The sequence below is a fragment of the Clostridium rhizosphaerae genome, assembly GCF_016765585.1.
GTDB lineage: Bacteria > Bacillota > Clostridia > Clostridiales > Clostridiaceae > Clostridium_AT > Clostridium_AT rhizosphaerae.
Genome location: NZ_JAESWC010000018.1, coordinates 230,686 through 288,356 on the forward strand (window position 1 = coordinate 230,686; position 57,671 = coordinate 288,356).

At 32.4% G+C, this 57,671-nt stretch carries 54 protein-coding genes (2 of these 54 only partly in view); 4 read left to right on the forward strand and 50 right to left on the reverse strand.

The annotated features are described in order from the left end of the window. From JK636_RS19945 to JK636_RS20090, 30 genes are all read right to left on the reverse strand, one after another. Positions 1–1,171: the 5' portion of a flagellin N-terminal helical domain-containing protein gene (locus JK636_RS19945; RefSeq protein WP_202750742.1), read on the reverse strand. It extends 245 nt beyond the left edge of the window; the window shows 1,171 of its 1,416 coding nt (coding positions 1–1,171); its start codon is at positions 1,169–1,171; the stop codon falls past the left edge of the window. Between the two features lie 183 nt (positions 1,172–1,354). Further along, entirely contained in the window at positions 1,355–1,696 is a 342-nt protein-coding gene (locus JK636_RS19950; RefSeq protein WP_202750743.1) for a flagellar protein FliT, read from the reverse strand. A gap of 6 nt (positions 1,697–1,702) precedes the next feature. After that, complete coding sequence (gene fliD / locus JK636_RS19955; protein ID WP_202750744.1) at positions 1,703–3,358, reverse strand: flagellar filament capping protein FliD; 1,656 nt, start codon at positions 3,356–3,358, stop codon at positions 1,703–1,705. Between the two features lie 26 nt (positions 3,359–3,384). Continuing rightward, a complete protein-coding gene (gene fliS / locus JK636_RS19960) occupies positions 3,385–3,771 on the reverse strand; it encodes a flagellar export chaperone FliS (protein WP_202750745.1) in 387 nt (128 codons plus the stop codon). Positions 3,772–3,784: 13 nt separating this feature from the next. Further along, positions 3,785–4,054, reverse strand: a complete 270-nt coding sequence (locus JK636_RS19965; protein ID WP_202750746.1) for a hypothetical protein — start codon at positions 4,052–4,054, stop codon at positions 3,785–3,787. Between the two features lie 14 nt (positions 4,055–4,068). Continuing rightward, positions 4,069–4,437, reverse strand: coding sequence for a flagellar protein FlaG (locus JK636_RS19970; protein ID WP_202750747.1), 369 nt, complete (start codon positions 4,435–4,437; stop codon positions 4,069–4,071). A gap of 20 nt (positions 4,438–4,457) precedes the next feature. Beyond that, complete coding sequence (csrA, locus tag JK636_RS19975) at positions 4,458–4,673, reverse strand: carbon storage regulator CsrA (RefSeq protein WP_202750748.1); 216 nt, start codon at positions 4,671–4,673, stop codon at positions 4,458–4,460. A 69-nt stretch (positions 4,674–4,742) separates the two neighbouring features. Continuing rightward, a complete protein-coding gene (fliW, locus tag JK636_RS19980; RefSeq protein ID WP_202750749.1) occupies positions 4,743–5,192 on the reverse strand; it encodes a flagellar assembly protein FliW in 450 nt (149 codons plus the stop codon). Positions 5,193–5,307: 115 nt separating this feature from the next. Then, positions 5,308–6,282 carry a flagellar hook-associated protein FlgL gene (gene flgL, locus JK636_RS19985; protein WP_202750750.1) on the reverse strand — a complete coding sequence of 325 codons (975 nt, stop codon included), beginning with the start codon at positions 6,280–6,282 and terminating at the stop codon, positions 5,308–5,310. 26 nt (positions 6,283–6,308) lie between these two features. Next, on the reverse strand, positions 6,309–8,252 hold the full coding sequence (gene flgK / locus JK636_RS19990; RefSeq protein WP_202750751.1) for a flagellar hook-associated protein FlgK: 1,944 nt from the start codon (positions 8,250–8,252) through the stop codon (positions 6,309–6,311). Between the two features lie 19 nt (positions 8,253–8,271). Continuing rightward, on the reverse strand, positions 8,272–8,682 hold the full coding sequence (locus tag JK636_RS19995; protein WP_202750752.1) for a flagellar protein FlgN: 411 nt from the start codon (positions 8,680–8,682) through the stop codon (positions 8,272–8,274). A 2-nt stretch (positions 8,683–8,684) separates the two neighbouring features. Beyond that, positions 8,685–8,960, reverse strand: a complete 276-nt coding sequence (locus JK636_RS20000) for a flagellar biosynthesis anti-sigma factor FlgM (RefSeq protein WP_202750753.1) — start codon at positions 8,958–8,960, stop codon at positions 8,685–8,687. 126 nt (positions 8,961–9,086) lie between these two features. After that, a complete protein-coding gene (gene fliY / locus JK636_RS20005) occupies positions 9,087–10,220 on the reverse strand; it encodes a flagellar motor switch phosphatase FliY (protein WP_202750754.1) in 1,134 nt (377 codons plus the stop codon). Then, entirely contained in the window at positions 10,213–11,208 is a 996-nt protein-coding gene (fliM, locus tag JK636_RS20010) for a flagellar motor switch protein FliM (RefSeq protein ID WP_202750755.1), read from the reverse strand. Before fliM ends, fliY begins: the two co-directional genes overlap by 8 nt. A gap of 20 nt (positions 11,209–11,228) precedes the next feature. Next, the gene (locus JK636_RS20015; RefSeq protein ID WP_202750756.1) at positions 11,229–11,630 is read right to left on the reverse strand and encodes a chemotaxis protein CheW; all 402 of its coding nucleotides are present in this window, start codon (positions 11,628–11,630) and stop codon (positions 11,229–11,231) included. Between the two features lie 12 nt (positions 11,631–11,642). Continuing rightward, the gene (locus tag JK636_RS20020) at positions 11,643–12,002 is read right to left on the reverse strand and encodes a response regulator (RefSeq protein WP_202750757.1); all 360 of its coding nucleotides are present in this window, start codon (positions 12,000–12,002) and stop codon (positions 11,643–11,645) included. A gap of 27 nt (positions 12,003–12,029) precedes the next feature. Next, on the reverse strand, positions 12,030–12,629 hold the full coding sequence (locus JK636_RS20025) for a chemotaxis protein CheC (protein WP_202750758.1): 600 nt from the start codon (positions 12,627–12,629) through the stop codon (positions 12,030–12,032). A 10-nt stretch (positions 12,630–12,639) separates the two neighbouring features. Next, complete coding sequence (locus JK636_RS20030; RefSeq protein WP_202750759.1) at positions 12,640–14,667, reverse strand: chemotaxis protein CheA; 2,028 nt, start codon at positions 14,665–14,667, stop codon at positions 12,640–12,642. Between the two features lie 32 nt (positions 14,668–14,699). Further along, positions 14,700–15,467: a CheR family methyltransferase gene (locus JK636_RS20035; protein ID WP_202750760.1), complete on the reverse strand. Its 768-nt coding sequence runs from the start codon at positions 15,465–15,467 to the stop codon at positions 14,700–14,702. A gap of 11 nt (positions 15,468–15,478) precedes the next feature. Then, positions 15,479–16,531: a protein-glutamate methylesterase/protein-glutamine glutaminase gene (locus JK636_RS20040; RefSeq protein ID WP_202750761.1), complete on the reverse strand. Its 1,053-nt coding sequence runs from the start codon at positions 16,529–16,531 to the stop codon at positions 15,479–15,481. Between the two features lie 13 nt (positions 16,532–16,544). Then, a complete protein-coding gene (locus JK636_RS20045) occupies positions 16,545–17,033 on the reverse strand; it encodes a chemotaxis protein CheD (protein WP_202750762.1) in 489 nt (162 codons plus the stop codon). 12 nt (positions 17,034–17,045) lie between these two features. Beyond that, positions 17,046–17,492: a chemotaxis protein CheW gene (locus tag JK636_RS20050; RefSeq protein WP_202750763.1), complete on the reverse strand. Its 447-nt coding sequence runs from the start codon at positions 17,490–17,492 to the stop codon at positions 17,046–17,048. 26 nt (positions 17,493–17,518) lie between these two features. After that, entirely contained in the window at positions 17,519–19,051 is a 1,533-nt protein-coding gene (locus JK636_RS20055; RefSeq protein ID WP_202750764.1) for a DUF342 domain-containing protein, read from the reverse strand. Positions 19,052–19,135: 84 nt separating this feature from the next. Beyond that, complete coding sequence (locus tag JK636_RS20060) at positions 19,136–19,975, reverse strand: aminotransferase class IV (protein WP_202750765.1); 840 nt, start codon at positions 19,973–19,975, stop codon at positions 19,136–19,138. Positions 19,976–20,053: 78 nt separating this feature from the next. Continuing rightward, positions 20,054–20,695: an HAD-IB family hydrolase gene (locus tag JK636_RS20065; RefSeq protein ID WP_202750766.1), complete on the reverse strand. Its 642-nt coding sequence runs from the start codon at positions 20,693–20,695 to the stop codon at positions 20,054–20,056. Between the two features lie 64 nt (positions 20,696–20,759). After that, positions 20,760–21,101 carry a DUF1292 domain-containing protein gene (locus tag JK636_RS20070; protein WP_202750767.1) on the reverse strand — a complete coding sequence of 114 codons (342 nt, stop codon included), beginning with the start codon at positions 21,099–21,101 and terminating at the stop codon, positions 20,760–20,762. A 262-nt stretch (positions 21,102–21,363) separates the two neighbouring features. Then, positions 21,364–24,879 carry a pyruvate:ferredoxin (flavodoxin) oxidoreductase gene (gene nifJ, locus JK636_RS20075; protein WP_202750768.1) on the reverse strand — a complete coding sequence of 1,172 codons (3,516 nt, stop codon included), beginning with the start codon at positions 24,877–24,879 and terminating at the stop codon, positions 21,364–21,366. 299 nt (positions 24,880–25,178) lie between these two features. Further along, positions 25,179–25,793, reverse strand: a complete 615-nt coding sequence (gene safA / locus JK636_RS20080; RefSeq protein ID WP_202750769.1) for a SafA/ExsA family spore coat assembly protein — start codon at positions 25,791–25,793, stop codon at positions 25,179–25,181. Positions 25,794–25,940: 147 nt separating this feature from the next. Further along, entirely contained in the window at positions 25,941–27,455 is a 1,515-nt protein-coding gene (locus tag JK636_RS20085) for an MBL fold metallo-hydrolase RNA specificity domain-containing protein (protein ID WP_202750770.1), read from the reverse strand. A 97-nt stretch (positions 27,456–27,552) separates the two neighbouring features. Continuing rightward, positions 27,553–28,626 carry an undecaprenyldiphospho-muramoylpentapeptide beta-N-acetylglucosaminyltransferase gene (locus tag JK636_RS20090; RefSeq protein WP_274601630.1) on the reverse strand — a complete coding sequence of 358 codons (1,074 nt, stop codon included), beginning with the start codon at positions 28,624–28,626 and terminating at the stop codon, positions 27,553–27,555. 227 nt (positions 28,627–28,853) lie between these two features. Between JK636_RS20090 and JK636_RS20095 the strand changes: the two genes are divergently transcribed. Then, positions 28,854–29,048, forward strand: coding sequence for an alpha/beta-type small acid-soluble spore protein (locus JK636_RS20095; protein WP_202750771.1), 195 nt, complete (start codon positions 28,854–28,856; stop codon positions 29,046–29,048). 44 nt (positions 29,049–29,092) lie between these two features. Here the strand turns inward: JK636_RS20095 and JK636_RS20100 are convergent, their stop codons facing one another. The 17 genes from JK636_RS20100 to JK636_RS20180 all read right to left on the reverse strand — a co-directional run bounded on the left by JK636_RS20100 (position 29,093) and on the right by JK636_RS20180 (position 50,789). Beyond that, the gene (locus tag JK636_RS20100; protein WP_338025802.1) at positions 29,093–31,108 is read right to left on the reverse strand and encodes an ATP-binding protein; all 2,016 of its coding nucleotides are present in this window, start codon (positions 31,106–31,108) and stop codon (positions 29,093–29,095) included. A 162-nt stretch (positions 31,109–31,270) separates the two neighbouring features. Next, positions 31,271–31,462 carry a hypothetical protein gene (locus tag JK636_RS20105; protein ID WP_202750772.1) on the reverse strand — a complete coding sequence of 64 codons (192 nt, stop codon included), beginning with the start codon at positions 31,460–31,462 and terminating at the stop codon, positions 31,271–31,273. A gap of 86 nt (positions 31,463–31,548) precedes the next feature. Next, on the reverse strand, positions 31,549–33,306 hold the full coding sequence (recJ, locus tag JK636_RS20110; protein WP_202751120.1) for a single-stranded-DNA-specific exonuclease RecJ: 1,758 nt from the start codon (positions 33,304–33,306) through the stop codon (positions 31,549–31,551). 205 nt (positions 33,307–33,511) lie between these two features. After that, the gene (locus tag JK636_RS20115; protein WP_202750773.1) at positions 33,512–34,723 is read right to left on the reverse strand and encodes a M16 family metallopeptidase; all 1,212 of its coding nucleotides are present in this window, start codon (positions 34,721–34,723) and stop codon (positions 33,512–33,514) included. A 116-nt stretch (positions 34,724–34,839) separates the two neighbouring features. Continuing rightward, positions 34,840–36,684, reverse strand: a complete 1,845-nt coding sequence (locus tag JK636_RS20120) for an APC family permease (RefSeq protein ID WP_202750774.1) — start codon at positions 36,682–36,684, stop codon at positions 34,840–34,842. Positions 36,685–36,921: 237 nt separating this feature from the next. Then, positions 36,922–39,858 carry a DNA topoisomerase IV subunit A gene (locus tag JK636_RS20125; RefSeq protein ID WP_202750775.1) on the reverse strand — a complete coding sequence of 979 codons (2,937 nt, stop codon included), beginning with the start codon at positions 39,856–39,858 and terminating at the stop codon, positions 36,922–36,924. 17 nt (positions 39,859–39,875) lie between these two features. Continuing rightward, positions 39,876–41,831: a DNA gyrase/topoisomerase IV subunit B gene (locus JK636_RS20130; RefSeq protein ID WP_202750776.1), complete on the reverse strand. Its 1,956-nt coding sequence runs from the start codon at positions 41,829–41,831 to the stop codon at positions 39,876–39,878. 175 nt (positions 41,832–42,006) lie between these two features. Continuing rightward, on the reverse strand, positions 42,007–42,333 hold the full coding sequence (locus tag JK636_RS20135) for a hypothetical protein (RefSeq protein WP_202750777.1): 327 nt from the start codon (positions 42,331–42,333) through the stop codon (positions 42,007–42,009). 100 nt (positions 42,334–42,433) lie between these two features. After that, complete coding sequence (locus JK636_RS20140; protein WP_207751784.1) at positions 42,434–43,198, reverse strand: SDR family NAD(P)-dependent oxidoreductase; 765 nt, start codon at positions 43,196–43,198, stop codon at positions 42,434–42,436. 118 nt (positions 43,199–43,316) lie between these two features. Then, positions 43,317–44,228, reverse strand: a complete 912-nt coding sequence (locus JK636_RS20145) for a metallophosphoesterase (RefSeq protein ID WP_202750778.1) — start codon at positions 44,226–44,228, stop codon at positions 43,317–43,319. 116 nt (positions 44,229–44,344) lie between these two features. Further along, positions 44,345–45,292 (reverse strand): DUF4474 domain-containing protein, encoded by a 948-nt coding sequence (locus JK636_RS20150; protein ID WP_202750779.1) that lies wholly within the window; start codon positions 45,290–45,292, stop codon positions 44,345–44,347. A 223-nt stretch (positions 45,293–45,515) separates the two neighbouring features. Further along, positions 45,516–45,878: an RDD family protein gene (locus JK636_RS20155; protein ID WP_202750780.1), complete on the reverse strand. Its 363-nt coding sequence runs from the start codon at positions 45,876–45,878 to the stop codon at positions 45,516–45,518. A gap of 178 nt (positions 45,879–46,056) precedes the next feature. Continuing rightward, a complete protein-coding gene (locus JK636_RS20160) occupies positions 46,057–46,203 on the reverse strand; it encodes a hypothetical protein (RefSeq protein WP_202750781.1) in 147 nt (48 codons plus the stop codon). Positions 46,204–46,449: 246 nt separating this feature from the next. After that, on the reverse strand, positions 46,450–47,493 hold the full coding sequence (locus JK636_RS20165; RefSeq protein ID WP_202750782.1) for an Ig-like domain-containing protein: 1,044 nt from the start codon (positions 47,491–47,493) through the stop codon (positions 46,450–46,452). A 61-nt stretch (positions 47,494–47,554) separates the two neighbouring features. Beyond that, positions 47,555–49,003, reverse strand: coding sequence for a HAMP domain-containing sensor histidine kinase (locus JK636_RS20170; RefSeq protein ID WP_202750783.1), 1,449 nt, complete (start codon positions 49,001–49,003; stop codon positions 47,555–47,557). Positions 49,004–49,007: 4 nt separating this feature from the next. Then, a complete protein-coding gene (locus tag JK636_RS20175) occupies positions 49,008–49,691 on the reverse strand; it encodes a response regulator transcription factor (protein ID WP_202750784.1) in 684 nt (227 codons plus the stop codon). Between the two features lie 129 nt (positions 49,692–49,820). After that, on the reverse strand, positions 49,821–50,789 hold the full coding sequence (locus tag JK636_RS20180; protein WP_202750785.1) for a helix-turn-helix transcriptional regulator: 969 nt from the start codon (positions 50,787–50,789) through the stop codon (positions 49,821–49,823). A gap of 109 nt (positions 50,790–50,898) precedes the next feature. On the opposite strand from JK636_RS20180, the gene JK636_RS20185 reads away from it, so the two are divergent. From JK636_RS20185 to JK636_RS20195, 3 genes are all read left to right on the forward strand, one after another. Continuing rightward, positions 50,899–51,378, forward strand: coding sequence for a GyrI-like domain-containing protein (locus JK636_RS20185; RefSeq protein ID WP_202750786.1), 480 nt, complete (start codon positions 50,899–50,901; stop codon positions 51,376–51,378). 88 nt (positions 51,379–51,466) lie between these two features. Further along, positions 51,467–51,931 (forward strand): phage tail protein, encoded by a 465-nt coding sequence (locus JK636_RS20190; protein WP_202750787.1) that lies wholly within the window; start codon positions 51,467–51,469, stop codon positions 51,929–51,931. An 18-nt stretch (positions 51,932–51,949) separates the two neighbouring features. Further along, complete coding sequence (locus JK636_RS20195) at positions 51,950–52,318, forward strand: LysR substrate-binding domain-containing protein (RefSeq protein WP_202750788.1); 369 nt, start codon at positions 51,950–51,952, stop codon at positions 52,316–52,318. Positions 52,319–52,810: 492 nt separating this feature from the next. Here JK636_RS20195 and hflX read toward each other — a convergent pair whose 3' ends face one another. The 3 genes from hflX to JK636_RS20210 all read right to left on the reverse strand — a co-directional run. Continuing rightward, a complete protein-coding gene (gene hflX, locus JK636_RS20200; protein ID WP_202750789.1) occupies positions 52,811–54,079 on the reverse strand; it encodes a GTPase HflX in 1,269 nt (422 codons plus the stop codon). A gap of 92 nt (positions 54,080–54,171) precedes the next feature. Beyond that, positions 54,172–55,650: an Lsa family ABC-F type ribosomal protection protein gene (locus tag JK636_RS20205; protein WP_202750790.1), complete on the reverse strand. Its 1,479-nt coding sequence runs from the start codon at positions 55,648–55,650 to the stop codon at positions 54,172–54,174. A gap of 1,000 nt (positions 55,651–56,650) precedes the next feature. Then, a protein-coding gene (locus JK636_RS20210) for an L-cysteine desulfidase family protein (protein WP_202750791.1) crosses the window boundary here: on the reverse strand, positions 56,651–57,671 show its 3' portion. It continues 260 nt past the right edge of the window; the window shows 1,021 of its 1,281 coding nt (coding positions 261–1,281); its start codon lies beyond the right edge, outside the window; its stop codon occupies positions 56,651–56,653.

Consider the following 57,671-nt stretch of genomic DNA (forward strand, 5'->3'; position numbering starts at 1 on the left):
CATTATTTACTAATTCAATTGCATTATTTGCTCCTGATTGAGTTGTAACATCAATAGCTGAAACACCTAAGTTTTGTGAATCCATAGCATTTATTGCTAAACTTAAGTTTTGATCTTTGTTAGCACCTATTTGGAATGTTAATGATTGATTTACAGTTATTGACTTTCCACTAACTGATGCAGTAGTTGTACTTCCAGCATCAGCTGCAAGTGTAAACTTTAATCCAGTAAAGTTACCAGATGTTACTGTAACTTCGTTTCCTTGGTATGAGAAAGTTGATCCAGCAGATACTAATCCACTAGCATTTGCACTCTTAACACCATTTACTGCATTAGCTGTATCTATACCATTAGCTGCGATGCTTGACAAATCTATTGTTCCATCCAATGTTGTTGCTGTTGCTTCTGCAACTGTTAATGTCTGATCTGCATCTGCAACATTAGAAGTAAAACTAATTTTGTGATTTGCAGCATCAAATGTAGCAGTATATCCATCAACTACACTGCTAATATTTTTAGCAATGTCTGTCATTGATTGGCCAGCACTAAATCCAACATTATAAGTTTTACCATTTGCTGTAATGTTTAAAGTACCTGCAGCGGATGCAGTTGTTACACCTGCAGTAAGAACTAAGTCACCACTCGCTGCTTTAGCCATTGTACCATTTGCAGTAAATGATAATGTTCCAGCTTTTGTATCTGCAGTTGATGCAAGTTGAGTTATATTTGCTCCATCAGTAGTGCTTACACCGATAGAACCAGTTAATAATTTCTTTGTATTGAATTCTGTTGTATTTGCAATTCTATCAATTTCTGAAGTTAATTGAGTTACTTCTTTTTGTATTTCTGATCTATCAGTTGCAGTATTAGTATCAGTAGCTGCTTGAACTGATAATTCTCTCATTCTTTGAAGAATAGAGTGAGTTTCATTTAAAGCACCTTCAGCTGTTCCTATTAATGATATAGCATCTTGAGAATTACTTGAAGCTTGATCAAGACCTCTGATTTGTCCTCTCATTTTTTCAGATATAGCTAATCCTGCAGCATCATCTGATGCGCTATTAATTCTAAGACCAGAAGAAAGTTTTTGCATTGACTTACTTGCATTTGCTGAGTTAGAGTTCATAAATCTGATAGCATTATTTGCTGCTAAATTGTGATTGATTATCATAATAAAATTCCTCCTTGAATTTTGTTTTTGGACATCCTTGTCCATTTTTATTTATAGTCAAGCTCTTTGAGCTTACTATCATTACTTACTGTATTAAACCTGGCCAGTTTAATTACTGTATATTGATATAATCGTCAATTATTTTAATTACTTTATACCCTTTTTAAAAAATATTTTAAGATTCTACACCTTTTTACTAAATACTTTATTGTTGTCATAAAAGCTTTTATTATAAAACTTATTAGCCTTCTCTCCGAGTTCAAGTTTATGAAGTTTTAGTTTTATATCATCCATTTTTTGAATCATTAATAACTTGATTTTAGCTTCGTTCTCAATAATACCGTATTTTACAGCTTGATTCTTAAAATCTGTAGTATCAAGGTTTAATTCTTTCATTTTCTCTATGAGTAACTCTCTGTCACCTAAAAGCTGTGATAAAATATCATAATCTTCCTTTATCAAGCTTTCTAATATTTTAATTGACATAACCTTATATTGCTCAAATATAACCTCATACTCTTTCAATTAATTTTAACCTCCAAGCTGCTGAGTCAGCCAAGATTGCTGACTATTTAGCTGATTCATAGCAGTTTCTAGTTTAGAAAACTTTTGATAATAGCTTTCCTGCTTCTTGGCAAGCGCATCAGTCATGGATTTTATCAATTTATCCTTTTGGTACAATTGGTCTGGAAGAGTATTGGTTCCTCCACCTCCAAAATAAGAAAAATCATCTTGATAATTTGCATACTTTGTAAGTATATTCTTATTTGAAATAACGTTGGTAAGACCAACATTGGACTCAAGTATCTTTTTTACTCTCGTAAAAATACCATCTTCTCTATAAGTCGTTTTCGAAGAATCATAACTTCCATCAAAAGTCGTTGATGACACATTAGTAAACATTTTTTGTACTTGAGCGCTATTTAGAGAAATGGCACTCTTCAGCTTGCCTTCATCAATAATATCTATGTGTGCTGGTTTGCTATATTCATCTGAAAAATTAAGTCCTATACTATTTGAGCCATATTTCCCGAAAGAAAGCCCTGAATTTGTTACTGCGGTTGAAAAAGATTCCTTAAGATCTTGAAGAATCTTTTGAAGATTTTCATCATTTCTTAATATTCCAGCCTTTGCTTTACTTTCCCAAGCTGTGATGTCAGCCTCTTTCATCTGGCTCTTTTGAGTATCTGTTAAGGGCTTATAATCATAATTCTTTTTCTCAGTGATTTTTGTCTGAATTTTATCTACTATAGCATTATATTTATCTATGAAACCTTTAATTTTATCAAATACCTTTTGTGAATTTTGACTTATAGAAACAGTACTTGACCCTGGCCCCTGCAGACTGTAGTTAACACCATTTAAGGAAAAGTTATTACTTTCCTTATCATTTACCGGATAGACAGTAGCATCCCCCGGAACTTGTAAAGTAAAATTAGCATTAGAGCCTATCTTATCTACCCCGATATCTAAAGGGTTTATTTTAAGAAAGTCAGTTAAATCAGAAGTTGAATCACTTGATATTTGCATTTTGGCTGATTGACCGGTTTTCACTGACTGCAAAGTAAATTTGCCAGAAAGTTCGTTAAAAGAAGCTTTAACTGTACCAGAACCTTGATTATTAATTGTAGTAATCAAGTCATTTAATGTCATACTTCCGCTTGAGTTATCAATCTTTATTTTAAGAGCATTTCCATTTACAGTCAGATTAAGGTTTAGTACTCCTACTAAACTAGGATTTTTATCAGTAAGTTTTGTACTTAAACTAATTCCAGAATCTAATTGATTGATTACTCCAGCTCCTTGCGCGATACCTGTAACATTAATAGTATAATTTCCTGGAACAGCTCCTGCGCTGGCTGAAATATTTGCAATTGCCCCATTTACACCATTTACATCAAAAGGTGAAAAGCTTGATGAAGACAAAATATTTTTATCAGAAGAACTAGAATCAAGGAAACTGCTTTGAAGATCTTTTAAATCCTTTATAATATCTTGGTAAGCCTCTTGTCTCCAAGCTACTGTTTGACGGTCTTGTTTAATTTTATCCATCTTGGTCTGCTCTGCAGCCATCATCTTTTTAACCATAGCATCTACGTCAAGACCTGTTGCCATACCAGTAATTCTTAATAAATTTCCACCACCAGCACCAGTCATTCCGCTGGGAGTACCCGATACATCACTCATAAAATTCACCACCTAAATATAAATTGTTATTTTGCGTTTTTAGATACCTTGTAAGCTTCGCTCCAAGTATCTCTAACGTCCTCTATTAAAGGAATAATCTCATTCATTATATCAATGTCCTTTTTAAGATTAGCATCAACTAGTCTTCTTACTATAAAGTCATAGACATTCATTAACTGCTGAGCCCATTCTCCACCTTTAGAGACATCTAAAGTTACCATAAGCTCATAAAAAATATTTTGAGTTTTTACAATATTTTCATGTGCATTTTTAACGTCTTTGTCTAAAATAGCTTGTCTTCCCATTTTAGAAAACTTCACTGCTCCGTCAAGAAGCATTAGAAGAAGCTGTTCTCTTGAAGCATAATTTACACTGTTATTTTTATAAACGTTATAAGCATTACTGCTTTGCATAGTTTTGCCTCCTCTATTTTTTGGTATCAAGATAAACGCCCTTTGAAGCTTCATCGTATTCTACATTCTCATTAGTAGCATCTATCTCAATCTTTTCAGCTTTAACAGCATCCACAATAATTTTCTTATGATTATCATATCTTTCAGGATTATAATCCTTTTTTTCTTTCTGCTTGTCCTTGTTTATCTCAATGTTTTTAGTGCCATGTATTAGGCCTTCCTTGGCGGCATCATTTATTTTTTGGCGAAGGTCAGTATCTATTTTATTTAATATATACTCCATAGACTGCCCTCCTTTTATGCCTTTTTGTCAAAAATCACTCCAACAATTTCACACATCTTTGCAACCATATCAAGAATTTTCTTTGGAGGTATTTCCTGAACTACCTTACCGTTGTCATCCACTATTTTAACCATTAAATCGTTTGTGAACTTATCGTGAAACTGATATTCAGCATGAGTTTTATTATCTTCAAGGAATTTGTTGAGCTTATCTACAGCTTTTTTTAAATCCTTTTCAGTTATCTTTTTATTGTCTATATCCTTATTATCGATGTTATTTATATTTCCTGCAGTATTTGTACTATTATTTTGCACCCCATTATTTAAGTTTATATTTGTATCTAAAGCTCCTTGTCTTCCCTGACTAGTAACTCTAACTTCCATATTAAGCTGTCCCCCCGTATTTATCTTTTAATATTTTTTAATATTGAGCTGTCAAAATGAGCAGCATTTTTGTTTTCTTCAGTTACGTCCTTGTAAAGCTCTTTTCTAAGTATTGTAATATTTTTAGGTGCAGCTATAGAAAGCTTAACAGAGCCATCATCAACCTTAACTACTGTTATTTCTATATTATCACCGATTAAAATTGACTCACCTTTTTTTCTAGTTATAACTAACATACAAATCCTCCCTCCAGTCGGATTCACGGGGCCGCCTTAACGCGCTCATTCCCATTGCTAGTCTGCCCGTTAAAGCCCATTAAGGGCTTTAACCTCCTTTTTTAGCAAAGGATGCTTTATCTTATACATTTCATTATCTAGTATTATTTGTTCCCCTAGTCTCTCTTTTATATTAATTATAATTGGAGCTTTTAGGTTTGTAGTTATATGTTCTATATTTGAACTTAAGGTGACGGTGTTTAATACCATAACTTCCTCAGGTGATATTATTTTAAGTTCCTTAAGTTTTTCGTCATTCAGTTTAAATTCATAATCCTTTACTAACTCAAAGGGTGAGATTACTATTAGTCCTAATTCTTCATTCTCAATAGAATGAAGTATATTAAACAGTTCATTCTCTTCCGCTGGAAAAAGTATATATCTTTTTAATTCTTCAAAGCCCGGCAGACCTTTTTTAAAGGTTATTACATCTTCTTCTTTATATTCTTTTACACCATGATATTTTGTATTAAGCTTCATTATATTCCTCCTTGTAGTCGGAAGCACTGAGCAATCAAAGATTACTCGCTCTGCTCGCTGATTGCTCGCTGATTGCTCGTAAAAGTCCATTTAGGACTTTTACCTCCTTATGGGACTATCTTAGATAGTCCAGCAGTGTTGGCTGAAGCACTTTTGCACTAGTTTGAAGTGATGCCATGTATACCGTTTGAAGTGTAGCATACTGCATTGTTTTTTCAGTTATATCTATATCTTCTGTTCTTGATAAAATACTTGTTAAATTAGCTGTTTCATCTTCGTTTTTATCCTTCGCGCTGTCCATTCTGTTCTGTTTTGCACCTACTTGTGAACGAACCTTTAAAAGATTGTTTATTGCATCAGTGACATCAGATAAATCTCCATTTGAAAGCTTAGAAGTATCAGCTGCATTATCCAAGTGATTAACTATATTTTTAAACAAATCTATTAAATTATCCGCTTTATCATCAGTAGTATTTTCTGGTCTGAATTGAACAATTTCCCCTGAAGTAACGTTATAATCCATAGTTACACCCTGTGATATTTCTACAAAAAGCTTTTTATCTAGTTTTGCAATTTCAGTTGGATTTGGATTTCCTAAGCTGTCCGCTGCATTATCATATTGAAGTTCTGTATTGTTGCCTGCCTTCTTAGTAGACATTGGCTTATCACTAGCTCTGCTTCCACCAAAAATATAGCTTCCATCAAAATTTGTATTCATAATTTGAGCAAACTGATCTATCCTTTGATTTATTTCATCCTTAATTGATGTTCTTTCACTGGATCCATAAGCAGCATTTCCGGCAGATACAAGAAGCTCTCTAACCTTTTGGAGCACATTTCCTGCTTGTCCTAATGCAGCATCTGTTGTATCAAGCCAGTTTATTGTATCATTAATATTAGTTTTATATTGGTTGTTTGCATTTATATCAGTGTGAAGCTGCATTGCTCTTGCAACTCTTGCTGGGTCATCCGAAGGTTTTCTTATTTCCTTTCCTGATGTCATCTGCTGCTGAAGAGTCTGCATATTCTCAAGATTGGATCTCATATCTGTTAAAAAACTATTTGACAGCATTTTATTTGTAACACGCATTTTTTCACCTCAATATTTATTAATTATTATCTTTTTAAACCATTTATAACTACATCTAGAAGTTCGTCTACAGTAGAAATAATTTTGGCATTTGCTTGATAAGCATGTTGATATTGAATTAAGTTTGCCATTTCTTCATCAACTGAAACTCCCGAGACAGATTCTTTAGTCTGTTGAAAGCTTGAAAGTAGTGTCTGTTGATTTTTCACCACTCTCTTTGCTTCGCCTTCCTGAACACCAAGCCTGTCTATAACATCCTTAAAATAATTATCTATTTTCATTCCGCTTGAGCTGCTTTTAAACTCTACAAGGCCATTACTTTTTGTAATATCGTTATTTCCCTTTGCTGCATTAAATAAATCAGCTCTTGAATTTATTGTATCTACTCCATTATCATATCCTATATTCTGTATATTCATTAGCTTGTCTCTAAGTTGTGCAATAGCTAATGCTCTGCTGCCGTCCTTATTACCATCTTCAGTATTACTAGTAGCTAAAGCATAGTTATCATCATTAGTTCTTGTTTTCAAAAGCATAACGTCATCTATAAGCTGTTTGTTTACAGATATATTTGCTGCTGTTATATCTTCTTCAGCTGATAATACATTTTTCAATTTATCTACTGTTGTAGGATCGCTATAATTGTATAACACAGTTTTACTGCCTTGAGTAGTATAGTTTGCATTTGCAACGTCAGAGTTAACAAAGAAAGGTGTATAGTCATATCCATCAATTAAATTTCCATTCACATCTTTAACCTTGTTGGCTGCAGCATTTGCATCACTTATATCTTTCACACCGCTTTGAAGTGAGTTTACAGCTAATGCTAAGGACTTGGCTACTTTATTTAGCTGTCCCATGTAATTATCAATATCTTCTTGTACTGACATATATCCCTTTAACTCACCATCTGAAGGTTTAAACAGTACAAATTGTGAAAAATCAGTTCCATTTGCTGTAACGGCTGTTCCTGTATTATCTCCCCATATTACTCTATTCTCGTCAATTTGTTTAAATTGATCTTGTGTTAATGCAACGCCGCTTATTGTTGCAGAATTAGACACGCTGGTTTTATCACCAAGTTTATAATAAGTTATGTCATAAAGTGTATTCCCACTTGCATCTTTTTTTACATTGCCGCTTGCATCTTTTTGTGGAACTATACTATCTACATAAGATAATCTTCTTACATCTGTATTATTTTCAGATTTTATTAAGCTTGAATTTTGTGTTGAGTCGCTGGATATTAAGTCGACTGGTTTAACGTCATTTCCCTCAAAATTCCTTTTGTCTATATTTATATTGAACTTTGTACTTAATGTATCTAAAAGCTGATCTCTTCTATCCATTAAATCATTTGGCATTTCACCTGCCACTTTTACACCAATTATCTGCTGATTTAATGTATCAATTTGATTTAATATATCATTAGCTTCAAAAACTGTATCCTTAATAACAGACTGCGTATTTTCCTTTAGTTTTTGAAGCTGACCTGCAGTATGATTTAGAGCATCTGCAAGAGCTGCTGCCTGCTGAATCACTACAGTTCTCGTATTGGAGGTTTGGGGACTATTAGAAAGTGTCTGCCAGGAATCAAAAAATTTTCCTATAAGACTGGATACTCCTGTATCTCCTGGCTCATTAAAAATACTTTCAACCTCACTTAAAAATTTATCTCTTGCTGAAAACTGTCCATATTTGCTGTTTTCAACTCTTACCTGATAATCAAGAAAACTATCTCTTACCCGTTCAATTGCTGCTACCTGAGAACCTGTTCCGATTTGACCTGGCTCAGCCGCATTATTCATACTTGGCATACCAAATGGTCTGGTAGTCTCTATCTTTGCTCTTTGTCTCGAATAGCCTTCTGTATTAGCATTAGATATATTATGAGAAGTAACGTTGATTGCACTCTGCTGTGCGGCCATTCCTCTAGTTCCTACATGTAAAATTGAAAATAAACCCGACATTTGCTCACCTCATTAAATTCTATTTTGATACTTTGCCATAGGAATTATAAGTTTTTGGAGTTCTTGAAGGGTTTAAAATATTTATTACTCTATTAGTAAAACCTAACCCCTGCTTTATTAAAAGTTCGTTTGTATCCTTCTGAACCTTTACTTCCTCTAAAAGTCTTTTTATCTTTCTGTAATTTTCATAAAGCTCATTATCATTTATCATATTTATAATCTCACTCATAGCTCTGCCTTGAGTAAGCTCTCTTCTTTTCATTTCCCATGCGGCAATGTTTTTATTGCACTTATCTATTTCTGATGTGCAGTTTTCTATGGTTATTGCATCACTTTTTACTAAACAGCTGTGCTGCTTTTCTAAAGCTTCTAATAAATTTTCTACAGCCTCTATTTCATTTACTACTATCTCCTTTAATTCCTTTTCCAAGGTTAGATCCCTCTCTTTTTCATAATATCAATCATTTTATTAGCTGTTAGTTTCGAATCTGCTTTATATGTTCCCTGAGAAATTTCTTTCTTTATTCTATCAACTTTTTCACTTGAATTGCCAAAACTGTCTTCAGTTGAGATTGAACTTAGGCTCTTGCCTAAAGATGATATTTCAATAGAATCCTTATTACTCTTTACTGAAGCTTTATCTGTAACTTTTTTATTCCCATTATATAAATTAATTATTTTATTTGGTTGAGCACCATTTATTCTCATAATTATCTCTCCCCTAAGCGTTTTTTCTATCTCTTATTATTATTTACTTTAATTATCGTACAAAACAAAAAAATATTTATAGCAAAATAAAAAGAAATAAAGCACTTTACTTTATTTCTTTTAAATCTATTGAGATAAACTTTTTACTCTTTCAGCATTGCTTACAATACTTGTTAATCTAACTCCAAAGTTTTCGTCTACGACAATAACTTCGCCATAAGCTACTATTTTGCCATTGACCAGTATTTCTACTGGTTCTTCAGCCAGCTTATCAAGTTCAATTAAAGAACCTGTTCCAAGATTTAAGATATCTTTAATGCTTTTTTTAGTTCTTCCAAGAACTACAGAAACCTCAAGCGGCACATCCAATATTAAATCAATATTTCTCGGCATAGATGCTGAACCAGATTCCCTTAAAGGTTGAAAAGAAGCTTTGTTAACTTCTACTGGCGGCTGCTGTGGCTGCTCTGTGTATCTTGCTTGAGCTGGCTCACTATAGTTTTGTGCTTGTACAGGCTCAGAAATTTCATAGCTTTGTCTGACTTGAGGTTCTATTTTTTGCTCTATAGGCTTTGGCTGCTCAACTTGTTGAGTTTCTGTTCCCATCATAATAGACACTATTTTTTTAGCAGTAATCACAGGGAGAATCTGCATAATAGTACTGTCAACCAAATCTCCTATATTAAGTCTAAAAGATACTTGTATTATATCTTCATTTTCATCAATTTTATCTGTAAGCTGTGTTGTACTGTCGTTCCATATTTTTGAGTTTGGAGGAGAAATATTTACTTCTCTTGCAAACATTGTTGCCATTGAAGTTGCTGCAGAACCTATCATCTGGTTCATAGCTTCTGAAACAGCACTTTCTTCAATTTCAGATAGCTCGTGGGAGTCTACTTTACCGTCTCCACCCATCATAAGATTAGCAATAATTGCAGCATCAGCGATTTTCATAACTAATAGATTTTCACCGCTGATTCCACTTATATATTTTACTTCAAGTGCTATATTAGGAACTTGAAAGCTATCTTTTAACGTTTTTAGCGTCGTAACACTTACCACAGGTGTGGTAATATTAACTTGTTGATTTATTATTTGAGAGAGGGCAGTAGAAGCTGAACCCATTGAAATATTCCCTATTTCACCAAGAAGGTCCTTTTCTATATCTGAAAGGATTTCTTCCTGTGGTGGTTCAGGGCTTAAGCCTCCTCCATTTAATAAAGAGTCTATTTCTTCCTGTGAAAGAAACCCGTTACTCATAATTTTCCACATCCTTATCTATAATATCCAGTATTTCAATTCCAAGATTTTTGCCAACTATTCCAGGCTTACCATAGTAATAAGACTTATCTTCAACCATTAACTTTACAGGACTGCTGCTCTTATTATCTAAGGGTATTACATCCCCTACGTTAAGTCTTAAAAAGTCATCAATAGTAATATTTGTACTTCCTAGAATAGCTGTAATTGAAACTTTAACTATATTTAATCTATTCTTAAGCTTATCTCTAGATTCCTTTAATAGTTCTTCATTATTTTCCTGGAACCAGTATTGTACAACTAATTTATCAAGTACCTTTTCTATACTTAGATAAGGTATGCAAACATGTATAAAAGTGTTGCTTTTGTTCATCTCTACAGACAAAGTAATAAGAGCTACCGGTTCTGTAGGAGCCATAGTCTGATTTAGAGCGGGGTTTGTTTCAAGTCCCTCTATTTCAGGTTCTACAGACATGACATCCTCCCATGCAAGCTTCATATTACCAATAAGTCCTTTGTTTACATGCCTAATGATGTTTTTATCTATATCTGTAAACTCTCTCATTTTATACTTTCCAGTCCCAGTACCTCCAAGTAATACATCTATGATTTGAAATACAAATTGCGGATTTGTTTCAAATAAAATAGAACCATTTAATGGGGGCATTTTAAAAACTGTAAGTATAGTAGGATTGGGTACAGAATGTATAAATTCTTCATAGGTTATCTGTTCAACAGATTCTATTTTAACTTTAACATTGCTTCGTACCTGCGCAGTTAGATAATTAGATATAATTCTTGCATAATTATCGTGTATGAGTTCTAAAGTCCTTATGTGTTCTTTAGAAAACTTTTGAGGACTTTTGAAGTCATAAGGCTTAATTTTTTGCTTTTCTTCCTCCTTAGGAAGCTCTTCTGGTTTTAACTCACCAGAGGATAAGGCAGATAGGAGAGCATCTATTTCGTTTTGAGATAATACTTCTGCCATAGTTTCCCCTCATTTCTAATCTAATTTGATAGAAGCTTATCTATATCAATTAGAGTTACAATTCTATCTTTAAAATTTATTACTCCCTTTAAAAAAGATTTTTTTCTATCAGACTCTATCTTTTCTATTATATTTTCGTCTATATCTAATACTTCATCAACCTGATCAACAGTAATTCCAACTAGTTCATCTTCCATTTCAAGTATTATTATATTATTTTGACCTGATTCGCTTCTTTCTATATCAAGTAATAAATTTATATCTAGAAGAGAAATAATATTTCCTCTTAGGTTTATCAATCCTTTTATATGGTTTGGCGATTTTGGAACCTTTGTTATTCCCATGTTATCATTAATGCTTTGAACCTTTGCAGTCTCTACTGCAAACTGCTCATCACCCAGTCTAAATACAACAACCTGCATTTAAAACTCCCCCTATCCGATGACTTTTCTGATAGCTTCTAAAACTCTATCTGGCTGGAAAGGTTTAACAATAAAGTCTCTGGCTCCTGCTCTTATAGCATCCATAACCATTGTTTGCTGTCCCATAGCACTACACATTATTATCTTTGCGCCAGGATCAAAAGATCTTATTTCCTTAACAGCTTCAATTCCATCCATGTCAGGCATAGTTATATCCATAGTAACTACATCCGGCTTTTCCTTTTTATAGATTTCCACAGCCTTTATTCCATTATTTGCTTCACCAACCACTTCAAATCCATTCTTTTCCAATATATCCTTTATCATCATTCTCATAAAAGCAGCATCATCAACAATTAAAACTTTTGACATTTTGTATCCTCCTTGTATTCCTTAAGTTTAGTTTACTCCAAGTGCATTTAATATTTTATCAAGTGAACCAGGCATAGGTATATAATAAAAGTGACCATTTATACTAGAGTCTGATTCTAAAAACTCTGTCTCTATATCAAGTACAGAGTCATCAAACTGTCCTGACTCGATAAATGTGGTAGAAAGTATTGCTCCAAGCATATCATAGCTGACTGCTGGAACTGATGGCATAATTAGAAGATTTGTAAAGCGCGCTATGGAGTTCATGAATGAGCTTGAAATAATATTTCCAATCTCGCATAGCACTGAATTTCCCATGTCACTAATATTATCTTCCCTCTGTCCTGTAAGAGTTTCTATTAAATTAAGAGCACCCTCTTTTTCAAAGATAAATAATATATTTCCAGGAGTATCTCCTAAAACTCTAACTATTACTCCAATGACTAATTCTTCTCCGCCAATTCTAGAAAAAATTGTTTCGAAGGGTACAATATTTATATTAGGAACACTCATATCAACTTTTTTATTAATAAGCTGGGAAAGTGCTGTAGCAGCATTACCTGCACCAATATTGCCAACTTCTCTTAATGCATCAAGCTGTATAGCATTATACTTCAAATATTCCATACTGTTCCCCCTAAATAAGTGCTGCAACATCAAGTATTAATGTAACAAGTCCGTCACCTAATATTGTTGCTCCTATATATTCTTTCAGACCCTGAAGAGTTTTTCCAAGAGGCTTAATAACTATTTCTTTTTGTCCAAACAATGAGTCTACCAAAAGCCCTACAACTTTTTCTCCAACCTTTACAATAACTATATAGTTTTTCCCATTTTCTGAAGTTTCAATTTCAAGCTTTTTATTTACTCTAATAAGAGGTATAACATTTCCATTATATATTATTACTTCTTTATTGTTTGTCTTTTTTACTAAGTCATCTTTATAGTCGATAACTCTGTCTATATATCCAAGTGATATAGCCATAGTTTCACTTCCAACCTTAACAAGCAGAGCTTGAATTATTTGAAGCGTCAATGGTAATCTTATAATAAATGATGTGCCTTTGTCAATTTCACTAATAACATCTACAGTACCGCCAAGAGCAGAAATTTTAGTTTTTACAACATCCATTCCAACTCCTCTTCCGGAAATGTCTGTAACCACTTCATTCGTACTGAAGCCTTGAACGAATATAAGATTTCTTATATCAGAATCTGACATTCCTTCTGTACTTATTCCAATTCTTTCAGCTTTTGCTTTTATTTTTTCTACATCTAAGCCTTTACCGTCATCTTCAACCTTTATAACTGCTTTTGTTCCTTCTTGATAAGCAATTAATTTTATTTTCCCTACAGGGTCTTTACCCTTTTGGATTCTTTCTTCTCTACCTTCAATACCATGGTCTGCAGCGTTTCTTATAAGGTGAATTAAAGGTTCTCCAATTTCATCAATAACGGTTCGGTCAAGCTCTGTTTCTTGTCCTTGAACAATAAGTTCTATATCCTTTTTAAGTTCAACTGATAAATCTCTTACCATTCTAGGGAATCTATTAAATACAACATCTAAAGGCATCATTCTAATTTTCATAACTAAATCTTGAAGATCAGAAGTAGTTCTTGCTACTTGCTCGAGAGTTTCATTTAATTCTGCCATTCTTAGAGTGCTGCCAATTTGTTCAAGTCTTGTTCTATGAATTACAAGCTCAGAAACCATATTCATAAAGTTATCTAATCTTTCAAGGTCAACTCTTACAGACTGATGTGCCTTTTTATGAGCAGCATTTTCTTTTTGAACTTCCTTTGGCGATTGTTCTTTAGCAGTGATTTCTTTTGATTTTGCAGCAGTGTTAACTATTTTATCACTTACTGGCTGCTCAACAGTTCTACCTTGCATTTCCATTGAATTTAACTGCTTGATTTCTACTTTTTCTACTTCTGAGATCCCTATTAAATTCTCATATATTTCATCACTATTCTTGTTAGATACATAAATAAGAGACATTTCGAATTCAAAGTTTTCGCTCTCAATATCCTCAGCACTTGGAATAGATTTTATTATTTCCCCGCTATCCTCAAGGCTCTTAAAAATCAAGAAAGCTCTTGCAGATTTTAGAAGCGTATTTTTACTTAAGTTTATTTCAATTTCATAAGCATTAAAGCCCTTATAGGATGCTTGTTTTACTATATTTATATCATACTCATTAAGCTGAATACTTGGCTTATTACTTTCCTCTTTTGAAATTTCTTTATTAGGAATAGATTGCATTACAGGCTCTTCAGCAGCTTCTCCTTTAGATAAGGATTCAAGACTGTTAATTATTCCTTCTATAGCCACTTGTTCTGAACTTCCTTCAGTTATATTATTTACCATTACTTCTAGAGTATCCAAACACTCAAAAAGAACTGTTACAACCTTTTGAGTAACCTTAATTTCACCATTTCTAAACTTTGATAAAACATCTTCCATCTTATGAGTGAGTTCAGCCATAGCATTAAAACCCATAGTAGCTGCCATTCCTTTTATGGTGTGGGCTACTCTGAATATTTCGTTAAGCTTGTCTATATTATCAGGCTCTTGTTCAAGCTGAAGCAAGGATTCATTCAAACTCTGAAGATTATCCATAGATTCTTCTAAAAACATTGAAAGATATTGTGATGTATCCATTTGTTAACCTCCTTTGATTTTGCAATCGTACTTTATAGCTTCTTATATATAAATGTAGAAGCTTTATCGAGACCATAGTCCCTATAATTATAAATACTTTCTGTGGCTCCTACAAATAAAAGTCCTCCTCGTTTTAGTGAGGCACTAAACTTTTTATATATTTCATCTTTTACATCTTGATTAAAATAAATTACCACATTTCTACAAACTATCAAATCAAAATCTTTTTCATAGGCTTCAAGTATAAGATCGTGCTTTTTAAAGTTTACCATATTTCTTATTCTTGAATCTACTATATATTTATCTCCATTAACTTTAAAATACTTGTCTAAATAATCTTTTTTTACATTCTTAACTTCAGAATATACATATTCTCCAGCTCTAGCTCTATCTAGTATAGTTGTATCGATATCTGTTGCTAAAATCCTGTGTCGTCCGGCGGTATAAAGACTATCCATTATCATGGCCAATGAATATGGTTCTGCCCCAATAGAACAAGCAGCACTCCATATTTTTAAATTTTTGTTATTAGGTAGGAGCTCAGTTTTTACCTTCTCTTTTAATTCATCAAAAATTTCAGGATTTCTAAAAAATTCACTTACATTTATTGTAATAAAATCTAGAAACTTTTGACGCTGAGCACCATCTTTTTTTAGAAGAGCAATATATTCATCAACTGAATTCACTCCAACTCTTGACATCAAACTTAAAATTCTTCTATGCAGCTGATTGGATTTATATGCTGACAAGTTAATATTAAATTCTTTTAATACCCATTGCTCGAAATATGCTAAGTCCATAAGCCCTCCTGTTATCTTCCTGAAACAATTCTTATTATTTGTCCAGCTACATTATCAAGTGATACCACCATATCTACCATTCCTGTTTCGTAAGCTGCTTTAGGCATACCATATATTGTACATGTAGATTTGTCTTCTGCTACAGTTATCCCGCCATTTTTCTTTATTTCCACAGTGCCCTGGGCCCCATCTTTTCCCATTCCAGTAAGTACTATACTTAACAAATGAGAAGAATATACTTTTGAAGCAGAAATAAACAACTTATCAACCGCTGGTCTTACACCCCATAAAGTAGGTTCTGTATTTAAATGTATTTTTCTATCTGCATGAACCTCCATATGAAGACCTCCTGGTGCTATATATACAACATCCTTCTCCACAGATTCTCCTTCTGAGGCCTCTACTACCTTAATCGAGCTGTTCAGATTTAATCTATCTGCAAAGGCTTTAGTAAAGCCAACAGGCATATGTTGAACTATAAACACAGGTACACCAAGCTTTTCCGGCAAAGCAGTTATAACAGAATATAGTGCTTTTGGGCCTCCAGTTGAAGCACCTATAACCACAGCTTCAATTTTTCCAGTTAAATTACTTTTAGTGCTTACATCTACACTTTTTTCGACTCTAGCTGCACTAGTCTTAAACGTACTTTTGACATTCACTTTTTCGCAGGCTGTTTTTATCTTTAACAATAGTTCATCTTTAACCTTATCAATATCTAAAGATATAGAACCAGATGGTTTTGGAATAAAATCAAAAGCTCCGGCTTCAAGACACTCCATAGTAAGAGCTGTTCCGCTTTGTGAAACGCTTGAAATCATAATTACAGGGATATTTAACTTATTTTTTTTCATTTCTCTTAACGCTGTAATACCATCCATTACAGGCATTTCTACATCTAAGGTTATTACATCTGGCTTAAGTCTAGATAATTTATTAAGCATATCTTGGCCATTTCGAGCGATATCTAACACTTCCATATTTTCACTAGAATTTATCATATCTGAGATAATTTTTCTCATCAAAGCTGAATCATCTACTACTAAAACTTTAATATCTTTCAAGAATATCACTCCATTACAATTCTTTTATACCCATACCCACCGTTCTTATTTGAACTATACCGTTTAGAGTATCAAATATCATAGTTCTACCCTTGTTTCCACCAACATCTTCACCAATAATAGGAATTGACAGTTGTTGAAGTACAGTTTTAACAGCTGCACTGTTTCTATTGCCAACATCCATCATCATGCTTTTATCTGAAAAGTTAAACATAGAAGCTCCTCCTGCGATTTTAGCTTTTATGTTTCTTCTTATAGCACCTAACTTCTCCATTCTTTCAATTAAGGCCGGAATTGCTAAGTCTGCAAATTTATTCGGATTATTTACTGCGTTAAACAATTTGCTGTCTGGCAGCATTATATGAGCTAAACCACCTATACCGCGTGTCTTATCAAAAAGAGCAATCCCAATACACGAACCTAATCCTACAGTAATTAGTCTATCAGGAGAAAGTGCTATATTAAGATCTGCAATTCCTACTTTTATTTCTTTACAATCCATCATGCACCTTACTTATATTAGTTTTTTTTCATCTTCAGTTAAAATACTGTAGGCATTTAAGAAAATAATTATTTTTTTATCTATTTTAATTAAACCTTTTATATATCTTTTTGAAATACCGGCAGCAATTTCTGGTGGGGTTTCTATATTTCCCACACTTATATCTTTCACTTCTGATACTACATCAACTATAATTCCAATTTTCCTATCGCCCTGTTTCGTAACAATAATTTTTGCATCTGATTTTTTTTCTTGAACTTTTAAATTAAACTTTTTAGTTAATGAAATTATTGGAAGTACATTTCCCTCATAAGTTATAACTCCTTCTACAAAATCAGGTGCATCTGGGAGCTTTGTAGGTTCTTCGTATCCAATTATTCTTTCAACTTCCATAATATCCGTTGCATAAAATTCGCCATTAATGCTGAATATTAAAACCTTAATTTCCTTGTTTTCCATAATTATTCTCCTTTCAAACAACAAACTTACAATTTTAGTCTATCTATATTTAATTCATGACTATCATCTAAATAAGCATGTACATCGCGGCAGGGATTTTCTATTGTAAACTCTCTGTTTCCAACAAATAATACAGTATTATGAAATGCTGTATTAATCCAAATATGGCCACTCTCTCCTACCGACAATTTAGTGATTACACCTGAGTGACTCCCTACTATCTTTGCTCTAATCTCACTAGATGCTTTTATAGTTCCACCTCTAACTACACTACTATCCTTTGTGAAATATATATTATTATGTGCACTTATGGAAGAAACAATAGATCCTGTACCGCTTACAACAACATCTCCTGTACTTTCGATTATAGCATCTTGACAATATGAAACCATTACATTTACCGGAACTAAAAGCTCCTTGTTTAAACATTCCAGTCTATTAATGAGCAAATCAAGTATTTCATTTAATTCGCTGTAATGCTTAATACTGAGCGGTGCTAATCCAACAAGCTTACCTTTCAAAAGTTCTGTAAGCCTTTCTGAAAACATATCTTTCTTATCCCTATTTTTAGCTGCTTTAGTCAAAAGAAGCAGGCACTGTTTATATATTTCTTTAAACTTACTCTCCAATAAAAGTTTTATAATCTGACCATCTGAAGCTTCATAACCTAAAATATTAATATTTTTAATTTCTTCAACTGCACTAATAAGTGATTTTAAATCTTTTATTAATGCATTTAATATTTCAATTTCTTTAATTTTCAGAGTGTCTTCCCCTCCACCAATTACGCTGGAGGCTATTACATTACCTTTAATAATAATTTCACCTTTACCTTGAATTTCTGCTCTCTCGACATTTTGGTCAATAGTTATAGAGTTTTCAGAACTTACCTTCATACCTTCTTTTACATTTCCATGAATGATTATATCTCCTAAAAAAACTATATTTCCAGTTATAAGATCCACATCTTGTGAAAGTTCATGAGTTTTATATACATAGAAAACATTATTCTTCATACAAGGTTTTCCATCTATAGATGCTGCAATTGTATTTTCATTTAAAAGTTCGCAGCCTGAGCCTGCTGTTAATCTTATTTCTTTACCTTTTTTAGGTTTTATAATTCTTCCTGATACATCCTTGCCTTCAGCACCCTTTTTCCCAGGTATCCTTGTTGCAATTACATTACCTTTCAGTACTGAATTTACGGCTCCGATGCTTTTAAAATCCACATTTCCATTTTTATCTTCATTTAATTTCTTAAGTTCACTATCTACTTGAAATTTCAATTCCAGTGCATCATCTTCATCATCAATTGGAAGCTTACCCTTTGCTGCAAGAACCTTGTTGGTTTCATTCTCCTCTAAGGCTTTTTTTATATTATCATCAATTATTCCAAATACCACTCCTGCTTTAAAAAGCTCAGTACTTATTTCCTCTAAAGTATACTTAGGAGGATATTGCCCCTGATTATCAGGCGCATATAAAATGCTTATATACACCTCAGTTTTATTTTGATCTATAGAGATATTTAAACATCTTGCTGGGCTTGTACCTTCCATAAATTCCACCTCTGTATTTATAAATAAAGTACATTATATTTAATCTTCGTCATATTTTCTATTTACTTGATAAGAACAATCAATTTATTTTTTATTTTCTTTTATGTATTCTTCAATAATTCTATTATAATGCCTCATAATACTTTGCACAATGATATTTGTAGAAGATTTAAAAACAAAGTCGTCAACTTTACTAATTGGTAGAATTTTAGGTGAAGTTCCTGTAATAAAAAGTGCATCTAAATCACTTATTTGATTAAAACTTACATTTTTCTCAAAAAAATTAATTTCTTCCTTCTTACAAATTTCTATGATAATTTCTCTGGTTATTCCAGGAAGTACAGCTTCTAAAGGAGCTGTTATAACACAATTGTCTTTTACCATAAATATATTTGATCTGCTTCCTTCTGTAATATAGTTGTTTCTATCTACTAAAATGGCTTCATAAGAATTGCTTGATTTTATTTTTTCATCAGTTTCACTTCTAAAATTATTATTAATAATTTTAGCATTTGGGTTGCTTCTTTCCTTAAAACACAATATGGCCGGTACTCCTAAACTATATTGTTCTGCACTTGGATAGTGGTGTTCTATAAAATACACTAAAAATGTATTGTTATTCTCTCGCTCTACATTACCATAGTTAAATATAATTTTAATATTTCCTTCATTAGTTTTATTAGCTTTTATTAGTTCTAAAATAGCATCTTTTATATTTTTTTTGCTCATCCACAACTTTTTATTAGCTAACTTAGCTGAATTATCAAGCCTATCTAGATGTCTTTCTAAAAATACAGGTACTGAATCAATAATCCTTATAACCTCATATAAAGATGTTCCCTGCATAACATATTCATCAGAAAACTTGTTACAGTCTAAGATCTTTCCATTTTCAATAAAATATTCACCATAGCATTCGCTCATTTTTTCTCACTCCCATTATTTTTAATTGTTTCTCTATACAAAGCATTAAATAAATCTAATATTTGTGATTAACATAAATTACTTCCATTCTAATATTTCTATTTTATCATGTTTTTTCTTGTAATTAATTAAGTACGGATTACCTACTATATTCAAAAGAGGCAAATCAGATAATGAATCTGAAAACATATAGGAATTTTTAAAATCAACTTCTATATCTTCTTTTTTTATTTCTTCCATGAGCCTTTTTACCTTTTCTTCACCTTTACAGTTTTCTCCCTGCATACTTCTTTTATGTACCCCATTTTCACATAAATATCTAGTCCCTATTATTTTATCTACTTCTTTAATATTATATAGTTCGTTTAAATAAAACTCTGGAGAAGCGGATATCAAATATATCTTATAGCCCTCCATTTTTAACCTTTTAATAGTCTCTATGGCATCCTTATATAAAAGCTTACTAAGTCTATTTTCATAAAAATCTTTTACATGCTCTTTCATTTCTTCTTCTCTTATACCCTCTATAAACGATATAAAGTACTCCTTAGTACTTTTTAATGGAATTAAATTAAGAGCAAATAAAATGCCTGATAATATAACCTTAGGCATATGCAAAATGTGTTTTTTGTCTTTTTTAAGCATATATTTATAGAACTCTATTTGAGTTTCTTTTTTTGTAAGTGTATAATCCACATCAAAAATAGCTAACTTTTCCATAAAGCTTTTTCCTTCCTTAAAAAACTTAAAAAGAAAGACCGCTAATTGAAGCGGTCAAACTTTATTACTCTTCGTCTGCTAAAGATTCTTCATAGTACTTAGAAACTTCTTCAAACTCTTCTTCTTCTGGAACTACAAGTTCCCCTTCTTCTCCTACTACCTTAAACAGGTAAACAGAACCATCTTCAGGATTTTGAACTAATATATAGTCATTTTCCTTATATGTGAATCCATCTATTGCTTCACAGGAAACCACATTACCGTTTTCGTCCTCTAAGTCTACTATCATTGGCCCATGCTCGTGGTCATGACCGCATCCGCAATCATCTCCATGCTCATGTTCATGTCCGCCGCATCCGCAGCTATCGTCTCCACAGCCACAGCCGTGTAATTTTTCATCGCTCATAAAAAAATCCTCCTTAAGATGTTATGTTTACATTGTACCCTTAAATCACCAATTTTAAAAGAACTTTTTTGTAAATTTTAAAATATTTATTGCACGAGAAATAAAAATAATAATTAATACTGAATAATTAATACTGAAGGACGAAAATTCCTACGGGCATTTTCAATTACATTATCTCATTTAAAAGTCCCAAGTACTTTTTTCATTCTTAATTGTTAATTGTTAATTAAAAAGACTGCGGAAACTCCGCAGTCTTTTTGTATTATGCTAAATTAGCAAGTCTCTTATATGATTCGTATCTTTCCTTAGCATCCTGTTCAGTCTTTGCAAATAAAGCTTCTGCATGTTCTGGGAATGCTTTTAATAATGAAGCATATCTAACTTCTCCAAGAAGAAAATCTCTAAATGAGTCTTTTGGTTCCTTAGAATCTAAGCTGAATGGATTCTTGCCCTGTTCTTTTAGGTTAGGGTTGAATCTATACATATGCCAGTATCCAGAATCAACAGCTTTCTTCTCTTCAGCTTGGCTCTTGCCCATACCAGTCTTAATACCTTGGCTTATACATGGAGCATAAGCGATTATTAAGGATGGTCCATCATACTTTTCAGCTTCAACTAAAGCTTTCATTGTTTGGTTCTTGTCAGCGCCCATAGCTATTTGTGCTACATATACGTAGCCATAGCTCATAGCCATCATTCCAAGGTCCTTCTTCTTAGTCCTCTTTCCGCTTGCAGCAAATTTAGCTATTGCAGCAGTTGGAGTAGCTTTTGAAGATTGTCCGCCAGTATTTGAGTAAATTTCTGTATCAAATACTAGAACATTTACATCTTCTCCTGATGCTAGAACATGGTCTAATCCACCGTATCCGATGTCGTAAGCCCATCCGTCTCCACCAAAAATCCATTGTGACTTTTTAATTAAATACTCTCTATTTTCATAGATATCAGCTACAGCCTCGTTAGCATCCTTTTCTTTTTCTAATAAAGGAAGCATCTTAAGTGTTGCTTTCTTGGATCCTTCTCCATCTTTGAAATTATCAAGCCAAACTTGAAGTGCTTCTTTTAACTCTTCACTTATTTCAAGAGTTAATGCTTCTTTAGCTCTTAATGCTAATCTTTCTCTATTTTGTCTTACACCTTGGAACATACCAAATCCAAACTCAGCATTATCTTCAAACAATGAATTAGCCCAAGCTGGTCCGTGTCCATTATGATTTGTAGTATATGGTGTAGATGGAGCACTAGCACCCCAGATTGATGAACAACCTGTAGCATTTGAAATCATCATTCTGTCTCCATAAAGTTGTGTAACAAGTCTAGCATAGGGAGTTTCTCCACAACCAGCACAAGCTCCTGAGAATTCAAGTAAAGGCTGCTCAAATTGACTTCCCTTTAATGTTTCTTTGCTCATAGGATTTTCCTTATGAGAAAGTGATATTGCATAATCCCAATTTTCTTGCTCTTTAAGTTGTGATTCAATTGGCTGCATTACAAGCGCTTTTCCTGGAGCTGGACAAATATCCGCACAGTTTCCACAGCCTGTACAATCTAATGTATCTACAGTAATTCTATAATTTAAACCTTCAAATGTCTTTCCGCCTTGTGCTTTCTTAACATTGAAGCCTTCAGGAGCATTATTAACCTCTTCTTCATTTGCTAAGAATGGTCTTATAGCAGCATGCGGGCATACATATGAACATTGGTTACATTGTATACACTTATCGATATTCCATTCTGGAACATTTATAGCAATACCTCTCTTTTCGTAAGCAGCTGTTCCTTGTGGGAAAGTTCCATCTTCTATTCCTAAGAAACTACTTACAGGCAAGCTATTTCCTTCTTGTCTATTTATTGGTTCAACTATGTTCTTTATAAAATCAGGTACTGTTACAGTTGCTGCTGCTTCATCAACAGCACTCTTCCAGCTTTCTGGCACATCAACTTGTACAATTGCTTCAAGTGATCTGTCTATAGCAGCAAAGTTCATGTTAACAACTTTTTCTCCCTTATTGCCATAGGAAGTTACAACAGCATCCTTTAAGTACTTAACAGCATCTTCAACAGGAATAATGTTAGCAAGCTTAAAGAAAGCAGACTGCATTATCATGTTAATTCTTCCGCCAAGACCTATTTCTTGAGCTATTTTAACAGCATTTAAAGTGTAGAACTTTATATTATTATCAGCTATAAACTTCTTCATAGTTGCTGGTAAATGTTTTTCCAGTCCTTCTTCATCCCAAAGAGTATTTAGAAGGAATACTCCATTTTTCTTAAGTCCTTTTAAAACATCATACTTGTTTACATAAGACTGATTATGACAAGCAATAAAATCAGCTTTATTTATTAAATATGGAGATTTAATTTGCTTCTTTCCAAATCTTAAATGTGATATAGTTATGCCGCCTGACTTCTTTGAGTCATAATCGAAGTAAGCTTGTGCATAAAGGTCAGTATGGTCACCTATAATTTTAACCGCACTCTTGTTTGCTCCAACAGTTCCGTCTGATCCAAGTCCCCAGAACTTACATGCCTTAGTGGATGCATCAGCTACATCTATTTCTTCTCCTGCAGGTAAAGATTTAAATGTAACATCATCATTAATACCTACTGTAAATCCATTTTTAGGCTTGTCTTCATTTAAATTATTAAATACAGCTACTATTTGTCCTGGTGTTGTATCTTTTGATCCAAGACCATATCTTCCGCCAACTATAACTGGTCTTACTTCACTGTCATAGAAAGCATTTTTAACATCAAGATATAATGGTTCTCCAGCAGATCCTGGCTCTTTTGTTCTATCAAGTACAGCTATTTTCTTAACTGTTTTTGGTATATATTTAAAGAAATGCTCTAGTGAGAATGGTCTAAATAAATGTACATTTAATAAGCCTACCTTTTCTCCCCTTGCATTTAAGTAATCTACTGTTTCTTCTATAGTTTCACATACTGAACCCATTGCAACTATTAATCTTTCAGCATCTAGTGCACCATAGTAATTGAAAAGATGATAATCTCTTCCAGTTAACTTGTTTATTTCAGCCATGTAATTTTCAACTAATTCAGGTATAGCATCATAGTATCTATTTGCTGACTCTCTTCCTTGGAAGTAAATATCAGGATTTTGAGCAGTACCTCTTGTAACAGGACGCTCTGGATTTAAGGATTTATGTCTAAATGCCTTAATATCATTTTCATCAACGAGAGCCTTCAGTTCATCATACTCTAAAAGTTCAATTTTCTGAACTTCATGTGAGGTTCTGAAACCATCAAAGAAATTTAAAAATGGAACTTTTCCTTTTAGCGTTGATAAATGAGCTACTGCAGATAAATCCATAACTTCTTGAACGCTGCTTCCTGCAAGTAGTGCAAAGCCTGTCTGTCTAGCAGCCATAACGTCTTGGTGGTCACCAAATATTGATAATGCATGTGCAGCAAGAGCTCTAGCACTTACGTGGAATACGCAAGGAAGAAGTTCGCCTGCTATTTTATACATATTTGGAAGCATTAATAATAATCCTTGAGAAGCAGTAAAAGTGGTAGTAAAAGCTCCTGCCTGTAGTGAACCATGCACTGCACCGGCTGCTCCTGCCTCCGATTGCATTTCAACAACCTTAACTTCTTGTCCAAAAATATTTTTTCTGCCTTGTGAACTCCATTCATCAACATGCTCAGCCATTGGCGAAGATGGAGTAATAGGATATATTGCAGCTACGTCTGTAAAGGCATAGGCTACGTGAGCGGCAGCAGTGTTGCCGTCCATAGTTTTCATTTTTCTCATGGGTATACCTTCTTTCTATATAAAAATAAAATTGGTACAGATTAATAAAAATATTAAAACAAAAGACTGTTGATTACGTCTTTACCCTAATGTTGCTGATGTTACTGCTTTAATCACCTCAATATGTAATAGTGGAAAATAATAGTACAGGCCCAAGTACTATTATATACTATTATTTAAATAATTCAACCTTGTAATGTTAATAATTTAACTAAATTTACTGTCTTTTCTGAATTATATGTAAAAAATCTCCCTCTTGCTAAGCAAATAAGGAGATTTTTATCTTTTTAAGTCTTATTTTATCTTTTTATGAATTCTTGTGTCCAGTAAATAGTTCCATTCTGAGTTTTTGCAACTCCTACACCTATTTCATTATATTGAGGATTTAGTATATTTGCTCTATGACCTTGAGAATTCATCCAAGCAGTCATAACAGCTTGTGGTGTTCGCTGACCCATAGCTATATTTTCACCTGCTGCATAGAAGGTAATTCCGAAATCATGCATCATTTTAAATGGATCGCCATAGGTTGGAGAGTAGTGAGAAAAATAATTTTTATCTCTCATATCTGTTGATTTATATCTTGCAACTCTGGAAAGCTGCCAGTTTCCAGCCACAGGTGCAAGCCCTTGTTTACCTCTTTCAATATTTACAAGCCTTATTACTTCGTTTTCAAGCGCCTTAATATCAGCTATGTTAGGTACATTAATTTTTTGTCCAACCATAATCATATTTGGATTTGGTATTTGAGGATTTGCGTTGATTATTTCAGAAACACCAATTTCATATTTAACTGCTATCTTCCATAAGCTGTCCCCAGGCTGTACAGTATAAGTAATTTGCTGTGCATGTACTGCATTTTTTGCACATAGTACTAAAAATAAGCTAAAAAGCATTGTATAAATTTTTTTCATAACTAATCACCTCAAATATATTTTGTTAATTTTTCTTTAATTTATTTTAAATTTTATTGGTTTTATTAATATATAGCACCATTGATGCCAAAAATTATAAGGAATACATTAAAAGAATGTTTTCTTTCAATGTATTCCTTATATCAACTACTCTAAAATTTTTTTAATTTTATCTAATAATAAGTCTTTATCTATTTCATCTATATCGTCCAAAGTATCCATAAGCCTAATTATTTTTTCTTTTCTATTTTGTATAACTTTGCTTTCAATATCGTTTATATTATATCTTTCTCCGCTTCTCATAATTCTGCATTTAAATTCATTTGCTTCAGCAAGTTTTTTAAACTCAGTTCTTGCCTCTTCATCACCATGGACGAGAAGTATTTCCTTAGGTTTAGTCTTAAAACCTTTTATCCAGTCGAGAAGGCCACTTTGGTCTGCATGTCCTGAAAGTCCCTGTAAAGCGTAAATTTCAGCATTGACTGCAATTTCTTCGCCAAAAATCCTAACTTTTTTAGCCCCGTCTAATATAGCTCTTCCAAGAGTTCCTTCTGCTTGATATCCAACGAATACTATTGAACATTCTTTTCTCCAAAGGTTATGTTTAAGGTGGTGTTTTATTCTTCCAGCCTCACACATACCACTAGCTGAAATAACTATGGCTCCGCTTTGTATTTTATTTATTCTAGCAGATTCTTCTGGTGACTCACTGAATTTTAATCCTTCAAAATATAATGGATTATTTCCACTTTTTAAAATCTTTTTAGCCTCATCATCATAAACTTCGCTATACTTCTCAAATATTTTTGTAGAGGCATGTGCAAGAGGGCTGTCTACATATACTTCTATATCTTTTAGTTTTTCAGTTTCAATATATTTATTTAAGACATAAAGAACCTCCTGGGTTCTTCCTACAGCAAAAGAAGGTATTATAACATTTCCACCTCTTTTAAAAGTAGTTCTTATTATTTTCACTAGTTGTTCAAACTCATTTTCTATTTTTTCATGAATTCTATCACCATAGGTGGTTTCCATTATTACATAGTCAGCAGAATCAATATAGGTTGGATCTTTAATAATAGGAAGATTTTTATTTCCTAAATCTCCGCTGAAAACTAATTTGACTTCATTTTTATCTTTTTCTTTAATTTTTAATTCAATGATAGATGAGCCAAGTAAATGGCCAGCATCTCTAAATCGAACTTTTAATCCTTCAAAAACTTCAATCCATTTGTTATATGCACAGCTCCTAAAAAGATAAGTGGAAATTTCAGCAAGCTTAGCAGTATATAATGGTTCAATAGGTTCGAGTCCCTGCCTTATCCTCTTCCTATTTTTCCACTCAACTTCCATTTCCATTATATGGCCGCTATCCGGAAGCATTACGCTGCACAAATCTCTTGTAGCCTCTGTACATATTACTTCTCCTTTAAAACCTCTTTTATAAAGAAGTGGAATTCTTCCACTATGGTCTATGTGCGCATGGGACAAAATAACATAATCAATTTCTTTTGGGTTAAATTCAAAGTTCTCATTTCCCTTTTCTTTTTCATCTTTTCCTTGGTATAATCCACAATCAAGCAATACTTTTTTGTCATTTATTTTGAGAAGATGACATGAGCCGGTAACACAGCCGGCAGCTCCTAAAAATTGTAGCTTCATAGGTCGTACCTCCAAGCAAAAATTTAATATATTATATATGTATTATATTTATCGTAAAAAAAAACAAACCCTAAACATATTGTTTAGGGATATATTATTACTTTATACTGAATTTTTCAATTAAACCTACTATAGCTTCAACACCATTTCCCGTTTTACTATTTTCCATATTTCTTATGTAATTTTCTTTATTATTATAAAGTTCATTTATTTTCTCGATTAATGTTCTATCTTCTAACTTTTCTTCCTCAAGGACAAGGCTATATCCGCTTTTTTCAAAGGACTTAGCATTTAAAATTTGATCTCCCCTGCTTGACTTTGCTGATAACGGAATTAATAGATTAGGTTTTTTAAGTGCTAGAAATTCAAAAATGGAATTGGCACCTGCTCTTGATAGTACAATATCAGCAGCTGCTATCATATGCGGAAGTTCCTCATTTATATATTCGAACTGTTTGTAATCTTTATTATGAATATACTTTTCTTCGATATTGCCCTTACCGCATATATGAATTATGTTATATGTCTTCAAAAGTACATTTAGATTTCTTCTTAAAACATCATTTATAGCTCTAGCCCCTAAGCTTCCTCCCATAACAAAAATTACTGGTTTACTTTCCGTAAAACCGCATAATTTAATACCTTTTATTTTACTTCCCTCAAATAGTTCTTTTCTAATTGGATTTCCTGTTAAAACAGCTTTATTCTTGTTAAGCTTTTTAGCTGCTTCCGGAAAAGTAACACATATCTTTGTAGCATATGGTGAGGACAACTTATTTGCAAGACCTGGAGTAATATCAGATTCATGAGCAATAACGGGAATTTTATTAAAATAAGCACCTAAGACTACAGGTACTGCTACAAAGCCTCCCTTTGAAAAAACGATATTAGGTTTTTCTTTCTTGATTATCTCATAAGCCTCCCAAATTCCTTTTATCACTTTAAATGGATCAGTAAAGTTTTTAACGTCAAAATATCTTCTAAGCTTACCACTTGAAATCACGTGATACTTTATATGATTTTCTTCAATAATTTTACGTTCGATACCATCTTTAGTTCCAATATACTCTATTTCATACCCTAATTCTTTAAGTCTTGGTACAAGAGCAAGGTTTGGAGTAACATGACCAGCTGAACCTCCTCCAGTCATTATTATTTTTTTATTTTCCAAATTACCATCTCCTATTCTATGCAGCTTATTGGTAATCTTAGCTTAATATTTGTACAATATATATAATACTAATATAGAAGCTTTTTTGTATATAGTATAATTAAAATTTTTAAAAATTTTAATTATACTATATACATTTTTATTCCTTTTTTCCCTTTAATAATCTATTATATAAACTCTATCTTTGGATAAGATATTATTACAAAGTTAAAAGGAGGTGAATATATATGGCAAGCAGAAGCAATAGAGTATTAGTTCCTCAAGCTAAAGCTGGTTTAGATAGATTTAAGATGGAAGCTGCTAGAGAAGTAGGCGTTAACCTTAAAGAAGGTTATAATGGAGATCTTACTTCAAGAGAAAATGGTTCTGTAGGCGGACAAATGGTTAAGAGAATGGTTGAAGCTTATGAAAAAAACCTTTAATATGAAATAACCGGCATGTGGATTAAATACCATATGCCGGTGTTTTAATTTATATCTGAAAACTCAATATCTATCTTGTTGTTGATATTGCTGCCCATTGTCTCTGGTATAAGCTGAGGTTTTGATTGAGCACTGATTTTATTAAATCTTATATAAAATTCGCTTCCAACCCCTTCATTACTTTTAACTTCTATTTTACCGTCCATATATTCAACTAATTTTTTTACCAATGATAGGCCAATTCCCGTACCTTCAGCACGCCTTGATAAAGAAGTGTTTACTTGAGCAAATCTATCAAAAATATAATTTAGTTTATCCTTTGGTATACCTATTCCTTCATCCTTTACACTTAAGGCTACATTCTCCATGTCATCTTCTATTGTAACTAATATTTGTTTTCCCTCCGGCGTAAATTTAACAGCATTTGATAAGAGATTTAACAGTATTCTTTCATATTTCTCTTTATCTAAACACACCATCACTTCTTCTTCATTTGTATCAAAAATAAGTTCAATACCCTTACTTTTTGCATAAAGGTTAACTGATGCTATAATATTTTCGGTTGTATTTACGATATCAAACCAAGAATTGTTTACTGTTAAAAATCCTGCCTCAGCTTTTGATAAATCCAATATATTATTTATTAATTTCAATAGTCTGCTGCAATTTTGATCTATTCTTCTTAAAGTTTTATCTAGATTTTCAGAAATCTCATTCGAATAAATATTGTAAGCAAGCTGAAGAGAAGAATAAATAATTGTTAATGGAGTTCTTAATTCATGTGATATAACAGTAAAAAATTCATCCTTTAACTTAGCTATTTTCTCAAGCTCTATATTGTGATTTACTTCTTCAGTAATATCAAGTCCATGCATATGTATTGAGGATACCTTTCCTTCAATGTCTTTATAAGGTATAAATTTAAACTTATAAAATCTCTCATTTAAATTTTTATCTATTATCCTGTAAGGAGACAAAGTGAATTCTTTATCCTTTTTACCCACTACATCAATTATTTCATATATATTACCACTTAAATAATCGCTATCTACACCCTCGACCGGCATTCCAATAATATCCTCTAAATTAAGTTCTTTACCACTAGTATTTCTAAAAATCTGAACTTGTTCCTTATTAATAAGTTTATAAGTTAAATCTGGATAATTAAGCACAGCTATAGGTACCTCTAAAGTATTAACCACATTATTTATAAAGTAGGCCTGCTCTTCAGCCTTTATTTCATGAAGCTTAGCTTCAGTTACATCCTTCATAGTTATTATGGTATACATTACTTCCTTAGATCTATTTAAGATAGGGTTAGAGTTAATTTCAATAAATTTTTCAAATCCGCTTATCTTGTCAATAAACTTAGCAGTTAAATTTACAATGGGCACAAACTTTTCAAATGCGTCTTTATATACCTTCCATAAGTTAGTATTATCCTTTGTATTGAGAATATTATATCTTCCTCCAATAGAATATATATTTAAAAGTTCTCCAATCTGCATTCCAACTATATTGTAAACAGCCCTGTTGCACATGCTAAAGTTTCCTTTTTTATCAACAACGATTAATCCTTCAGTTATATTGTTAATAACATCTTTTAGATGCATCAAATGCTCTTTTTCTCTATCTCTAAGTATTTCTATAATATCGCATTTTGTTTTTAGTTCAGTAGATATACCTAAAAATTTTCTTCTTTCTTCTTCTAGTCTAAGTTTATTTTTTTCAATTGTTCTCTTATTTTTAATCACTTCTTCTGTAGTATCTTGTATATATAACACAATATTATTTTCACAATTACTAACGGTTATTGTGAAAAACCTATTTCTGATAATTTCTACTTCGGTTAAGATAGCTTCCTTATGCTGCATATAGCAACTTCTAATAGTCTCATTATAATCCTTTAAAAAATTTAAGGATTCATTTTTATCATAATTTGAATCCACATTTATGTTAAGCAGCTTTTTAGCCTTTTTATTTAAGTATAGAATATTTAAAGAATTATCTTCTAAAACTATTACTCCAAAAGGAATACTATCATATAAATTATAAATCACAATACCCCTCCCCAAAAGAAATAGACAATAATATAATTTTATAGGACATTGTAATTTTCTTCAAGTACTTCTGGTTATAAAACATAAAAATAGTTGATTATTAATCTAAATTATTGCAAAAAATAAGAAAAGGAGTTCCCTTAGGTTCTCCCTCTTATTGCTCTATAAGTTTGATAATCCTGATGCTATTCCTTCACAATGATTAACACAATTATCAACGTGTGTTAATTCTTCTTCTATTCTTTCTTTTACACTTCCATTTTCAGCATTGTTTGAAGCTTTTCCCAAGCAATTTTTAGCTTCTCTTAAATTTGAAAGAGCACTTTCTATATGTTTTCTTGCTTCATCATTCATAATTATACCTCCTGCTTTTGTGCATTTTTAATTTTATTCCTTGTTATTATATGCAAAAACTTAAGGTTAATTCAGATTAAATGATTTTAAGAAATTCTGTAACTTGTAATAACCAGCTGAACGGACTTATTACCCATATACTCATTAATATTAATTGAATAAACAATATCTATATTAATATCATTTTGTATTCCCTCATACATCTTCTGGAACTCATATTCACCATAATAGTCTAAGATTAAATTGTTAAATCCTTCAATATCTCCAAAGTAAATTGCATCAATAAGCCTATTATTTTTATTTATTAGTTTTAGCTTTAGGACATTCTTGTTTGAACCTAGTATAATCGCTCTTTGAATTCTAATTTTTTTATCCGCAAATAAGGGCTTTGTATTTCCTTTACCAAAAGGCTCCAAAGTTACAATCTCTTCTGCCAAATCCATTGTTATATTTGAAAGAGGCAGCTGCATATCTATAATCACCTTAGGTATTATTTCTTCATCACTTAGTGAGCAGTTTTCATTTAATCTTTTCCTAAATAATTCAATATTTTCTTTCTTTATTGATAGTCCTGCAGCCATAGGATGCCCGCCAAACTTTTCTAATAAATCCTTACATTTTAATAGTCCTTCAAACATATTATATTCTTCAATAGACCTTCCCGAACCCTTTGCCCCTTCCTTCGCTGCGGTTAACACAAAAGTTGGCAGATTATATTTTTCTCTTATTCTTCCGGCTATTATTCCTGCTACACTCTCGTGAATATCTGGTATATAAATTACTAAAACTTTATCCTTCTTAAGCTCGGAATTTTCTATCAGTTCTATTGCCATCTCTACTCCAGCGCTAGTTATCTCCTGCCTTTCCTTATTTAGGTCGTGAAGTTTTTTTGCTAATGCTTTAGCTTCTACTACATCTTCACAAATAAGCAGCTTTAGAGCCCATACAGCTTGTTCTAGACGCCCTGAGGCATTTATGCTGGGTCCAATGACAAAACCTAATGAATATACTGTTATCTCCTTATTTGATAGTCCTGTTTCTTCAAACAGAGCTTTTAATCCAATATTACTAGTGTTATTAATTAATCTAAGGCCTTGCTTAACTATAATTCTATTCTCATCAGTAAGATCAACAACATCACATACAGTAGCTATTGCTGCATATTCTAGCAGTTCATATGCCTCTGATTTGTCAACTCCAATTAAATCATAAAGCACTTCTGAAAACTTAAAAACCACTCCTGCACCGCATAAATACTTGAATGGATATTCACAATCCAGCTGTTTAGGATTAATTACCGCATCAGCTTCCGGTATAATGTACTCTCTAATTTTATCCTCATTTTCAACAAAAGGAATATCATGATGGTCAGTAATAATAACCTTAATTCCAAGTTCTTTAGCTAATTTAACCTGCTCAATTGCCGCAATGCCGTTATCACAGGTAATAATTACATTCACATCATTTTCTTTAGCAGTTTTTATTATGCTTTCATTAATTCCATAACCTTCCTTAACTCTGTCAGGTATATGATAATCCACATGAGCACCACATTTAACTAGAGTTTTATAAAGCAAATACGTACTTATAACGCCATCAACATCATAGTCTCCAACTACTAATATCTTTAACTGCCTATTTATAGCATCTTTAATAATAGAGGCGCCTTTCTCAATATCTTTCATTAATCTTGCATCGTACAATTGTTCCCTACAAGGACTTAAAAACCTGTGCGCTGTATCCTTTTCTGATATACCTCTATTAACTAGGATTTTAGCAATGATTTCGCTGCAGTTTAATTCCTGCATCATTCTTTTATAATCAAATTTAATATTTTTCAGCATCCATCTTTCCACTCAATCACATCCATCTTTTTTAAACTAAACTACAAATTACAATTTATAATATATAATTCAAAAGTTCTAATACATTCATGATGTCCCAAAAATCATTGAAAATTTGATATTTTGTGACATCATGAATGTAAGAATTTTATTGAATTATATATACTTAAAACCCCAATCATATTTCCTTGGAAATATTTTGAAACTATAATCTTACTATCTGAATTGTTGGATTAGCTAAAACCTTATTAATCACATCATATATTTCTTCTTCGCTTACATTAATTAATGCATTACTTATAAACAAATTACAATTGTTAAACATTATTTCATTTGTAGTCATATTTTTACTAAGCACTATTGATCTTTCTATTTCCAACTCTCTTTTAATTTTTATTCTCTTTGAATTCCTTTTTATCATTTCTGAGCTAAAATAGTTTTTATCATTTTTCACATTTTCAATAATTTCCCGAACTAATTTTAAAGCATTTTCAGTATTTTGCACAGAGGTACCAAGATAAATAGAAAACAGCTTTATTCCTTTTTCATATTTTATTGTACTTTTTATATCATATACCAATCCATTTTTTGTTCTAACATAATCGTACAACAAGCTGCTGGTACCTTCTCCAAAGCTTAGATTAAATAAATATAAAGCATTAAGCTCACTCTCCATCAATTCATGAACTGGAAATATGATTTGAATTTTGCTGCCATTTATCCCTTCGCGTTTATCACAAAAAACACCGCTGTTATTTTTTTCATATAGCTTTAATTTTTTCCTTTGAGACTTTTTATTCCATTTTTCATAGATATTTGAGACCTCGTTCATTACTTCATTAAAACTTAAGGAGGATACTACGGAAATTACACAATTATCAGGTGAATAAAACTCATTATAAAAGTTTTTTATATCTTGACGTGTAATTGATTTTATACTTTCTTCAGTACCAATTATAAGATTTTTTATTCTTCTTTGTTTAAAAGCATTATAAAAAAGCATATCCTCACAATATTGCTCCAAATCATCTCTCCACTCAATAAGTTCCTCTAAGATAATATTTATCTCTTCCTTAAATCCATCCTCTGGAAAAGATGGGTTCAAAATAATATCAGAGTATAATTCGAATCCCTTATGAAAGTCTTCATTTAACGTAGTACCATAGTAAATGCAGTAAGGATAATTTGTCATCGCGTTATTAAAACCAAATATCTCGTCACATAACTTATTTATTTCATATTCATTTCTAGTCTTCGTTCCTTTAAAAAGCATATGTTCTACCGCATGTGCTGTTCCAAGTTTATAGCCTTCCTCCATTACAGCACCCGCATCAAAGCCTATACAAAAGGAAGTCACATTACTTTCTCTATATTCATAAACTAATCTTAAACCATTATCTAATGTATGTTTCTTCAAATCTGTTCTCTCCTTATTATTTCTGATATAAATTTAATTTTATTGCATTATATATATCCTAGACTTATAATAACAAAAAATTCCTAGACAAGCTATCTAGGAATTTTCATAAAATTTTATTCTTGAATAATGTATGGTACAGTTACCACAACAATATTTCTTCTTTTATATAACATACTTTTTATAAACAGTGAAGTTTGATTATGCAGTATATTATGCCACCATTTTGTAATAACGAATTGGCTTATAACTACTGTTACAATTTCTCCCGGCTTTGACGCATGCTCTTCAGATTCAATAAATTTAACCAAAGGCTCGTACACATCCCTATAAGGTGAATGCTTTACAATGAGAGGAATGCCTACATTATATTCTTCCCACTTCTTTTGAAGCTTTTCGGCACATTCTGAATCAGTAGCTACATGGAAAGCTACAATATTGCTCGATAAATGTTTTGCATAATTTAAAGACTTAATAAAGGACTTGTTTAAGCTGTCTACCAATATAACAACATGCTGCTTGTCATCATTTGGAATAACTTCCTTTGGTCTTAAATCAGCTGTAAGCTTGAGCTGCTCTGCAACCCTTAAATAATGTCTTCGAATTCTAAGCATAATCACTACTAATATAGGGATTAATATACATACAATCCATGCTCCATGAAGAAACTTCGTAGCACCAATAACTATTACTGTACAAAAAGTTACCAACGCTCCCATGCCATTAATAACAGCCTTATGTCTCCAGCCTGGTGTCTTTTCCTTAATCCATTTTGTAAACATACCTGACTGTGAAAGAGTAAAAGATATAAATACTCCAACAGCATATAAAGGCATTAAAAGATGTGTACTTCCGCTAAATATTATTGCAAGCAAACTTGAAGCTATACATAAAAGCATAATTCCATTTGAAAAACCAAGTCTCTTACCTCTTCTTGAAAATTGCCTTGGGGCATATCCATCCCTAGCAATAAAAGATAATAGAAGCGGAAAATCTGCAAAAGCAGTATTAGCAGCCATTATTAATATTAAGGCTGTTGTAAACTGTAATGCGTAGAACATAAATCCACTGCCAAAAACTTGAGTTCCTATTTGCGCAAGTACAGTAACATTAGGGTCAGGTGCTGCATGATACAATGTGGAAAGATAGGACAAACCACCAAATATAAATAATACTGTTCCAGCCAAAAGTCCAAGTACTATTTTAGCATGCTTTTGAGCTGGAGCTTTAAAATTAGGAATACCATCGCTTACTGCCTCTACTCCTGTTAATGCAGTACAACCTGAAGCAAATGCTCTAAGGAATAACAATACAGTTATATTTCCCATTGTTTGTTTAGCTTCTATAGGAACTATTGGGGAAGGTCTGTATCCGAAGAAATAGTATCTTAAAATTCCTGTTACAATCATTATTCCTACAGTTAATATAAATAAGTAGGTTGGAACTCCAAACATTCTAGAGGAATCTTTAATACCTCTTAAGTTACCTATACTCAAAAGCACAATAATAAGTACAGTAATAAGAACTTTATAAGGTAAAAGCTCCGGTATAGCAGAAGTTATTGCCGCTGTTCCAGCGCTTGTACTAACTGCAACCGTTAAAATATAGTCAATAGAAAGAGATGCTGCTGCAGTTAAAGAAGGTATGGTTCCTAAATTATCTTTAGAAACAATATATGAACCTCCACCGTGAGGATAATTATCAATAGTTTGTCTATAAGAAAAGACTAATAAAAATAAAAGAAAAACTATACATAATGCTGCATAAAACATATACTTGTAAGACATCATACCTAAAACTGGTATAAGAACCCACAATATTTCTTCTCCAGCATAGGCTACAGATGAAATAGCATCACTTGATAAAATAGGAAGTCCCCAGAGCACATTAAATTTTTCATGACTTAATTGGTCAGTAGTTAATGTCTCTCCGATAAGTAGTCTTCTTAGTTTTGAAAACATGATTTACTCTCCTGATAAAATATATTTTGAAATTACATTCCCCTATTATATAGTACGGCTTGTCTATATACAATTCTCGCTTTGGGCGTTATTAATCTAAATTAGCCTATTTTAGCTAAATTATTAATAAAAAGTTTACATTTAGTTTGATTTCTGTTAAAAATCTAACTATAGGTACGCCGCTCAAAATAAAAAGATTCACATATGTTATGTAAACGATATGCAAATCTTTCTTTGTTATATTATTTTTACCTCTTTTATTACTTCATCAAAAACTATAAGCATTAAGCTTAATCCCCTGCCTGCTCTATTTTGCTGTTTTATATTTTCAATGCTGATATTTTTCTTGTTTTTCTTATTTGTAACTAATTGAATTTCTCTATTTATATATTCTCCTAAAGCAATTTCATCACTAATTGCATTTCCCTGTTTTTTAGCAGAATTAATCAATATTCCAAACACTGCCTCATCATCTTCTTTTAGACTGATTGCGATTACTCCAGCAGCTGCTTTTCCCATCAAAGGAACATCTGCACCTTTAAATCTTATGCCCAAAGCTCTTTTAGTTGCAACAAATATATCTTTATTGTCTTCATCACTACAGTATTCTACAGCTATTAATTTATCTTTTTCACTTTTAAATTTATAGGCTAAAGCACTCAGATAGTCCCCTTTGAAATCCTCCAACGAGGTTCTTTTAATCATTCCGTTTTTTGTAAAGAAATATACTGATAATGGCTCTTCATAATTATTAGTCTTTAAAATGTTCAAAACCTTGATATCTCCTGCTTTATCAGTATCAAATAGGTCCTGAAGCCTTATTTCTTTATCTAGAAGCCCGCTAAAAAGATTTGTCTGAAGGCTTAGCACATTTCCATCATTAAGAAAAATAAGAACTTTTTCCTTTGAAAAGGTAAATATATATTTATCCTTCTTTGTTATACTTCTCTTGGTGTTTAAAGCTCTAATATACCCATCTTCACTAACTGCAAGGTAAAATTCTCTGTATTCAAATTCCTTAACAAACTGAGCGGAAATAAGTTTGTCTTTAGGCGGAAGTGCCGCTAAAGCTGTAGAAGCAATATTCCTATCAGAAGCCTCCAGATTTGGTTCCTCCACTGTAAAGTTAAGCCCACACTCTGTAGAAATTTTAACAAATTCACTTTCTCTATTTTGGTCTACTAGGCTTACAGAAACCAAAACTTCATCTTCCTTAAGTTTTAAAGCTTGAAGCTTTGAGTAATTAGTTATAAATTTATTGAGACTGGTTTTCTTCATATTGCACTTACTTGTGATAAAAATGAATTCCTTTGAGTCGGATAGAGATTCCACTGAAAATACAGCCGCTATCTTTTCATTACTAAAATCCAAACCCTTTATTATCTCATCAAGTCTTTCACCTTTATCTTTCCACTTATACTCTGGAACAGCTGTACCTTTAATTTGATACATATTTCCTTTATCAGTTAAAAGAATAACTGTATGTCTTGTATTTGATTCTATAAGAAATTTATTAAAGTCTCCTTCCCTATAATCAATATCTTCTACACTGCTGTTTATTCTATTAACTGATTTTAGTGGAGTTCTTTTTATAAACCCTTCATTTGATAAGGTGATTACAGTATCTTCAACCACAATAAGTTCTTCTAAATTTATCTTTGCCTCTTCATCATTCTCAATTATTTCGGTTCTTCTCTCGTCCCCATACTTCTCTTTAATTTCATCTAACTCAATCTTAATAACCTTTAATAATTCTTTTTCATTCTCTAATATTTTTCTAAGTTTTCTAATTTCTTTTTCTAATTCTTTATATTCTTTCTCAAATGTTTTTATCTCAAGTCCTGTAAGCTTATAAAGCATTAATTCAACAATAGCCTGAGCTTGAATTTCAGAGAACCCAAAAGTATTCATCAAATTGTTTTCTGAATCCTTTTTAGATTTTGATGCTCTTATAAGTGCAATAATTTCATCCATTATATCAATAGCTTTTATAAATCCTTCTACAATATGAAATCTTTTTTCCGCAGCTTGAAGTTCCTTTTCAGTCCTTCTTCTTACAACATCCTTTTGATGATTAACATAATGTTTTATTATAGTTTTAAGTCCCATAGTTTCAGGCTTTCCATTAGCTAATGCCACCATATTAAAACTTATGTTGCTTTGAAGGTCAGTTTTTTTATATAAATATTTAAGAAGTTTTTCTGCTCCCTCAAAATCAATTGATTTTTTTAGCTCTATTACTGATCTAATACCATTTCTATCAGATTCATCTCTAATATCTGTTATAGCTTCTAAAGCTTTGGAATGTTTTTTATCATCAGTCATTTCAGAAATAGTCTGAAGAAGCCTTGCCTTTGACTTTTTATATGGAAATTCTGTAATAACAATTCCAAATCTTCCACTTTCAAGCTTTTCAACATTTGCCTTTGCCCTTAAGGTAACTCTCCCTTCTCCAGTTTCATAGGCTGCCAATAGAGAATTTTTACCTATTAAAATACCACCTGTCGGGAGATCTGGTCCTTTTATATAATTAATAAGCTCACTTGTTGTAATGTCGTTATTATCAATATAAGCTAAAGTTCCATCAATGACCTCATTTAAATTATGAGGAGGTATATTTGTAGCTAATCCAACTGCGATGCCGAAAGCACCATTTACTAAAAGATTAGGAAATCTTCCAGGCAGAACCTTCGGCTCTAATTCGGTGTTAGAATAGTTTTCCACCATCTCAACTATATCTTTATCTATATCTTTTATCATTTCCATAGCTAAAGGTGTAAGTCTCGCTTCTGTATAACGCATTGCAGCCGCACTATCTCCATCCTGACTTCCCCAGTTTCCATGTCCGTCAATTAAAGGCTTTCTAGTTGAGAAATCTTGAGCCAAAATTACCATTGCTTCATAAACTGAAGAATCGCCATGAGGATGATATTTACCTAAAATGTCTCCTACTATTCTTGCAGATTTAAAGTAAGGCTTGTCCGGAAAAGCCCTAAGAGTATACGCTCCATAAAGTATCCTTCTATGCACAGGCTTTAATCCATCTCTAACATCAGGAAGAGCCCTATCCTTAGCCACCTCAACAGCGTAAGGAAGATAATTATCCGGCATAGCTTCCTCAATAGGCACCTTTATTATATTATTATCCATAGGTATATCTATTTTCTTTGCCATATTCTCAAACCTTTCCCTTAAAATTCAGCATACTTATACATATAATTTTTCCTAGGCTCTACTACATCTCCCATAAGAAGTGATACCATTTTTTCCGACTTTGCAGCATCTTCAATAGTTACCTGCTGCAGAGTTCTTGTAGCTGGATTTAACGCAGTATCCCAAAGTTGATCTGCATTCATTTCGCCAAGACCCTTATATCTTTGTATAAGCGCACCTTTTCCTACCTCTTTTTTTACTGCTTCAAGCTCATCATCACTGTATGCATACTTGATAACTTCTCCCTTTTTATCCTTCTTATAAACCTTATAAAGTGGAGGAAGAGCTATAAATAGATGTCCATTAGCTATGAGAGGCCTCATATATCTATAAATATACGTCATCCATAAGGTCCGGATATGGTAACCATCAACATCCGCGTCTGACATTATTATAATTTTGTTATATTTTAATTCTTGTTCTTTATAGTTATCTAAAACCCCGGTTCCAATAGCTGTGTTAAATATTTTTAATTCCTCGCTGCTTAGCACATTTTCAAGCTTTTGCTTTTCTGTGTTCATTATTTTACCTTTTGAAGGCATTATAGCTTGAAACCTTCTATCTCTTGCCTGCTTTGCACTGCCGCCCGCTGAGTCTCCTTCAACTACGATAAATTCACAAAGCTCTGGTTCCTTTAAAGTACATACTGCTATTTTCCCTGCAAGAGGCGCTGTTCCTCTTCCAACCTTTTTCTTTTCAGCTTCGTTTATTTTCTTTATTTTTTCTCTTCTTGCAGCAGCATCTAGTGCATTATTAATAAACATAGAAGCTGTTTCTTTATTATCCTCAATCCACTCTGAGAATTTTGTATAAGCTAAATCATTCATCACGGTATAAGCTTCATTATTTCCAAGCTTATTTTTGGTTTGTCCTTCAAAAACTGGATTGCTTATTTTGATTCTTACGATAGCTGTAAGGCCTTCTCTTAAATCATCACCTTCAAACTCTTTATCTTTTTCCTTAATCAAATTAAGCTTTTTAGCCCATTCTTTAAAAGCTCTTGTCATTCCAGTTTTAAATCCACTTTCATGCGTTCCAGAATCACGAGTCGGAATATTATTAACATAGCTTAAAATATATTCGCTAGTTGAATCAGTAAACTGCATACATACTTCTCCATAAATAGACAATCCATTGATTTCTCTTTCTCCATCAAATATAATAGGCTGACTGTGAAGCACTGTTTTACTTTCATTTATATAATCAATAAAATCTAAAAGACCTCTTTCAGAATGATATTCCTTTTGAACCTCATCTTCAAATCTATCATCTATTAAAATTAATTTAATACCCTTATTTTGAAAAGCTAACTCCTGAAGTCTTTCATCTATAATTTCAAATTTAAAGTCAGTAGTTGAAAAAATCATTTTATCGGGCTTAAACGTAACCTTTGTACCTGTTTCAGTAGTTTTGCCTACTGCTTTTAATGCAGTAACAGGAGTTCCCGGCATCATTTTCTTTAATTGCTTATCGTAGGCATATTCAAATCGTTGCTTATGTATTTCCCCATTTTGATATACTTCAACTTCAACCCATTCAGAAAGTGCATTAACAACTGCTGCCCCTACACCATGAAGTCCTCCTGAAGTTTTGTAATTTTTATTATCAAACTTACCACCGGTATGAAGTTCAGTATACACCATTTCAACACCTGATTTTTTCTTCACAGGATGTATTCCAGTTGGTATTCCTCTGCCGTTGTCAATAATTGTTACACTTTTATCCTTATTTAGAATAATTGTTACTCTATCTCCATATCCATTCGATATTTCATCTATAGAGTTATCCAATACTTCCCATAAACAGTGATGCAGTCCCTTTGAACCAGTAGACCCTATATACATTCCCGGCCTCACACGCACAGGCTCAAGTTTCTCGAGTGACGTTAAGTCTGTCACATCATAGGACCCTCTAACTTTATTTATATCTTCCATCCCAAATCCTCCATATGTCAAAACTGAATCAGTAACGTTTTAAAACTCTACAATCAATTTAATATGTTTTCTATAAAAAGTAAAGAAAAACCTTTAAGAACACACGTTCTATTGTATATCAGAATTCCTTCCAAATCAATAGGCAACAGCCTTTTTAAAAGCTATTGCCTATAAACTATTTTGTATTAAATTCTTTAATATACATATCGTAAAGAGTTTGTGCTTCCTTTATACCTATTCTTCCTTCAGTTAAATTTCGGTAAAGAAGATAAAAATAAGTATTAAGCTCTGAATTTACTCCTCTAGTTTCCTTAACCTTCGACTTTACCATTTCTATAAATATTGTTTTGTTTTCTAAGGTTTCTTTTTCGACAAGGTCTACTAGATTATGTATTTTCTCTTTAATTATATAATCTGTGCAATCAATTTCTATATTTTTTAATTCAGCATAAACTTTTTCAATTATCTTTAGTGTATAACTTTCAGCTTCTATATTACTCATAATATCACCCATCCCTAATATTGTATTGCTAAACTAATTATAACTTATCTAATATTATAATACGCCTGGTATTTTATATTAGAGGGGGTACTATAAAAAGTTATTTTTTATAAACCACTCCTCCAGTAGCTTGGTTTGTTGGAGTTATAGTTACTTCACAAATTTGTACATGCTCTGGCACTGAAGCAGTATATAAAACTACATCTGCAATATCATCAGCCTCAAGCGCTTTAATTCCCTCATAAACTTTAGATGCCTTTTGTTCATCTCCATGAAATCTTATTACGCTAAAATTAGTTTCTACCATACCAGGCTGAATATTGGTAACTTTAATCGGAGTATCAACTACATCCATCCTTAGACCATCACTTATAAATTTAACTGCTACTTTTGTAGCACAATAAACAGCTCCACCTGGATATGCATGAATTCCAGCTAATGATCCTATATTTATTACATGCCCCTTTTGATTAATAACCATCATTGGAACTATTTTTCTAGTTAAGTATAAAAGGCCTTTTATATTGGTATCTATCATAATATCAAAGTCATCCAAGTCCCCTTCTTGAACCTTATCGAGTCCTAAAGCAAGACCTGCATTATTTATAAGTATATCAATGTTTTTTAATTCTGTTGGAATATTGTCAATAACCTCATCTACAGATTTTCTATCTCTAACATCTAACTCATATGTATAAACTTTTGCTCCATATTCCTCTTCTAATTGTAACTTTAAAATATTGAGTTTATCTATACTTCTTGAGCAAAGCAAAAGTACAGCGCCTTCCTTTGCAAATCTTTTAGCCATTGCTTCACCCAGCCCGCTGCTTGCTCCGCTTATAAAAATTATTTTATCTTTTACCACATTAAGCACCTCTAATTTCCAAAATATAAAATACAATAACTATTATAACATACCATACTATTATTATAATACTTTAACATAAAATGGTACACTTAATATCAAAAAAACTGAGATGCTTTTAAAGCCTCTCAGTTTTTAGTTCTTTAAAATAATCCTCCAGTTTGCTTGGACCAGCCAGTACTTCTCTTCCTATATACATTGTCCCATCATCTCTTGTTTTAATTTGCCACTTAACAAGAATTATATTTCCCTCTGATATTTCAATTGCTGTAATACATCTTGGGTGAACTGAACTTCCATCATTAAAATATGGCAGTTCTCCTACCTCAGGAAACATAGGCCTATGTGTATGTCCAGCAATTAAAATATGTTTCTTCTTTTTAACCCATTCTATCAGTCTTTTCTCAACTGCCTCTTTTTTATCATAATTTTTTGCAGCACTTGTTGGATCATTTACCCCCCAGGATTCTAATGGTTTCCAAAGGAACCTAACTAATAGTCGAGCCAAACGCCACATCTTATCATTAAGCCAGTCACTTTGATGACCATGTACTAGAAGTATTTTATCATTGGTTATCTTATGCCTTAAGACTAATCCTTCGTGAATTTTTATATTTTCAAACAATGGGATTAACTTTTTCTCACGCTCATCAAAATAGGAATACATATTATTTTTTACAAACTTAGCATTATTCTTCACTATGTCATGATTTCCATACATAATATAAAGTCTCTTTTCCTTAAAAAACTTAGATAAGAGCCAAAATACATTACTGTGTATTCTTACTATATCAGATAGACTTTTGTATTTCCAAAGTTCATCTCCATCTCCAATTTCAATATAAGTGTAATTTTTATTATAATAGTGAGTTAAAGCGGAAAAATAAAGATTTTGATTTTTAGAAAAATCATCAGTCCAACTTCCGTCTCCTCTATGACAATCACTCATTAACACTATTTTTGAGGAATCATCAAAAGGAATTTGTTCTGCCGTTTCAAAGATATAATTCAATCGTTCAAACGTATCCATCTATGCCCCCATAAATAAATTCAAGCTCTTATAATAATATATTCTAGTGCTGATTTATAAATACACTTTATTCCTTATCAATAATTTGTTAACTAATTTCTCGCAAAAATATTTTATTATATATGATCTTTAATATTCTCATAAGCTTCAAATATCTTTTTAGCTTTACCCATACCTATTATTTTTTCATAAAGCTCTGGCGCTTGTACATTTATCGCATTCATTTTATCTATAAAATTATCATATGGTCCAGTAATCTCTTTATACGCATCGCACATAAGCTTATTCTTTATTTGTATAATCCTGTCTGTTTCTTTGCTTCTTGTAATAGGTTGTGGTGTACGAGGCTTATCAAACTTTAATTTCACAGTAGTATCTTCTACTGAAATTTCACTTTGCTTATACCCTGCTTCCTCGAGTCCTCCAACGAAGGCATTACACATATTATCATCCTTTAAAGTAATACTCAAATCCATTGTTAATTCACCCGGTTCTGAAAACTCACCTAATTTAAAGCCTGTAAGCCACCAGTGTTTATCATCTCTTTTAAAAAACTCGTTATTATTCTTGTACAATTTAAAAGACATTTGAAGAAGTTCATCATCACTTGCAGAATGATAAAAAGTACCATTGAAAACCCCTGGGATATTTAAGTCTGATCCTTTTGTTGTATATACTCCTATTTCGCAGCCGCTTGTTAAGTCATATTGTCCCTTCCAAAATTCAATAAGCCACTTTTTACCTTCGTATTCAAAATAAATTGGTTCACAATCAGCAATCATTCCTGTTGGTGCTGCCATTTCATCATAAAGTCTGCAATATCCCATCTTTCTTTGCCATGCATCAAGAATAGAGTAAAATATGTCTTGTACTTTATCATAGGCATATCCAGCAGACTCAATTATTTTATCCAGCGATTCATCGCCTGTCCCCTTTTTAGTTCTATTTTTAATAACCTTTGATATCCATTTAGGAACACTTTGATACACTTTGTAAAATATTGCTCCTGTAATTATTAAAGGAATTGGATTAGTTACGTATATCACTCCAAGAATAGGAAACATTATACCACCTCCATTAAATATTTTTGTATATAATATTCCTTATAACCCTATTTGGTTAATAATTAGTCATACAAAAAACGAAAACAGCCAGCATGTCTAAGTGCCAACTGTTTATAAATAAGGGGGTTATTTATTTTCATATAACTATTTTAAACAATCTTTATGAAAATATTATGTACACAATAAATATTATCTGTTAATTTCATTTTAATAAAATGTTAAGTTAAAATTTCAATAATCTCTTTCCTATAGTTCTGCCGTTTTTTGAACTTTCACAGATACTATTATAAAAAATTGATACTATAACAAATATTATAAGCAGCATGCTGCCCTTTTGTGTTATAGAATACCCTGACAGTCCCAATAAAAAATTAAATACATAAAGCAAAATAAATGATATAATTCCAACAAAAGCATTGTCTATTATTACTGCAGCGAAACTTTTTATAAAAGAAACCTTAGTATTAGCAATTTCCACTTTTGCTTCATCTATCTCTTCTGTTTCATTAATACTTTGCTCCAAAGACTCTTCATTTGTAATCTGATCATCCAACATATTTTTTTCTTCAATATTATTATCGTCCATTTTTGTCCTCCTATTTTATCAGTTAATATTTATAAAATCTCTTATTAACTATTATGCATTAGTAAATAGTTTATGTAAATACAAAGATATATAAATATTTAAATATATGAACATATAAATATAAGAATAAAAGAATACGTAGTATCCACTTACAAATTAAATAAGAAGATAGAACTTATCATTTTACTCCACACCCTTTAATGCTTCTACCATGTTCAAACTGATCGTATATCAGTTCTCCAATATTAGCATCGTTAGGAGCCCGTATAAGACTATCACCTGCACCGTATTCTATATACGCATTTTCAAATGAAATGAATACCATTATTTTTTCCTCCGTGATCTAATAATGCTTTTTGGGATATTATATTCCAAAAAACAATGATAAAATAACAGTAAAGGACATCTGCAATTTAGCTGGAGAAAACTTTGATAAAGGATTGCGACAATAAAAAATCCGACCAAGGTAAAAGGCTCACCTCAGCCGGTGTATCTTTTTATATAATCAATTTCACACTCGGTTTCTATGCCATCTAGTGATAATTTCTTACTGCTCCGCAATACTTCCTTGCTATCCATGAAAATACCCAGTTCTTGAGGAAACTGCAACATAGGGTACCTCAGAACCATTATAGTCAATATATGCCTGGTACATATCGCCACCCAAAAATTCTAACCTAGTAACTTTTTTGCCATAAGTATTATATAAATCTTTTTCAAATATTTCCTTCCAATTATTAGGAATAGATGCATTCATCGTCATATATTTAGCAAAGCTCTCTAAATCCTGTCCATTACCTCCACCAGCTTTATATTTTTTGTATAAACTCACAATATCAACACTATTTAGGAAGGTTTTACTCCATTGCAGTTTTCCTGCTTCTGGCTTATCCCCTTGACCATTAATAATATATTCCTTAACCTTTTCAGAAATATTTTGTTCCGAAACTTCTATTTTGGAATTACTTCCAGAGTTTTGAGTTGTTATCTTACTTGATTGACTATTAGTCATCTTTTTTACAGTTAAAACAAAATTTATCGGTCTCTCATATTCCTGCGCATTGCCTTCAAAAATATAAGTTCCTATCTTTCCGGTATCTATAGAAGAAATATTCCAATTAATATTAGCTACAGTATCCACATTATTAATTTTAACAGTTGCAGTCTCCGGAAGCTTAAAATATTCATCTTGATTAACGGAGCCCTTGAGGTTCACAACCTGAAACTTTTTCTTTATAGCTTCTAGCTGCTCCTTCATATTATCAGTATCAACTTTATTTTCAATAGCTAACTTGATAACATAAAAAGCATCATCCAATCTTCCTGCCTTAATGTAGCTGTCCTTTATTTCAAGGTAGATTTTTTTATTACCTTTATCAATTGAAATTGCATTTTCATATATAGTTCTAGCTTCCTGATATTTCCCGTCAGACAAATACTTGTCACCTTCTTTTATCTTTTCGCTAATTTCATTTTCTTCAGCTTTTGCCTGCTGACTCATATTATTTGAGAGCACAATTTGTTTGTCTTTTGTGCTACAGGCAGTGAAGGTAGAAATACATAAAAGTAATGACAAAACTAACACTATAATTTTTTTAAAATAAGAACCTCTCATAAAATTGTCTCCCTTCATATCTTATGTTTAAATATTAGCATGTAGTTGTTAACAAGTTTCATCAATTTGTTGCCAATTTGTTACCAAAGGAAGGTATTTTTACCTTAGTCTTAATTATCTCCCCATTCTCCAAATTTATCACTCCACCATGCTCTTTTACAATCTCGCTGCAAATATAAAGACCCAGCCCTCTGCTTTGTTCCTCCTCGCCTCCTCTCATCTTTACGAAAGGATCAAAGATATTTTTAAAGATTTCATGCGGTATAGGTTCAGCCTTATTATCCACTTCAATGTTATAATTGCCTTCTGACATATAAGCTTTTACGAAAATAAATTCACCGTTAACCGAGTACTTTATGGCATTATCAATAATATTAATAATTACCTGTCTTATTCTATCAGTTTGCCCAAAAATATACCCAGCTTCAATATTTCTATTAATTGTCATGGAATACTTTCTCGCTTTAATATTCATATCGTCGCATATTTCATTCAACAGCTTGTTCATATCAATGGGACTCTTTTCCTCTTCCAGTGAAGAAATCCCTTTCGCTACACTAATAAGTTCTAAAACAAGCTTATGCAGTCTTTCACTTTCCTGATATATTCTTTCATTGGCTCTTTTTCTAAATTCCTCGTCCTCTACAATACCTTCCATCAACATTTCAGCATAACCCGAAATTGCAGTAAGAGGGGTTTTAAGCTCATGGGTAACATTGTTGAAAAAGCTTCTTCTTCCTTTTTCAAGCTTTTCAACCTTTTCCTTCTCAAGCTTGATAGTTTGAATCTGATCATTGATTTTATCCTTCATATTAATAAATTCTTTTGACAATATGCCTATTTCATCTTTACCTTTTACTTTCAGCTGAACATCATAATTACCTTGGCTAACTTGCTTAACTGCTTTGGTAAGAATCGTTATAGGCCTGGTTATTTTGGAGGTTATAAAAAGAGTTAAAATAAAAATAAAAAGGAAAAGCAATAACTCGCCCAAAGTAATAAATTGAATTGTTTTCTTATAGGTAATATATGAATCACTATAACTTTTATCTAAAGCAATAATGCCCACATAATTGCTGTTTATATATACGGGGAAAACTAGTATACCACGAGCATCGCTGCCTCTGTATTTTAAATCGACAACAGCCTGCCCTTTCTCAGCCTTTTTTATATTGTCAAAGGTTATTTCTTCTGACGAACTATTTTTCTCACTATAAATAAGGGTGCCTTTCATATCCAGAAGCTCGCATTTACATTCGTTATTTAAGACTACATATTTAGCTATATATGAAGCATCATGTTTAAAACCATCTGTATCTGAAAAGGAAGAACTAATTGCCAGTCTATATTTTACATACTCTCGCGTACTTCTCATTATTTCTTCAAGAGATGTTTTAATACTGCTTTCCATATTTGATATCAGCACCTGTCTTATAAAAATATTTAAAAGCAGAGAAAAAATCACCAATATTATAGTAAGTCCTAACATGAATTTTACTTTTATCTTCATTGCTCTACCTCATAACGTATCCAACGCCAAAGACAGTCTCTATAATGGAATTTGTCTCATCATTATCTAACTTGCTTCTCAGTCTTCTTATATGAACATCTACAGTTCGCAGTTCGCCATCATACTCCATATCCCAAACCTTATCCAAAAGTTCCTCTCTTGAGAATACTCTGTTTCTGTTTTTTGCAAGAAACTCCAGTAAGTCGTATTCCTTAGGCTTAAGCCTGACTTCTTCATCATCTTTTAAAACAACCCGACTTTCAGTATTTATCTTGATAAATCTATTCAGTAGTAAAATATTTCCTTCATGGGAAGAGCTATATTTTTCTACTCTTCTTACAGCTACTTTTACTCTGGTCAAAACTTCCTTTATATGAAAGGGCTTGGTTATATAATCATCGGCACCTAATTCCAAACCAAGAATTTTATCAACAATATCATTTCTCGCCGTCAACATAATTACAGGTATAGAATAATTTGCATTAATGAATTTGCAAAGCTCAAAGCCATCTTCATCAGGCAGGTTTATATCAAGCATAGCTAAATTCGGCTTAAAGCATGATAGGAATGCCTTTGCCTCAGTGGACGAAAAGGCACTCCTTACCTCATATCCTTCTACCCTTAAGGCTGATGATAGAATATCGTTAATTGAAACTTCATCTTCCACTACTAAAACTTTTACTCCCATTTCCATCCCCATCCCTGTAAAATAAAATATTTTTTTCACTTCATTATGTATTTTAAGATCTTATCCATTCCATCTCTAAAAACTTTACCAATCTTCTCCATTATATCATACCCATATGGTTCTTTTAACTCACACTTTTACGCAATGAAATCTATTACCTCTATTTAAACCTTCTAAAATTTCTTCTGGAACTTCCCTGACCTTGATGTCCTCACCTAGGAAAAGCAGCCAATTTATCATTTCTGTCAATTCTTCGTAACTTTTAACATTGATAAAAGTCCTTAGAACGGCTGTGGATAGGTAAGGATTCGTATATGAAATTGAAACCTTTAACGGATGGTATTTTCTGTACTGAGCAATGGCTTTTGGGCCAAGTTCAAGTACAAGATTGATTGCTTCTTCCTGCTTACTTAGTTTTTCTAAAATCTTTTGCTCACTTAATCTCCTTTCGGCCGAGTAAAGCTTGACGTCGCTTAGATGGTCCACAGGAAAAATCTGCTTCTTTTCTTCCTTTAAGTCAAAGCCTTCAATCAGCCAGAGGCCTTTTTCATGATAAAGATGCAAGAGATATATTGAGTAAGAGTTTATTACCTTACCTTCTTTGATGGAAATCAATAAATATCTATCTAAAATAATAATTTGAATGAGCTTTTCCAATATGGGGTGAGGGAGATCAGAAAGATTAAGTATGTCTGGGTTATGTGGATTAGTCCCCTCAAAAAGCAATATTTGATTTAGAAGAACAAGGTCATCTTGCTGAGTTTCTGAGATTAGTCCTAATAATTTTTCAGCTATAGACTGACGACTCTTTAGATAAGGGAGTTGTTGATTTCTTGTTGCCATAAAGGCAATGAAAAGAGCTTTAACCTCATTATCGGTAAAGCGAACAACGGGCAGAACAGAGTTTTTCATGACAAAATACCCCCCATCCCTTCCAACTTCAGCATCAAGCGGCATCCCCATAGCCTCAATATCTCTGATATCTCTAATAGCTGTTGAACGAGAGATGTTAAATTCTCGCATAATTTCAGAAATTGTAAAGTGGGCGCGGTTGTTGATATACCTCATGATTGTATTAATCCGTTCAACTTTTTTCATAGTGCCTCCTAAATAGTATCATTATCTGACATGATTTATGGGTATTATAAACCTATCAAGTGAAAACGACAAGTCATTTGATTAATTTAAAAAAGAGGAAGGTTTTAATATGGCAGATTATACACTAGAAGAAAAAGATGGCTTTACCGTTTTAGGTTTTGGAACTGAGCTCAAGAGTAATTACACTGACTTTGCTGGTTTGAGCAAAGAAAAATATGACTTTTGGCAAGCAATCAGCCAAGATGGAAGACTTAATACTCTAAAAGCTATGGCCACAAACAGCTACGTATTTGCCGTAAACGAAGCGGTGAATAACAGGATGTTGCATTATGCAGGTGTCATGACAGAAGCATCAGCACCAGAAGATGCTAGAGTTATCCAATTCCCTAAGGGCAACTACCTGGTTGTTAAAGGAGAAGGAAAGACGTCTGATGAATTGAATAAAAACCTTTCTGCCATTGCCTTTGGTCAAGTCTTGCCACAAGCAAAGAATTTTGCCTATGTTGGTGGTCCAAATGCAACAGTGGAGATGGGAAGTCAAAATGGTTTAATTTACGGTGAAATTTGGATTCCTGTTGTTAGGAAATAAAGAGATAAAATGGACTTTAACAGATAATTTACGTGCGGAAACTGAGTAGTATAAACTACTCAGTTTCCGACTAAAAGGAGGAATAGAAATGTCTTATATTGTTGATTTTAAAAATGTGTCTACAGTTGGTTTAGAGTCATCACCTGTAGTAGAAGCTCTTGCTGGCTTACGAGCAAATGAAGCCCGTTACTTTATGAATAAATACAAGCATGAATTTACGGTTGTACCAGCTAGCGAAAGCCAGGACACCCTTGATTATGTGAATGAAATTTTAAAAAAAGAACGTAATATTGAGTTTGCAGCCAAACCACTAGAAACCTCTCGTTTTCAAGTGGAAAATATCAAGTTTGCCTATGTATTTTATGAAGATGGTCTTGCGATTAACGTTATGTATACTGTTGATGACCCTAAAAAGCGGGCAGTTGGTTTTAAACTTTCCGAGGGGATGGAGATACCAAAGGAACTAGAAGAAAAGTTTAAGTTTGCTAGGCAGAAGTCTAAGTTAGCTGGAACAATTAGAGGCTCGTTTTTTGTAATTAAAGGAGAATATTAAAGTAATCAAGAGCACAAGTTGGGCAATTCAGCCCCTATAGAAGATATATTCTTCAAACCTAATTTAATGAACACCATAGGATGTCCTAATAGAATTCAGCTTGAAGCTTGGCTTAAGTCAAAGGGAGTCTCTAATATTCGATATATGGAATTTAATAATCTAAATTCAATTATTGAGGGTGTAGTGGCTGATCTTGGCGCATCTTTAGTTCCTCAATCGTCCATTGAAGAATATGAAAAAGCAGGTCTTATAAAATCATTTGAAATACCTAGTAAGTACAATGTAACAAAAACCTTTTTCATAAGGCGAAAGGATTCCTTACTGACTAGTTCTCTTTCAAAATTTATTGAGATGGTTGAACTTAATACACCCTACAAAAGGATTTAAACTTAAGTACACTTACTGCCCAATGCATAGCAGTTGTGTTTATTGCAAATCTTGATATAGGTCTTGTAATCATTAAATATTTATATATAAATTCTTAAATTCTTTTGTTCTTATCTATTTATCTAGAAATCTAGTTGTATAGCTGATGCAATAATTCTATTAATGTCACTTGGTTCATTCACTTTATTATTAAATTTATGAATGATAAAAGGGCGGAACTTTGCAGCCTTCCACCCTTTTGATATGTTTAGATAATTATTTTACTTAATTTCACAATGGTTTCTGTGTGTGTTGTGATAGAAAAATGATAGTAATACGCAGAAATATTTCGGACTATACAGGGGGTCTTTTTTACATAAGAGGTCTAGAGTTATACCATTCGCATTTCAAAGCAACATACCCCACTTTAAGAGCTTTATTCTTCAGTGTATAATAACAATAAATACTTGCAAATTTCACAACATTATTTTACTCGGTTTAGTTAATATAAGCTTATCTTTTGATTAGATTTTCAAATTGTTTATATCTTCTATAATCTGATTCTTTGCATTCTACGAATATCAATGCTCCATTAACATTATATTGAATTGATTTGATAGAGGCATTGTATTTAAAATATGAAAGTATATTGCCTTTGTCATATGGAATTAACAGCTCGCAGCAAATATGGTTTGGAAAAGCTCTTTTTCGAATTTCATTTACTAACTCATCCATTCCAATCTTATTTTTAGCAGAAATATATATACAGCCTTTTTCATCTTTCTTGATTTCATCTTTTACTAAATCTACTTTATTATAGGCATAAATAGTAGGTATATTTTCCGCACCTAATCCTTTTAGCGTATTTTTGACAACTTCAATATGCTGTTTATAATTAGGGTTAGAGTAATCAACTACATGAACTAACATATCAGCTTCAATAATTTCCTCCAAAGTTGAGCGGAATGCTTTAATAAGTTGATTAGGTAGTTTACTGATAAATCCTACTGTATCGCTTAACAAAAATGATTTATTATCAAGCAGCTTTATTCTTCTTACGTAAGTTTCTAAAGTGGCGAATAGCATATCCTTTTCAAGTACCTTTTTATCGACTGAAGAACTGTACAAATCAATCATAGTATTCATAATGCTTGACTTACCTGCGTTTGTATATCCTACCAAAACGATCACTGGTATTCCTGACTTTTTACGCTGTTTCCTTTGGTTCTTTCTCTGAGCTACAATTGCTTCCAATTCCACGTGCAGTGCACTGATTCTACCCTTAATCTTTCTATGATCCAATTCAAACTTAGTTTCCCCTGAACCCCTAGTAATAAACTTTGGACCGCCCGACTGGTAACCTAAGTGTTCTCCAAAATCAATTAATCTCGGCAGCAGATATTGTAATTTCGCTATTTCTACCTGCAGCTGTGCTTCCTTTGTTTTAGCTCTCTTAGCAAAAATGTCTAAAATTAGAACCGTTCTGTCTATTACATTACATTTTAAGTCTTTTTGAAGATTACGAATTTGTGAAGGGGATAGCTCATCATTAAAAATAACCATATCCAAATCATTCTCATTAACTAATGAAATTACTTCTTGAACTTTTCCACTTCCAATATAATGTGAGGAATACACCCGTTGTAATTTTTGAGTGATTTCGCCAACCACCTCAATATCACATGCATCAGCTAATTTTGATAACTCCTTCATCATACTTAAAAATTCCTTATCATTATTGATGTTACAGCCCACAATTACTGCTCTTTGTTTTAGTTTCATACAGTTTCCTCCGTTCGTTGCTACATTGCTTTAGACATGCAAAATAGGGGGAGAACAGTCTCTCCCACCTTTATACACTTTAATTAATTTAGCTAAAGCTCATAAAACTTTGTTGCAACATTTTTACAAAATTCACTGTCATGCTCTACAAATAACATAGTTGGAGAATATTCAAGCAGCAACTCTTCTATCTGCATACGAGAGATAATGTCAATAAAATTAAGCGGCTCATCCCAAATATGCAAATGAGCTTTCTCACAAAGACTTTTTGCAATAAGCACCTTTTTCTTTTGACCGCCGCTAAAAGAGGACATATCTTTTTCAAATTGAATTCTTGAAAAATCAAGCTTTCTTAAAGTAGCTTTAAAAATGCTTTCATCTATATTGTTATCAAAAGCATAGTCAGTTAAGTTTCCCTTAAGATGCGATGTATCCTGTGATACATAGGATATTCTAAGTTCACTCACTTTTCTAAAGGTGCCTGTATAATTTATGTCCTCACCACAAATAAGCTTGATAATGCTCGACTTTCCTGTACCATTTTTACCTTTTAGTGCAATTCGATCACCTTGTTCAATATTAAAGCCAACATCCTTGCAAACCATTGTTTTCCCGTAAAAGATTGAAACATTTTTAAGTTCCACTAGTTCATTTTTATGATAAGCAAGTTGAGAAATCTTCAAGCCATCGGAGCTTTCAATATTTTTGAGAAGCTTAGACTTTTCTTCAATAGCTGCCTGCTGTCTGTTTTCGATTGACTTGGAACGTTTCATCATTTTAGCAGCCTTATGCCCAACATAACCTTTATCCAGCTTGGAACCAGAGTTTGTTGTTCCTTTTTTGGATTTTTCCACTTCATCTGACCAATTACTTGTTCGTCTTGCTGACTTTGATAAACGACTAATATCCTTTTTAAGCTTTTCATTTTCTGCTATTTCAAAGCTATCTTGTCTTTCTTTATTTTCCCACCAAGTGGAAAAATTACCTTTTTGTATTTCTATATCTGCCTTGTTTATTGAAAGAATATGGTCAATACAATTGTCTAAAAAAGATCTATCATGTGAAATCAAAATAAATCCTTTCTTTTTCCTAAGGTAATTGCTGAGTTTTTCTCTAGCTTCAGCATCTAAATGATTTGTAGGCTCGTCAATAAGCAGGAATGAATTCTCCTTTAAAAACATTGCCGCTATCAATACTTTGTTCTGTTCTCCTTTTGATAATGTATAAAACTGCCTATATAGAACATCATCATCTATATCCAATAACGATAGTTCTTTTATTATTTCCCAATCCGCTGAATTGGGACTGATTTCTCTTATGATATCTATGGTGAAATTTTCTTGTTCCTGCACCTCATAAGGAAAATATTCAAAAGTTACATTAGCTGAAATAGTTCCTGTGTATTCATATCTTCCAAGTAAAATATTCAAAAATGTAGTTTTTCCTCTTCCGTTTCTTCCGGTGAAACCCAACTTCCAATCGGTATCAATTTGAAAGCTTACATTTTCAAAAATATTATCATAACTGCCTTCATAAGCGAAGGTCAAATTTGTTACATTTATTAAAGACATATTTTTGTCCTCCTTTGTAATTAAAAGTACAAGTAACAAAGTCGGAACGATAGGCGACTTTATTATCACTCCATATAAATTTCGCCTGAATTATCCGACTTTATATGGAGATTATCATGTGTTAGCAACGTATCTTTAATACTCATAATGTTATTAATCCTCCTTGCTCCTATTATTTATAAAAAATAAAAGCTGTAAGAAATTATTATTCTTACAGCTCATAAATATACATAGTTAAGCTAATCTTTACAGCATAACATAATGGTATATATTAAGAGAAAAAAGAACAACTTTCTTGCATAAGTACAACAAAAAAACAGAGCACACCTGCCTATCTTTCTATCATTCTGTACTTTAAAAATTAGCAAGAAAAGTTAATCATTTTTTCACCTCAACTTTCAATTTTTTTCATTATACCATCATAGATCGAAAAAGTCAAAAGTAATATAATTAAAGATTTGCAAAATTAACTCCAAGATTCCTTCTATAAATAACTGTCTATAGAAAACCTAGCATACACAATTCCCTTTTGATCTCTGAAGCATTTTCATGTTCCTAGCATTCATATGCCTAACTCTTGTATTAATTTCTTAAATGTATGGTAAGCCGGTTTCGGTAAATAATCGTTACGCATAATCCCATATTGATGAAAAAGATCCTCTTTTGTACTATCTGCATCACGTAGTCCGAAGAGTTCATAATGAGTTTAATAGATAAATGTACTGAAAATAATTGTTGTTAAGACTACATATATATAACCCTTTTTCAAATTACCCTCCAAAATAAATATAGTATTTTAGCCAATTTATATTAGTATAAAATAGCATTAAGCTCTAGTCTTATAAATGAAATTTTTAGCATTTAAAGGGGGATGGAGAGGACTTAGCCTCCCCACCAATTGAAATATGCAATTATGCTCTTTAGGGCTTTAACTATTCTCAACATCTTTACATTCCAATGATTCTATCTTGGCAAGAAACCTTCACTCTATTTATCATTTTTATTGATTAAGCATTATTTTCAAAACCTCAATATCTGTATCTTTCATTCCTTTACGTGCAAGTCTTCCAACTGCAGAAATAGTTTCTTCAACGTTTTCTTTTACAATACCCGAATCAACAGCAAAAGAAATATTTTTCATGGCAAGAAAATGTCCCATCATAGCAGCATCTAGACTTGATGCTATTTTGGCAGCACAGGATTCTTTCGCTCCATCACATACTATTCCTGAAACATTTACAATAGTGTTTGTTATTGTCTTCTCAATTTGCTCTAGAGTACCACCCTCTATATATGTTATTCCAGCGCCACTTCCACATGCAGCACTAACAGCCCCGCAATAAGCTGATAGTCTGCCAATTCCTGTTTTCTGATGAATTGTAATAAGATTAGATAATACTAATGCACGAAACATTCTTTCATCTGAAATTTTCTTTTCTTTAGCATATATAACAACTGGTAAGGATGTGGTCATACCTTGATTTCCACTGCCTGAATTCGTAACTACAGGCATGCTGCATCCGCTCATTCTTGCATCTGATCCAGCCGCAGCATATGCCCTAATCTTGGTCAAAACATTATCTCCATAATTATCCAAAAGCATTTTCCCTATATTTACTCCATATTGCTTAGCTAAACCTTCTTCTGCAATTTGTAAATTGTACTTAATCTGCATCTCTAATAGTTCTTTAACATCTTCAATCTTTACATTACAAGCAAACTCATAAATATCTTTTACATTCAAAATACTTCTGTCTGACAATGGTGCATTATAGTTATCTTTTTTAAACTTTTTTTCAAATATAATAGCATGGTTCTTTTCAATTCTTGATATATTAGTATGAGTATGAATTATTTCTACAAGAGCGTATTCTTCTTTGAACATAGCATTTACAATGATATGAAGATTTGCATCATCAGGTATCATTTCAATACTGCATAGTTCTGTTTCTAATAATTTATTAGCTCTATCAACATCAGCTTGTGTTACTTTTGACAACACCTCAAGACCTTTAGATGAA

Coding starts and splice junctions, on each gene's coding strand:
- fliD (WP_202750744.1), bottom strand. CDS start 3,358: ATGAGTGATGTATCGGGTACTCCCAGCGGAATGACTGGTGCTGGTGGT.
- fliS (WP_202750745.1), bottom strand. CDS start 3,771: ATGCAAAGCAGTAATGCTTATAACGTTTATAAAAATAACAGTGTAAAT.
- JK636_RS19965 (WP_202750746.1), bottom strand. CDS start 4,054: ATGGAGTATATATTAAATAAAATAGATACTGACCTTCGCCAAAAAATA.
- JK636_RS19970 (WP_202750747.1), bottom strand. CDS start 4,437: ATGGAAGTTAGAGTTACTAGTCAGGGAAGACAAGGAGCTTTAGATACA.
- csrA (WP_202750748.1), bottom strand. CDS start 4,673: ATGTTAGTTATAACTAGAAAAAAAGGTGAGTCAATTTTAATCGGTGAT.
- fliW (WP_202750749.1), bottom strand. CDS start 5,192: ATGAAGCTTAATACAAAATATCATGGTGTAAAAGAATATAAAGAAGAA.
- flgL (WP_202750750.1), bottom strand. CDS start 6,282: ATGCGTGTTACAAATAAAATGCTGTCAAATAGTTTTTTAACAGATATG.
- flgK (WP_202750751.1), bottom strand. CDS start 8,252: ATGTCGGGTTTATTTTCAATTTTACATGTAGGAACTAGAGGAATGGCC.
- JK636_RS20000 (WP_202750753.1), bottom strand. CDS start 8,960: ATGAGAATAAATGGTGCTCAACCAAATAAAATAATTAATTTATATAAT.
- fliY (WP_202750754.1), bottom strand. CDS start 10,220: ATGAGTAACGGGTTTCTTTCACAGGAAGAAATAGACTCTTTATTAAAT.
- fliM (WP_202750755.1), bottom strand. CDS start 11,208: ATGGCAGAAGTATTATCTCAAAACGAAATAGATGCTCTCCTATCTGCC.
- JK636_RS20015 (WP_202750756.1), bottom strand. CDS start 11,630: ATGCAGGTTGTTGTATTTAGACTGGGTGATGAGCAGTTTGCAGTAGAG.
- JK636_RS20020 (WP_202750757.1), bottom strand. CDS start 12,002: ATGTCAAAAGTTTTAATTGTTGATGATGCTGCTTTTATGAGAATGATG.
- JK636_RS20025 (WP_202750758.1), bottom strand. CDS start 12,629: ATGGAATATTTGAAGTATAATGCTATACAGCTTGATGCATTAAGAGAA.
- JK636_RS20030 (WP_202750759.1), bottom strand. CDS start 14,667: ATGGATACATCACAATATCTTTCAATGTTTTTAGAAGAATCTATGGAT.
- JK636_RS20035 (WP_202750760.1), bottom strand. CDS start 15,467: ATGGACTTAGCATATTTCGAGCAATGGGTATTAAAAGAATTTAATATT.
- JK636_RS20045 (WP_202750762.1), bottom strand. CDS start 17,033: ATGGATTGTAAAGAAATAAAAGTAGGAATTGCAGATCTTAATATAGCA.
- JK636_RS20050 (WP_202750763.1), bottom strand. CDS start 17,492: ATGGAAAACAAGGAAATTAAGGTTTTAATATTCAGCATTAATGGCGAA.
- JK636_RS20055 (WP_202750764.1), bottom strand. CDS start 19,051: ATGGAAGGTACAAGCCCAGCAAGATGTTTAAATATCTCTATAGATCAA.
- JK636_RS20060 (WP_202750765.1), bottom strand. CDS start 19,975: ATGAGCGAATGCTATGGTGAATATTTTATTGAAAATGGAAAGATCTTA.
- JK636_RS20065 (WP_202750766.1), bottom strand. CDS start 20,695: ATGGAAAAGTTAGCTATTTTTGATGTGGATTATACACTTACAAAAAAA.
- JK636_RS20070 (WP_202750767.1), bottom strand. CDS start 21,101: ATGAGCGATGAAAAATTACACGGCTGTGGCTGTGGAGACGATAGCTGC.
- nifJ (WP_202750768.1), bottom strand. CDS start 24,879: ATGAGAAAAATGAAAACTATGGACGGCAACACTGCTGCCGCTCACGTA.
- safA (WP_202750769.1), bottom strand. CDS start 25,793: ATGAAAAAAATTTATACAATGCTTTTTAGCTTATTTTTAGTACTATGT.
- JK636_RS20085 (WP_202750770.1), bottom strand. CDS start 27,455: ATGAAGCTACAATTTTTAGGAGCTGCCGGCTGTGTTACCGGCTCATGT.
- JK636_RS20095 (WP_202750771.1), top strand. CDS start 28,854: ATGGCAAGCAGAAGCAATAGAGTATTAGTTCCTCAAGCTAAAGCTGGT.
- JK636_RS20105 (WP_202750772.1), bottom strand. CDS start 31,462: ATGAATGATGAAGCAAGAAAACATATAGAAAGTGCTCTTTCAAATTTA.
- recJ (WP_202751120.1), bottom strand. CDS start 33,306: ATGCTGAAAAATATTAAATTTGATTATAAAAGAATGATGCAGGAATTA.
- JK636_RS20120 (WP_202750774.1), bottom strand. CDS start 36,684: ATGTTTTCAAAACTAAGAAGACTACTTATCGGAGAGACATTAACTACT.
- JK636_RS20125 (WP_202750775.1), bottom strand. CDS start 39,858: ATGGCAAAGAAAATAGATATACCTATGGATAATAATATAATAAAGGTG.
- JK636_RS20130 (WP_202750776.1), bottom strand. CDS start 41,831: ATGGAAGATATAAATAAAGTTAGAGGGTCCTATGATGTGACAGACTTA.
- JK636_RS20135 (WP_202750777.1), bottom strand. CDS start 42,333: ATGAGTAATATAGAAGCTGAAAGTTATACACTAAAGATAATTGAAAAA.
- JK636_RS20145 (WP_202750778.1), bottom strand. CDS start 44,228: ATGGATACGTTTGAACGATTGAATTATATCTTTGAAACGGCAGAACAA.
- JK636_RS20150 (WP_202750779.1), bottom strand. CDS start 45,292: ATGTTTCCTATTCTTGGAGTGATATACGTAACTAATCCAATTCCTTTA.
- JK636_RS20155 (WP_202750780.1), bottom strand. CDS start 45,878: ATGGACGATAATAATATTGAAGAAAAAAATATGTTGGATGATCAGATT.
- JK636_RS20160 (WP_202750781.1), bottom strand. CDS start 46,203: ATGGTATTCATTTCATTTGAAAATGCGTATATAGAATACGGTGCAGGT.
- JK636_RS20165 (WP_202750782.1), bottom strand. CDS start 47,493: ATGAGAGGTTCTTATTTTAAAAAAATTATAGTGTTAGTTTTGTCATTA.
- JK636_RS20170 (WP_202750783.1), bottom strand. CDS start 49,003: ATGAAGATAAAAGTAAAATTCATGTTAGGACTTACTATAATATTGGTG.
- JK636_RS20175 (WP_202750784.1), bottom strand. CDS start 49,691: ATGGGAGTAAAAGTTTTAGTAGTGGAAGATGAAGTTTCAATTAACGAT.
- JK636_RS20180 (WP_202750785.1), bottom strand. CDS start 50,789: ATGAAAAAAGTTGAACGGATTAATACAATCATGAGGTATATCAACAAC.
- JK636_RS20185 (WP_202750786.1), top strand. CDS start 50,899: ATGGCAGATTATACACTAGAAGAAAAAGATGGCTTTACCGTTTTAGGT.
- JK636_RS20190 (WP_202750787.1), top strand. CDS start 51,467: ATGTCTTATATTGTTGATTTTAAAAATGTGTCTACAGTTGGTTTAGAG.
- hflX (WP_202750789.1), bottom strand. CDS start 54,079: ATGAAACTAAAACAAAGAGCAGTAATTGTGGGCTGTAACATCAATAAT.
- JK636_RS20205 (WP_202750790.1), bottom strand. CDS start 55,650: ATGTCTTTAATAAATGTAACAAATTTGACCTTCGCTTATGAAGGCAGT.